This is a genomic window from Streptomyces sp. NPDC002676, assembly GCF_053592455.1.
The window spans coordinates 391,705-449,375 of record NZ_JBSFVT010000006.1; the positions used below are offsets into that span (position 1 = coordinate 391,705).

The following is a 57,671-nucleotide window of genomic DNA, read 5'->3' on the forward strand; positions in this document are numbered from 1 at the left end:
CCGGATCCAAGGGGGCTGTCCCACGGCCCCACCGTCGCGCTGACCGGTCACCTGCCGGACCGTCGGCTGACCGTGGTCCGGCCCGCCGGCTGACCCTTCCGTTCTTCCCTGTCACGAGGAGCCCGTCGATGGCTGTCGACACCCTGCTGGAGCGGATCACCGACTACGCCAACCGCCCCGACCCGTACCCGCTGTACGCGGAACTCCGCGAGGCGGGCGTGGCGCGGCAGACGGACGGCAGCTACCTGGTTGGCGGGTACTACGACATTGTCGCCCTGTTCCACAACCCACGACTCAGCTCGGACCGCCGCAACCGCGCCGGCACCTACAGCGGCCTGCCTGCGGATGAGGAAGAGCCCCGCCCTTTCATCCGGCTCGATGACCCCGAACACCGCAGGCTGCGCAGCCTGGCCACACGGCCGTTCGGTCCCCCGCACAGTCCGGGCCGGATCGACGCGATGCGAGACGAGATCACCCGGATCACCGACGAACTGATCGAGTCGCTCCAGGGCCGTACGCGAGTCGACGTCGTCGACGACTTCGCCTATCCCCTGCCCGTCTCCGTCATCTGCCGACTCCTTGGTGTACCGCGCGAAGACGAGCCGACCTTCCGCGAGTGGTCCAACGCCATCATCGACTCCGGCGACATCCGGCCCGGTGAGGACCTCGGCACGAGCCAACGGGCCGGCAACCAGGCCCGGGCGCAGATGGGCCGCTACCTGGTGGATCTCGCCGAGCAGCGCCGCGGCCGCCCGGGGGACGACATGCTGTCCGCGTTCGTCAACGACCCGGACCCGACCGGAGGGCTCACCCGCGAGGAAGTGGCGGCCACCGCCGTGCTGCTGCTCGTCGCCGGACACGAGACCACGGTCAATCTGATCACCAACGGTGTCCTCACCCTGCTGCGCCACCCCGACCAGCTGGAGCGCCTGCGCCGTGAACCCGACCTGCTTCCTGGCGCAGTGGAGGAACTGCTGCGCTACGAGCCCCCCGTCCACTTGCTGGAGCGTATTCCCCTCACTCATGTCGACGTCGCCGGCACGACCATCCCCAAGGGCGTACCCGTGCTGCTCGTGCTGGCCTCGGGCAACCGTGACCCCAAGCGATTCCGCGATCCCGACCGGTTCGACCCCACCCGCCGGGACAACCAGCACCTCGGATTCGGCAGCGGCATCCATATCTGCTACGGCGCACCCCTCGCCCGGGTCGAAGCTCAGATCGCCCTGGGAGCACTCCTTCCCCATCTCACCACCGCAACCCTGGTCGAAGACCCTCCTCCCTACCGGCACAGCGCTGTGCTGCGGGGCCCCCGGCACCTTTCCATCGAGCTGGCCCCGTCGCCGTAGCCGCAATGAACCGCCTCGCCGTGGCGCGGCGATGGGACCGAGGCAGCACGCGGAACGGAACTGCTCAGGCCGCGGGCGCGCTGGTCAGCGCCGGTCGTTCGTTCGGTTGTACCTCGGCCGGTTCGGAGCGCCGACGAGCCACCGGGCAGGGCGCGGCGGAGCGAACTCGCCGAGTGAGGTGCCGCAATAACGAACGGCAAGCCAATCGACATGGAGCTGACCGTATTGCTCAGCCCGTGTCCTCCATAGCTATGGGCCGTTTTGAGATGAGAGAGCAGGCGACCGCGAGCGCTGGGGTGCACATGACATCCACTTCCCCTCATCGGGAGCCGATCCGCGTCGGTGTCGTAGGTCTGAGCGCGAGCGGCGGGTGGGCGGCCACCGCCCATCTGCCGGCACTGGCCGGGCTCGATGGATACGAGTTGCGGGCGCTGAGCGCCAGCAGCGCCGAATCCGCGCGTGCGGCCGGCGAGAAGTATGGGGTGCCGCTGGCCTTCGGCGGCGCGGAGGAACTGGCCCGCAGTGAGGAAGTCGATCTCGTGGTGGTGACGGTGAAGGTTCCGCATCACCTGGAACTCATCCGACCCGCGCTCGAAGCAGGGAAGATGGTGTTCAGCGAATGGCCGCTGGGTGCCGACCTCGCGCAGGCCGAGGAATTGGCCGACCTCGCGCACCGCAGGGGTGTGCTCACGGCCGTCGGCCTGCAGGCCCGGTCGGCTCCGCCGCTTCGGTACCTGCGGGACCTGGTCGCCGACGGCTACGTGGGGCGGGTGCTGTCGACCAGCATGCTCGGGTCGGGCTGGATCGGGGGCGCCACTTACGACGACAACTATGCGTACGTGCTGGACGGCACGAGCGGCGCCACGCTGCTGTCGATCCCCTTCGGGCACTCGGTCGACGCGCTGACCATGGTGCTCGGGGAGTTCCGCGAGGTGTCGGCTCTCATCGAAAACCTGCGCCCGGAGGTCGTCCACGTCACGAGCGGGGCGGTCGCGGCCAAGACTGCAGAGGACCAGATCGCCGTCATCGGTGTGCTGGAGTCGGGGGCCGTAGCCGCAATGCACATCCGTGGTGGGACGTCCCGCGCCACCGCGTTTCACTGGGAGATCAACGGCACGGACGGCGATCTCGTCGTCAAGGCCGACCAGGCGCTGTGGTTCCAGGGGCGGCTGCGGCTGTACGGCGCCCGGGGAAAGAACGGCGCGTTGACCGAACTTCCGGTTCCCGCCCGCTATCAGCGGTCGCTGACGCAATGGACCGAGCGATCCACCGAGCTCGCCTGCAACGTCGCCCACGCGTACGCGCTTCTGCGCGACCAGATCACCGGGAACCTTGCGCCGGATGAGGACGGTGTTCCCGACTTCCGGCACGCCGTCCGGCGACACCGCATGCTGCAGCGGATTCGAGAGGCGGCGCGCGCGGGCCGGAGGGTCACACTCGCAGAGCAAGGCTCGTAGGCCCCGAAGTGAGTCAGGTCGGGAGCTCGACCGTTTTGCCCTCGGCGAGGATGACCACGGTTCCGGTGTTCCCCGAGGCCGTTATCCCAAGAGTGAAGCGAGCCTGCGCCATTCCTCCCTCGGGAGCTTGTCCCTGTGGGTGCCGGTGAGCACCTGGAGGGCCACGTGGTCCCCGCCTGCCTGGTGGAAGGTGTCGATGCGGTCGCGGATGCGGTCCTCGTCGCCCCAGGCGAAGACCGCGTCGATCAGGCGGTCGCTGCCGCCCTCGGTCAGGTCGGCCTCGGTGAAACCGTGCCGCAGGAAGTTGTTGGTGTAGTTCGGCAGGGTGAGGTACATGGCGAGGGCGTCGCGGGCCAGGGCGCGGGCCCGGGCCGGGTCGGTCTCCAGGACCACCTTCAGCTCCGGGGCGAGCAGCGGGCCCTCGCCGAGGATCTCGCGGGCCTGGGCGGTGTGTTCGGGCGTGACCAGGTAGGGGATGGCGCCGGCCGCCCGCTCGCCGGACAGCTTCAGCATCTTCGGGCCCAGCGCGGCCAGCACCCTGCTGTCGGCGGCGACGCCGGCCTCGTCCAGCTCGTCGAGGTAGCCGGTCATCGCCGCGTACGGGCGGCTGTAGTCCTTCACCAGCGGGCCGTGGCTCACACCGAGACCCACCAGGTAGCGGCCGGGGTACGCCGATTCCACCTCGGCGAAGCCGGCCGCGGTCGTGGCGGCCTCCTGCTGCCAGATGTTCAGGACGCTGGTGCCGACGAGGATGCGGTGTGTCGCCCCGATCAGCGGGGCGGCGTGGTCGGCGGTGCTGTTGTTGCCGAGCCAGATGGCGCCGTACCCGAGTTCCTCCAGTTCGGCCGCGGCCTCGTCCAGTTCGCCGCGCCGGGCCGGGTCCTCCGAGCGCAGTTGGACGCTCCAGGCGCCGTACCGGCCGACTCGCTGCTTCAGGGGGACTCTGGTGTCGCTCATCGGGTGTTCCCTCCGGGTGGTGGGCTGTGCCGTGATCATCACGTCTCCAGCCACTGCAGACCGGAGGGCGTCCCGGGTCGATTCCCGCCGTTCCCTCAGTTGGTCGAGCGGACCATAAGACGTCGAAAACCCACGAGCCCGCCACTGTGGTGGCGGGCTCGTGGGTTTCGTCGGGCTGGTCGTCTACGGTCCGGCGATCAACCACAGGATGAGCGCGGCGTCGAGATCTTGAGAGTAGCGGTACACGACCGAGATTCCGCGGCCGCCGGTCTGTTCCGGCCTCGGGAGTGACACGGAACCATGGTTAGCGGTAGCGCCAGTTCCGGTTCGGGTCTCTCACAAACGACCATCTGTGAGAGTTCCGCGAGAGCCCCGAAGCCGATCACGTTTCCGCAGGTCGCCGTTCGCAAAAGTCCTCTCGAAACCTGCATGTTGTGCGACGGGGTTCTGAGAGACTGCCGCCATGGATTTGACGCCCAATCAGGCAGCATCGGCGGTAGAACGTCATGACTGTCCGAACTGTGACGTGCCCGCCGGCAGCGTCTGCCGCACCCGCGGCGGGAAGACCGCAGCGAAGTACCACACCCCCCGCTTCGTCCTCGACCCCGCGCTCCGCGAGGAACTCGAAGTCCGCGTCCCCGCCGACCGGCATCCCGGCCGCGCGTGGAAGCAGGGCTCGGCGCTCGCCGTCGTGCCCGCGCCCCGCACCGAGCGTCCGGTCCGCATCGGGTATGCCAGGACCTCGACCGCACGGCAGGAACTGGCGAGCCAGCTCGAAGCCCTCCACCGGGCGGAGTGCCACAAGGTCTTCAAGGAGCAGATCAGCACCCGCATCAAGGTTCGGCCCGAGCTGGAGAAGGCCCTCGCGCTGGCCCACCAGTTCAAGGAGGCCGCCCCCGAGACGCCCGTCATCCTCACGGTGCACGAGCTCAAGCGCCTCGCCAGGAACGCGGCGGAGCTGATGACGCTGTCCGCCGAGCTTCAGGCCGGCGGCATCCAGCTCGAACTCCTCACCGGCCCGCTCACCGGCATCTACGACCCCCACGGCATGGGCGCCATGTTCTTCGCCGTCCTCGCCGTCGGCGCCCAACTCGACCGCAACTACATCCGGGAGAAGACCCTCGAAGGCCAGGCCATCGCCGCGTCCAAGGGAAACCACGGCGGCCGCCCGAAGGTCATCGACGACGACATGCTCACCTTCGCCGTCGCGCTCAAGGACAAGGGCGTCCCCGTCCCCGAGATCGCGAAGAAGCTGACCATCAAGGTCGGGAAGAACGCGGGCAAGTCCCCGTCGGTCGCCTCGCTCTACCGAGCACTCGCGGAAGCCGAGGCTGCCGCGGCGGACGACGGCCTGCCGCTCAGGCCGAAGCCTGTCCGTATCCGCCGGCCTGAGGACCCGATGACCGCCGAGGAGATCGACCTGCGCGAACGGCTCCAGGCCCAGCCCCACCCGAACGCCGGACACTCCCGTGGATGACCTCCAAGCCGTACGCGCACAGGAGTACACGAAGGTGTACAACGAACTCCTGCGTGCCGCCGCGCGGCTCGACATGCTGCGGCGCCTGGAAGGCGGCAGCGTCGACGCCCACGCGACCGCCGCCACGCACGGCGTCCACTTCGCCGCCCCCATCCTCTGGCCGACCGTCCCGAACACCCCGCCGCCCGGCCATTGCCACGACAGCGAACGCCTGCTCCAGCTCGCCGCGAACTGGCGAGTTCGCCCCCAAGCGCCCCACCCTCCGGCTCGTCAGCGATACGGCACCGACAGAAGGGGACTGACGACGTCGTGATCCGGTGGCCCACCCGACGTCGGGCACCCAAGCCCGGTCACAGAAGGACCATGATCATTCTCAGCGCCAACGGCTGTACCGATGTTCCCCGAGGCCGGCTGGAGCGCGGCGCCCCGGGGGCGCGGAGCGCGACATGGTGCTGCAGCGGCGCTGGGTATCAGCGCAGGTTGGTGAGCCAGGTGACCTTGGCTGCCGGCGCAACCTTCTCGTTCACCAGGGTCTCGGTCCGCCGGTCCCACGCGGGGCCGGTAGTGGCCATGACGAACTCGTCCGCGCTGAGATCGTCGATCAGGCCCTTGAGGGCGGCGCAACGCCGCGCTTCCTCGCGTTTCGTCGACTCGAGACGATCGCTGATCTTGGCCTCGCCGATGACGATCCGGCCGTCGACGATGGCCCAGAGGTCGACCTCCAGGTCCGGGTAGCCGTCCCGGCGGACGACCGCCTCGGGCATGTGCTGGAAGGAGTGCGCCGGCTCCGCGAGCGCCGCGAGAGCGAGGATCGGCACATGAATGTTCGAGCGCAGGCCCTGGTAGGCGACCTCGTCGAGGCCGTAGTACCACTGCGGCTCCAATTCCTGCCCCTTCCAGGCCGACCGGACGATCGGGTTGTGCTGCCGGCAGCGCTGGCAGCGGAAATGCGATCCGATGTCCTCCAGCCGGTAGAAGCCGGTGCCGACACACTGCCCGCAGGTCAACAGCAGGCCCCGCGTCGCGATGGACCGCTGCAGGTAGCCATCCAGCAGCTGCCGGGCACTTTCCTCGCTCCCGCCGGTGATCGTGCGGACGTCGGCGAGCGTGAGGTACTTGCGGTCCTGGTAGACACGCCCGGGCTCTTTCCCGGCGGCGATCCACCCGGACAGCAGGTTCGCGGCAGGACCCTCCTTGAGATCGGCGGCCAGGGCCGCGAAGTCTCCCCACAGTTCGATCATGCGCCGGGTGTAACGGCCCTTGTCGGACTCCTCCAGGGTGACGCCCGCCCCCGCCAGGAGGGTGCTGAACACCTGGCGGGCTGTCGGAACCCGCAGCCGTACCTGGACCAGAAGTTGGGCCAGGGACGTCCCGGTGACGGTGAAGATCCGGCCGTGGGAGTCGATGCTGATACCGGATGTGCTGGAGCGGACTCCCCACGAGGTGCCGTCGGCGGTGATCACGTCGTTCAGGGCCCACCGGGCGGGAAGGACGGCTTTGGGGTCCAGGACGTCCACCTGCCACCGGCAGGAGTCCGGCTGGACCCCGACCGCCTCGCTGGGCAGCGGGATCTCGACGTTCCGTGCCTGGTCGGTCCCGAGGAACGGCTCGTGCAAGGTGTCGCCGACGTGCGCCTTGTCGAGAAGGTGGAGGCGGCGGCGCACCGGCAGATCCGACGGGGCACAGACACGCACGTCCAAACGGCCAGGGGAGCCGGAGGCGGCCATCCGCCCCCACGGCGTGGCCAGCAGCCGGTCACGGACTTCGTGCAGCTGGTCCTCATCGAGAGTGAGTGATGACAGCAGGACCGGACGGGCGGAGACCGGCGGCACCGCAAGGTCGTACAGGAGCCGCATCAACTCGGTATACAGCTCCAGGCTGAGATCTGCGGTGTCCGGGCCGACCGGCAGCCAGTGCGCATCCCCCACCACACGCTGGCGGGTGTAGGCGTAGCAGAAGTCCTCGGCGCCGTCCCCGCAGATCACCACCAACGGCTCGCTGTCCGCGTCCGCGTCGAACGTGGTGAACCAGGAGCAGCCCAGCCGGGACTGCGCCAGCGGCATATCGTCCAGGAACTCCTGCTCGGTGAAACCGACGCCGGTCTCAGGCCGGCCCGTCCACGCGTACCGCAGCACCTGGACCAGGTCCTCCCGGTCCACCGGCACGGTGGCGTGGTCCACCTCGCCGCGCTCTCGCAGCCGCGCCAGATGCCCCGGCGCCACCAGGCCGGCGCGCGCGGCAACGAGCAGCTGCACCGCAGGCGGCAGCCCGTCCACGTCGAGGCCGGTGATGCGCTCGGGCTGAAACGTCAACCCGCACATGTCCACCAGCCGGTGCGGCGGCGCCTCGTCCGCCCGGAACTCCGCTGTTACCGCGACCTGTGCCGACGCCAGCGGAGCCATGCGCCGCCGGATACGGTCCCCCAGCTCCTGCGGCGCCACCCTCCCCGCGCCCCCGGACGACAGGAGCTGAGGCTCTAGCATCCGCCGGGCCTGGGCTTCGTCAACGTCGTTCTCCCGGGCCCACCCTTCCACGATCGAGGCGAGCTGCGCCTCGTACGCCTGAGGGTCCGACATCTGCAGGCCCCGCCCTGTCCGGGCGAACACCGCCCAGTGATCCGCGTCGAAAGCCTCCGCGAGCCTCCAGAACGGCTCCGCGACCTCCCACTCGGGCGAGCAAGCGATCAGACCGTGGCCGTCACCACCCCACGTGCGCGCATAGCACTCCACCATCCGCAGTACATCCGCCCGCCAGTCCCCGCCCGAACACAGCAGAGTCAGGGCACGCGGGGGCCGCACATTGCGCTGCACCAGCCGATAGCCCAACGCGTTCACTTCAGCCATCCCCGCCCCATGTGCTGCCCGTGACCACGTCGGACCGACGCAGATCCGTTGTGTGACGTGGCGTCTCCACACTCCCGCGCCCCGGAAATGCGCCATTTCAACGTATCAGCGGTCATGGCACGGGGGCTGCTGAGCTCAGTCGGCGCCTTCACCCGATCACGCGGCAGGGCGGCGCGGTGCGAGCGCGCGCAGATCCTCCATGTCGGTGCAGAAGTCTTCGTCAGGAGCGATCCAGTCGGTTTCCGATCGGCCACCGTCGGCGGTACGGATCCGAGCCTGGAGGTCGGCCAGCTCGCCCGGCAGGTCCCGCAGTCGCGTGACGACGCGAGTGCCGTTACGCGGACCGGCCTTGGACCGTGACAGCAGATTCGCCATCTCTCGGTCCGGCACAACGACGTGGCAGTACGGCACCGCGATGCCCAACGCATCGATGTCGTACAGGGCGTTCACCGTCCAGGCCTTGGTCTGGTTGCTGAACAGCTCGGCTTTCAGGTCCACGGCAATGCGCACCGACGGCATCCGGTCCGTGAACGCGGTCATGCGCGGCCGGCCCGACCTCGGGTGAGCCGTGTCGAGTCCGATCTCCCGGTGAAGGTCGATGCGGTACTCGGCCAGTAGCTCCCGGAGCAGTTCGTAGTGCTCGTGCAGGATTTCGCGTGCCTGGACCCGTACGCGCAGTTCGTGCCGACTGATCGGATCGTCTGCGAGCATCCCGGCATACGTCTGCTCCCATTCGAGCCTGCTCCGGGCAGCGTCCCGTACAGCTTCGGGCCGGTACCCGAGCCGCCGCAGGCCCTCGATCTCCTCGTCCCTGGGCCCCACGAGCAGCTGGAACTCGGCGTACTGGTTGGCCTTGCGCAGCAAGTCGCGGAGCTCCGGGACCGTGTCCATGTCGACGTCGCCGGAGGGACCACGCAGGACCAGCGGGGCGCGCTCGCCCACGAGCGCCCATGCTGCCCCGATGCCGAGCACTCGCGGTGGGCTGGGCCGGAACGCCGGTCGGCCGAAGCTCACATGCATGGCGTGCAGCATCTGGTGCCGGAGCAGGACACGGCGTGAACGCATGGTGCGGCAGTGGGAGACCGATGCCATGATCCGGGCCACGTCCGCCCGCTGGCGCGGGTCGGTGATCTTCCCGATCTCCGTGTAGTGGGTGGCCGAGAGCGGGAACACGACACCTGCCGCGGAAGCGTCCCTGACGGCGGCGAGCACGGCGGTGTCGTATGCGTCGCGCTGCGCTCCGTTCGCCGCGCAGGCCAGCCGGATCCACACCCACGGATCGAGATAGACCGACGGTGGGGCCATGTGGAGGTTCGGCGAGTCGGCAGCCTCTGTCATCGGCGTCTCCTGGTTCTGCGCGCCGCGCGATGTGTGTGACGCGCGTGGCAGGCGAGACGGTGACGCCTGGTCGAACTGACCAGCGTCGTGCCCACGGGCCACCATGTTTCCAGCAGAGCATCGCGGGCGCCGCACAATTTCACCTGGCGGCACATGCGGGCCGGCAGTATCTCCCCTCCACGATCTGCCTGTTGGGCATCGACGTTCCGTCGCCCGCAGACCTGTTCCGCGCCAAGGAACCGGTCCCGAACCGCGATTCAGCCCTCTGCTTCGGCCACCGCCACCCCGCGCTGATCGAGGCAGCCCACCGCCAACTCGATCGCCTCACCCTCACCTCCCGCACCTTCCACAAGGACAAGCGCGCCGTATTCGTCGAGCGGCTGGCCGCGTTGACCCACTTACCACGCGCGGACATCGCGTGCGGCCGAAGAGCCCTGACCGCCAGCACCTTCCTGTATCCGGCCCGGAGCTGCACCTGGCTCGAGCGCAAGTTCAGCGCCTCCGTGTGAGAGTCCAATGGACGTCGCCTGAGCGCGGGCAGATCTGCCACCTCTCCAGAACGCCGCTGTCCGCCAAACGGTTCAGAACGCGGGCGAGTTCGTGTTCGGGCATACCGCAGTCACGTAGGACCCGGTCGCTTTCGCGCAGCCCTTCTCTTGAAGACGGATCGGTGTGGGCGATGAGGGAGGTACCGAGGAGCTGCATCTGTGGCTCTGCCACCCCGATCCGTGCCGGGCACCCAGTGCGCAGCGCCCAGTCGGCGGCGCGTCTTCGGTCAGGACGGGCGGGTGGCTGGGCGAGCAGTGCGGCATCAAGTAGTTGCGCGGCAGTTCCGGCCGTTCCGGGCGGGTCATCGAGACGCAGCCACCGCGCCTGCTCCAACTCGCGACAGGCTTGTGCTGCGCCGACGCGAAGGCTGTGCAGCACGCCTGCAGGGAGGGCGACCCTCATCTGTGCGTTCATGCGCAGCGCGCACTGCAGGGCGAGGAGCCTTGCTTCGGCGGACACCTCCGAAGGTAGGGCCACGGCGAGGTAGCTGAGGATCTCGCCCACACGCACGTGCTCGCCCGGCCCTCTCATGAGCCGTGGGCGCCGCGGCCGCGTGGAAGTCGGGTGGAGGGAGCCGACAATGGCGGTGTCGGGGACGACAGCGGCCTGGTCGGTTGCTGCGGCGCACGCGCCGCAGGCGTCGACGAGGCGCCATACCCGACCACCACGTTCACAGGCCAGGAGCAGGCGAATGGGACCGTCGCACCCGCGGTGGCGGCGGTGCCAGCGGCAACCGCGTTCATGGCAGTGGCATGTCCGCAGATGAGGTGCTCGCAGATCACCGCGAGCGTGCCGGGCGAGGTGGGCCAGCACCGCCGAACGGGCGGAGGCCGCGGTGACCGGCCGGCTGGCCAGGGGGCACTGCTGGCATGTCATGACCAGTCGGCCGGACTGGGACCGCAGCTCCACCGTCCAGGCGCGCGGCGCTGCAGGACGCACGGTGCGCAGTGGCATGAACAAGCGGCCATCCTTCCCGATCCGGCACCGATCCCTCCTGTCTTGTGGCGGGCGGCCGTCACCGTAGTGCAGAGCTCTGCCCTCTCGCCGCCGGGGCAGCCGGGAGAAATAGGGCAGAGGTCTGCACTGACAGGGCAGGGGTCTGCCCCGTCGGATGGTCGGGTGACGATCTTGCCGCCCGATCCGGACCTCGACGCGCTACGGCTGGAGCTGGCGCGACTGCGGGCCGCCCGCGGGTGGAGCTACGACGAGCTCGCGGCCCGCAGCGGCCTGGCCAGGCCGCTGTGATCGAGATCGAGCAGGGGCGCACCGTCGGCACGCTCAAGACGTGGCATGCCCTCGCCCATGCCTTTGAGACGCCGTTCGACGAGCTCTTCGCCACCCTCTGTCGCGGACACGAGCCGCCCCGGGGTAGCGACGGCTGATCAGGGGGCGGCGTGGGATGCCGCGAATCACCCGAACCGGCAGTGGTGCATCGAACGCGCGATCAGCCGTTCGTACTGCTGTCGCCTTGTTTTGGTCTGCCCGGGGGATCCGGCGGGCCGGGTGCTGTCGGCGCGGCGTGTTGGCTGGCAGCTTCGCCCGCATGTGCTCTTCGCCTCATCCTTCTGCGCGGCGCTGGGACGGCAGCCGCGTGAGCGCCCCACCCCGCAGGTCCTTGCGGGTCGACCCGGAGGGTGTCAGCCGGCTGCTGCGCTGTGGCCAGACCGCGTCTTGCCGCGAGTGCGGCAATGCGGTCGAGTGGTACGTGCGCAGTGACGAGCGCCGGGTGCGGATGCATCCGCAGGAGATGCCTGCCAGCCGGGTGCCGGAGTCCTGCCGCTGGCACGTCAGCTCCGGTGTCGCTCATCCCTCTGGCGACGGGAGCAGCTGGTGCCGCCTGCCGCACGCCGTGCTGTGTCCCGCGCGTCCGGCACCGCTGGAGGCACCGCAGCTATCCGGGCTGCGGCGTTCTCTTGCGCTGCGCACGCGCAGGCTGCTGGATGCTGGGGTCTTCGCCCCGTCTGCGGCCCCGCCGCAGAATGGCCCGCGACCGGGTGAGGAGGTATGCCGCCCGGCAAGGCCCGTGGTGCAGCTGCTGTACCTGCGCTACCTGGCGTCCTGTCCCATCGAGGAAATCCAGTGCGTCACCCAGACCCGGCGCCGCGTGCGCTGCCGCGACAAGGTACTCGGTTCTGGCGCTCTGCGTGGCATGTGGAGTTTGGTGCCCGTGAGCGCGCAGCGCGGTCAACTGGCGCTACCGTCGGACGTCATGGCTGTCTACAGCCTGTCTGCGCTGCCGTATCAGGAGCAGTTGCGCTGGCGCCGTCAGCGGTGTCTTCAGCATGACGCCACCCCTACGGCTGGTGATCTCGCTGTGGCGGACTGGGAGCTCTTCGACCCGCTCCGTCACCACGAACACATCCACACCCGCCTGCCCGCACACCGGCGCCGTCCCGGTCCCGGCAGTCCCGCACCTCGGCAGGCCCACTCGTGACGATGCACCAGTATGCCGTCGAGATCTCCTTGACCAGACCCGCTACTGCCCGGGAGCTCGACCGGGCCCGTCGCAGGATGCCTTTCGCGGCGAACGCCGACCGCACCCGGCTGATGACGGTGCACAGCGGCACGAGTCCGGGCCGTGCGCTGCACCGGCTGCGGCGCAGGCTGGACGATGTTCTGCCGATCGACGTGTTGACCACGTACTACCCCGATCGCGATGGCCGCGTGCTGCTCAATGTCGGCCTCCCCCAGGACCTCCATGCTCTGATCCGCCGGGAGGCGGCCGCCAGCGGTCGGCGCCCTCGGGACGTACTCGGCGAGCGGATCACGACCGGTCTCGCGCGCGAGCGACGCGAGAGGCGTCACCGTCTTGAGTCGCAGTTGCAAGGCCTGCTCGCCCAGCACACTCCGCAGGACGTGCTGGCCTGCGCGGCCGCGCTCCTTGCGAGCACGCCGGACTGCGTCAACCCGCCCAGCCCACGTCGATCACCTCGATGCCACCGAGGAACGCGGTGAACGACACCCACGAGCGGGGCCCGAACACCACCGCCGCATGCCACCCGCCGGGCTCCGGCCACGCGCGGGGCCGCACCAGCGCCGCGGCAATCGTCTCCATGACCTCTTGGCGTCCCTGCGGCGGCAGGTCCTCCAGCGCATCCTCCGCCCGGATGGCCAGGTCAACCTCGTACGGCACAACGCACCCCCGTGCTCGTGATCAGCGAAGCCCACACCGTACGGGCCTGCAGCCGGTCACACGCCGGCCTGTGGATAAGCAGATCGCTCAACTTCACGATCCTCTGGCCCCGCCGAGCCGCCGACACCTCCTCCTGCCGGGCGCCGTGCCCGGCCGTCCCCGCAACCCCGCCGGTCTGGCAGACCAGATGAGGCACCACGGGCTTCCCCTACGCGCTGCACGCAACACCGTGCTGATGGAGGCCATCACCGACCTGCCGCCCATCGTCGTCGCCGACCTCTTCGGCATCAGCCCCGCGACCGCCCACCGCTGGTCCCAGCTCGCCGGGAACAGCTGGGCGCCCTACCTCGCCGCCCGGCAGCGATCACGGCCATAGACCCCGACCGCGATGTGCGCACTTCGTCTTGGAGGGGTGGGCATGGGAACTCTCGCCTGTCACATTCGAGAGGCCGAGCGACCAGTTCGGCGGTCTCGGCAGCGCCGAGACCGCCGCGATCGGACAAGAACTCGGTGATCGAACTCGCGGACCTTGTGGACTTCCCCGGGCCCGGGTACCGCTCAGCTTGAATCGCTGCCAGAGCCCTCCCGTTGGCTGATCCAGGATTCGACAGTCCGCAGGCGCGTCCCCCTCCGGTTGCAGCGCGCCACTCAGAGCTTCTTTACTAATAGGTACAAATCGATCTAAACCATGCGGTCCGTGAGCTAGGCCGCGGAGGGCTCCGCCGTCGGGTGGGGCGTAGTTGCCGCGTGCCGGTGCGCTGGGCCTTCAGTCGGTCTCTGGTCGGGTTGCCGCAAGGGAGATGTGGACATCATGGGACAGCTTGATGGCAAGATCAGCCTGGTGACTGGCGGCTCGACCGGGATCGGTCTGGCCATAGCACGTGGGTTCGTCGCCGAGGGCGCCACCGTGTACCTCACAGGCCGGCGCAAACCCGAACTTGACGCGGCTGTGGAAACCCTCGGGGAACGGGCCATCGGCATACAAAGTGATGTCTCGGATCTCGATGCGCTGGATGAGCTGTTCGCGATCATCCAGGGCGGCAGCGGACGGCTGGACGTTGTCGTCGCCAACGCCGGCGGCGGCGAGCTGGCGCGGCTGGAGGAGATCACCGAGGAGCAGTACCGTTCGACCTTCGACATCAATGTCAAGGGGACGATCTTCACGGTCCAAAAGGCACTCCCGTTGCTGCCGGACGGCGCCTCGGTCATCGTGCTCTCGTCCACCAACGCCTCGATGGGCGTCCAGGCCATGACGGTCTACAGCGCCACCAAGGCAGCTATCCGCAACCTGGCCCGCACCTGGGCCGCCGAACTCGCGGGGCGCGGCATCCGTGTCAATGCCCTCAGCCCGGGACCGATAGAGACCCCTGGCATCCGCGGTCTGGGCAGCCCGGCAAAGGGCGAACGGCAACTGGCAGACCGTCTCGCCGACGAGATTCCCCTCGGCAGGATAGGACGCCCCGACGAAGTCGCCGCCACGGCCGTCTTTCTCGCCTCTGACCAGAGCTCCTTCACCACGGGAGCCGAGCTCTTCGTTGACGGCGGCCTTGTCCAGGTCTGAATACGGCCGCCATGTGCTGGCATCGCCGCGAAGAGAGGCCCGAAGACGGATTGGCCCGGCTGCCGGCGGAGGCCTGGGGAACTGCGCCCCGTCCTTGAAGTGCTGATTCTTGCCTCAGGCGTCGAAGAACTCGGAGCCGGGAAGGGCCAACCCATGTCAGTGCAGTGCGGGACCGGCTGCTGGTGTAATGCCTCGATCTAGGGGAGCAGGTCATGCCCTCGCGACAACCGGGCCGCCGAATCTGGGGCGATAGAGCCTATCCGCATCTTGCGGGAGACCAGCTGGCCCGACTTTTTGAGTTCGGAGTTCCGCAGAACATCTCCGCAGGGCAGTTTGTATTCCGTCTGGGAGATGACAAGTATGACCTGGTGGTCATCGAAGAAGGCCAGCTTGAAATCATCAGAGAGGCAGGGCCGGGTTATTCCGAGGAGGTGATTGTCACCTTCGGACCGGGAGAATTTATCGGTGAACTCAGCATTCTCACGGGACAGTTCGTGTATCTCCCTGCCCGCGCTGCCACGGATGGCCGCATCTATCGAATCCCACCCGACCGGTTTCGCTTGCTGATGGAAACCGAGACCGCACTATCCGACATCCTGCTCACCGCTTTCAGGGCTCGACGTGAAATTTTGATGGAGTCCGCCTCGCACACCATTGAGGTCATCGGAAGCGCTTCCTCTGCCGAGTGCCTGGCGCTGCGCTCGTACCTTGAACACATGGCACTTCCGTATCGCTGGATGGACGATGCAACGCCGGACGGGTTGCTGCTGATGGGGCTCGCTTCGCTCACCGCAGGTGATTTGCCTGCTGTTCTCCTTCCGGGGCGCTCGCTACGCAACGCCACACCCGGAAGCCTCGCGATGAATCTCGGACTGTCACATGAAGGAATCAAGGACGAAGAGATAGACCTCGCTGTCATCGGGGGTGGCCCTGCCGGACTGGGTGCCGCGGTGTATGGATCATCAGAGGGACTCGGGACTGTCCTGCTTGATGCCGTGGGCCCTGGAGGTCAGGCAGCAGCTAGTTCCCGCATCGAGAACTACTTGGGGTTCCCTAACGGAATCAGTGGCGCCGAACTGACCCGCCTCGCCGCCATACAAGCGCTGAAATTCGGATCTCGCCTCTACTCGCCTTCGTGTGCCGTAAGCCTCCAGCCCCTTGCCGACCGGATTCAGATTTCCCTGTCCGACGGCACGGATATTCTTGCGCGCGCCGCTATTATCGCTACCGGTGCCCGCTACCGGTCCCTTCCGATCGCCCGCTGGAAACACTTCGAAGGGGCAGGAATCTATTACGCTGCCACTGAGCTGGAAGTCCGTTCGTGCGCAGGCAGGTCGGTGGCTGTGCTGGGAGGGGCGAACTCTGCAGGGCAAGCAGCTCTGTTCCTGGCCGGTAAATCAATTGCAGTCAACATCATCCTGCGCCGCGACAACATCAGGGCCCGCATGTCTTCTTATCTTGTTCGCCGTATCCTCGCGGATCCGCGGGTTACCGTGCATACGTCAAGCGAAGTGACAGCACTCGAAGGGGAAGACTCTCTGGAGGCCATCAGGATCAGAAATTCCGCTACTGGCGTCGAATCTCTGCTGGGATGCGGCGGGCTTTTCTGCTTCATAGGTGCAACACCGGCAACTGATTGGCTAAATGCAGCCTGCGCAGCCGACAAGGACGGATTCGTATATACCGATGTGCACATTGATGAAAAAAGTCTGGGGCCGCCCTGGCAGGAACTGCAACGTTCCCCACTCCCCTTTGAAACGAGCATTCCCCGTGTCTTTGCCGCTGGCGACGTACGACATGGGTCAATCAAGCGTGTCGCCGCCGCAGTCGGCGAAGGGGCCTCTGCCGTTTCTTCCGTTCATCAGGTCATAGGGGTTCCCGGGGTCCCCTTCTGAGGGTGAGCGGGGCAGGCAGTACAAGCTTGGCCGTTGGGGCGAGCCGATGTTCGCAAGCCTCGAAACAGGCTCGTACTGTCCTGTCTTCGCCCCGTAATGCCCCTTACGCGGCGTACAGTTTTCTCATGGCCCGGCCTCGGCAGTTTGACGACGAGGAGGTTGTGCGGGCTGCTCGCGACCAGTTCTGGTCCCACGGTTACGACCGCACCTCCATCGACGATCTGAGCGCCGTCACGGGCTTGGGACGCGGAAGCCTGTACGGGGCATTCGGAGACAAACACGCCTTGTTCCTGCAGGCTCTAGACAGCTACAACAGTGACGCGATCAGAGCCTGGCGTTCTGCTCTGCGCGGCCCGGGACCGGCCCTCCCGCAACTGGAGCGCTTTGTGCGCGACATCGCCGAAGCGATCAGCAGGGACGTGGAGCGGCGCGGCTGCATGATGGCCAGGAGCGCCACGGAACTCGCCGCGGTCGACAAGACCGTCGCCGAGCGGATTGCTGCGACTGTCCGCGGAATGCACAGCGAGCTGTCGGACTGCCTTGCCCGGGCCCAGGAGGAGGGCTCGCTGGATGCCGAGGCGGACACGGACGGTCTCGCAAGCCTTCTCCTTGCTGTGCTGCGGGGACTGGAGGCCCTGGGCAGGGCGGGAGCCGCAGCGGAGGTTGTCACCGGCGCTGCCGAGCAGGCACTGGCCCTTCTTCCCCGCGTGTCCACGAACGAGCCGGCGCCGGACCGGCTGGAGGACCGTTCGGCGCCGTGACCCGGTCCTGTTCTGGACGGCCCTTGGGTTTTCGGTGCCATGGGCCGCATGCCCAGGAGGTCTTGCCCCGCCAGACGTCACGGGCGTCGCCTGGCCATTGGCGCGCAAGCCGCCTACGAACAGGACGATCAGCAGCACAGGGGCGCCTACCAGGGATGGATGAGGACGATGCCGACCTTGCCGGGCCGTCGCGTGTGTTGCACGGCCTCTGCCAGGTCGCCGAGACCGTAGGTGGCAGCCAGGCAAACCGGTCCTTGGCCGCCATCGCGATCATCTTCGCGGCGGCGACGTCGGATGTCTGCCTGCCGAGGGAGGTGTCTGACATCCAGCGGCCGATGCTCCTGCCGCGCAGCGCCGGCGATTTGTGCACCTGGTCGCCCGGGGGCTCATGGTGCGACCAGATCGTGGCTGTCCTCTATCAGCTCCCGAATCAGTTCGTCCGGGACATCGCCGGCCAACGAAATGTTGACCCAGTACCGCTTGTTCAGCTTGTACGCCGGGTGCACTGCCTCGAAGCGGTGCTGCAACGCGGTGACCCGCTCCGGATCGGCCTTGACTGTCACCTGGTCGTCCGGGAACTCATGGCCACTGAGGATGGCAAACACCTTGTTGTTCGCCACTGTCTTGAACACCACGCGGTCCGGGGCGAACGGACGCGACTCGCTGACTCCGGCGAAAGAGAGCGCCAGCTCCCGGACGTCGTCCACGTTCATGGCTACCTCGCTTCCATAACGGAAGTTGCAGGACTCCGCCCTTGGTAGCAGGGGCTACTAAGGGCGGATGAGGACGGTGCCGACCTTGCCGGGCTGCACCGCGTGCTTCACGGCGGTGGCCAGCTCGCCGAGGTCGTACGTAGCGGCCACGTCGAACTGGTTTTGGAACGCCAGCGCGATCAGTGTCGCGGCGACCGCGTCCGATGCCCGCCTCTCGGCGGATGCCTCCAACAGCCACCGGCCGAGGGTCGCGCCCCGCACTGTCAGCGCGCGGTGCAGCAGTGTCGACGCATGCACCGAGATCGGCTCGTCGGCGAGTTCCCCGTAAATAATCAGTCTGCCGCCCGGCGCCAACAGGTCCAGAAGGCTTTCCGTCAGCTTTCCGCCGACAGGGTCGAAGGCCACACTGAGCGGGCGGCCGCCGGCTGCCTTGCGGACCTCGTCGGCCCAGCCCGGATTCTCCGTGGCAACGACCGGGACGTCCGGGAACCGCTTGCGCAGCTCGGCGGCACCGCGGTCACTGCGGACGACGTTGACCAGGCCCACGTTGTGGTACTGCATCACGCCGGTTACCAGCCGCCCGACCGACGAGCCGGCGGCGGCCTGCACCAGATAGCCGTCGTATCCCAAGGCCACGTGCTGCTCCGCCTCACGGCGCAGCATCACCGCGGTCAGTGGGTTCGTCAGCATCTGCGCGGCGACCTCGTCCGACAGCTCATCAGGCACGGGGACGACCGTCTCAGCGTTCGCCAGGATCCACTGTGACCACCCACCCGGCAGGGGAAAGGCTGTTACACGGCCGCCAACCTCGACGCCCGGAGCCACGCGCGTATCCGGGCCGATGGCCTCCACCAAGCCGGTCCCTTCCACGCCGATCGGTACCGGCCCTGCAGCCGTCGCGGGGAAGGCATCGAGGCCCAGGAGATCACCAGGGTGAACCGGGAAGGCCGTGGCACGGATGAGGACCTGACCGTGCACGGGTGCTTCCGGCTCGGGCTCCTCGATGACGGTCAGGACGTCGGCGGGCGCCCCGCTACGGGTCCAGACGACACGACGGTTCATGATTCTCCTCCTGTGCGCTGGTGTGTATGGGGCTTGGCCGGGGCGTCAGCCGGCGTCCTGGAGCAGCAGGTGCTTCGCGCTAAGCGGGCCGTCCAACTGCATCAGCCGGCCTCCCTCCCGTAGCCCGCCGAGGTCCAGGGCGGCGAATCCGAATTCGCCGAGCAAGCCGGCCACGGCCGCCTTCGCGTCGGCGTCGTCGCCCGCGTAGAAGACCACCTGACGGCCTTCCTCGTGCTGGGGGTCCGCGGCGATGAACGCGGCGAACAGGGTGTTGAACGCCTTCACGATCCGCGCGCCGGGCAGGCGCTGGGCGACCCATTCGCTGCCCGTGAGGTCGCCGACGTCGTAGCGGCCCCGCCAGGGGTTGGCCGCGGCGAACTGGTTCGTCGTGTCGACGACGATCTTCCCGGACCAGTCGGCAAGGCCGGTCAGGTCCGGCACTGCGGAGAACGGCACCGCGAGGAAGACGAGGTCCGGCTGCGCCGCCTCCTCGGCCGTCACCGCGTGGGCCTTCGGTCCCAGCTGCTCCACGACCGCCTTGAGTGTCTCCGGGCCCCGGCTGTTGCCGATGAGTACCTCGTGCCCGTGACGGATGGCCTTGTCGGCGACGGCCCGGCCGATCTCTCCCGCGCCGAGAATGCCGATGGTGCTCTGTGCGGCCATGCTGCACCTCCTTGATCGTGTGCCGGGGATCGTGCCGGCGCCCCGGCAGCGGCTGTGTGATCGGCTCCGGCTGCTTCCTGCCGGGATGGTCCCGGCTTCGGCGGCAGGTGCGGCTGCGCCTACGCGCGATGCGGGTTGAAGTCCAGCAGGACCTTGCCGTTCTCCCGGAAGTACGCGAGCGCCTCGGGAAAATCCTCCGCCTTGTAGACGGGCGCGGAGGGCAGGACGAGTCTTCCCTCGGAGACCAGCCGCGCGGACTCCGCGTTCAGAGCCGGAAGCCGGGGAAGGAACTCGTCCTGGTACATCCAGAATTCCGTCGTGGTGATGTTCTTCGTCCCCAGTACGTCGGGATCGGGCGTGAACGGCCGGCCGCTCAGATACCCGTAGATCGCCAGCAGGGCGCCGTCGGTCAGTACGTCCAGCAATAGTGCGGTCGCCGCACCGCTGACACCGTCAAGGCCGAGCAGCACGGGATCGGATCCGATGGCTTCCCGCACGCGCGCGCCGGCGTCCGCCGAGTCGACAACCACGATGTCGGCTCCGAGGTCATGGAGTTCGCTCACGAGTTCCGCGCGGCGCACGATGTTGATCGTGCGCAGCCCTCGTTCCTTGGCGAACACAATGACCGACCGGCCCACCCCGCTGTTGGCCGCGTTCTGCACCACCCAGGAGCCGGCCGGGAGGTCCCGCAGGCCGACCAGGAGCCCCGCGCTGACGGGATTGATGGTGAGCATCGCTGCCTGTTCAAGACTGATGGACTTGTCCACCACGGTCAGGTCTGCTGCCTCGGCCACGACCCGCTCGGACCAGGAAAAGACGCCGAAGGGAAGCAGGACCCTCTCGCCGGGGCGGACCTCGATGACGCCGGGCCCTACAGACACGACCGTCCCGACGCCCTCGTTTCCGATGGCTGTCGGCAGCTCAGGGCGTACGGGGTAGACACCTTGCGCCAGGAGAAGGTCATGGTGGTCAAGCGGGGCATACTCGACCTGGACCAGCGCCTGTCCGGCGGTGGGAGCCGGGGGCTCGGGCACGTCCACCACCTTCAGGCTCTTCTCCGGCTCCCCGAACTGCGTGAGGTGAATGGCGAGCATGGGACACGACTCCTAGCTTTGTCGCCGTCGCTTCTTGAAATTCGAGACATCGCTTCGGATACCGACGGCCCGGTCCCCGAGAGACTCCACTGGTGCATCCAGCTCGGTTCTGCTCCGGCCCGTGAGGTGGACGGTGGAGCCCTCGGCGACGAACCGGGCTATGGCCAGACTGATCCCGGTCGAGCAGTCACAAACCGACCTTGCCATCAAGCTGTCCCAGGATGCCCGCTTCTTCCTCGATGTAGCTCACCCGGAGACCTGCAGAGAGCCCAGCGCACCGACACGCGGCAACCCATGCCCGTCCGCCTTCACGCCACCTCACGGACCGCACGGTTTAGATAGATTTGTACCTACTAGTAAAGAACCCGAACAGGGACACTGCAACCGGAGAGGCACTCGACCTTGCCCAGTCTTGCAACTGGCTGAAAAGATCCTTCGGCGGTCAAGCCTTCCTGACCCCACCGTCCCCACATATCGAGCAGCCTGCACGACGATCGCAACGCTCTGACCTGCACGTTTACGAGGCGCTGCACATAAGTGCCTGCGGTGATCAAACTTCGATGACACAAACTCGCGTCCGTCAAAGTCCGATGGCAAACGGTCAAGATCCAGTGGCACGGGACACCCGCCATCGGCTGGCCGCCGCGGCGGAACCGTCACCGGCCACGCTCACCACCCTCGCCCTCGCGGTCGGCATCGTCGGCGGGATCTACGGCATCGGCGGCGGCTCCCTGCCCGGCCCGATCCTCGCCGCCTGCGGCCTGCCCATGGCCCGCCTCGCCCCGGCCGCGCTCGCCGCCACCTTCGCCACCTCCCTCCTCGGCGCCCGCTTCCAGCGCCGCCTGCCCGAGACCCCCCTGCGCCTCCTCCTTGGCACCCTCGCCACCAGCATCGGCACGCTGCACGCCATTCAGGCACTGGTATAGGCCCCGCCGCCCGGACCGCGCCCGACCCGGCAGCAGAACCGACCCGGCACTGATAGAACGGCTCACCGCGCAGGTCCTAGACGGCGACACCGTGCTGGACGACCTGGCCCGCCAAGCCAAGGGCGGCTCCGACGACGTCGTGGCCCACCTGCTCGCGCAGGCACGGAGCGGAGACGACCAGTAGGGGAAGCCCAACAAGACCAATCTCACCGGGATTTCCTGTACCTCAACTACTCACGCCCGAAGCTGCCTAGGCCCCCGGAGCTGCCCTGTAAGGCGGACCACGGTCGCCTTCTCCCCGAACGCTGTCGCCTCGCAAATCAACCAGTTCCTCACCATGACCACAGCGCCGCGCAGCATCTCGCCGACGGTACTAACCTTCCACCCTCGGCGGGCTGGACGCACGAGGAGACAGCTCTTCCCCCACTGCAACCTGGCCACAACATGGGCCACCATCAGACCTCGAGCAAAAGGTCTCCACGCCCGATGGGCCACAATCACGCTGGGTGAGCACACTGAAGTCTTTCGTGCGCTACTGAAATCTTCACTGAAATGAATCGTGCGCTACTGAAATCTTCAGAGCTGTCCGACACCCGGGCTCGTTCTGGCGTGCCGCCAACTTTACCGACAACAATCACAGTTGTTGTCGGTTACTGATTAGTAGAGAAATTCTCGCCGCTGCAGGGCGGCGGTCAACTACCTTCACGGTGCCGTCGACTATCTAAGTAGGGGCCAGCTAGACCTACGGGGCACAATCACGCCGTACTGCGCCTTCAGGCAGTAGTCGAAGTGCTCCACAAGGGCCTGCCTCCAGCGGGAGCATTGGCCCCTCACACTCAAGAACCCCGGGCTGGCCACCGCAAGAAGTTCGAGGTCAGCGACTTCGACAGTTGCAGCACACGAAATTCGGGGCCGTCGAAGTACGGGAGTTGCCTGCGTGTGCGGTACCACATGGCACAGGTTGTAAAGACCGTCCATGGGCGTCCACGTCAGTCCAGGGCAGGTGCGTAGTAGCAGGTCAGGGCATCGCGGTCCGGGGGAGTCGGCGTAGTTGGTGACAGACTTGTGAGAGCGCCGGTGATACGGCGAAGCCCCGTCGGAAACATCACGACGGGGCTTACGCATGGAGGGGGCTATGACAGAGTGCGGCGTCCGGCAGCACGGGCACTGACGCTTGGACTCCCGGCTCTGGAGCACCGGGAGCAAGGATGCCGGGCGTGGTAGGGCCTGGCCGACCACACGGCACACACGTTCGCTCAGCTCGCCGAACGGCTTTGCCTTCGCGAATATGGCGAGTCCCTCGACTGGCCATTGTGCCTTCAGAGCGCGACCAGGAGGCGGTGTCCAAACCATCGACGGAAGATCGCGGTGCCCCGTTATAGGGGCAGTGCGGCCAGCGTTGCTGCCGTTCGGCGTGGCGGCCTCATCTTCGAGGCCGCCACGCCGAACGGCTCGGAGCCGTCCCGGTATCTACAGGTCGGTGCCGCTGGCTTCCTTCAGGATTTCGATGCTCTCAGGGTCCTTCGGCTCGGAGCGTCGGTACTGGGGGTGGCCAAGGTCCATCTGAAGCGCGGCGTGGAGCGGGGCCGGGTATCGCGTCCGGTCTGACCAGGAGAGCGCCTGGTGACAAAGCCGCGCCGCGGCAACCGCGAGAATCTCTCGGTCGTAGCCGTCCCGCGTGTGCATCGGGGTGATCTCCCTGGTGGTCATGCTGTACCAGGGTGCGTTCAGTTCGTTCTCCTTGCGCTCGTCGGCATTCTTCGATGCTTTCCCCGGGTCGGCGCGCCAGCGGGTCTTCCACTGCCCATGGCGCTTCTTGCCGTAGTTGCGGGGTTCGGTGAACAGGAACCAGGGGTGGCCTTCGGGCCGGGCTTCCGGGTAGTAGAGGTCGCTGGAGGTCTTGAGCGGGACGGTCTTGCCGTTCTTCTGCTTCTCGGTGACGGCGACCAGACGGGGCATTTCCGCCTGCGCGCAGTTCATGCGGATGATGCTGACCGGATTCCAGGACGGGGGCAGTCCGCTTGCGGGGAGCCAGAGGCGCGGGTCCCCGGGATCTTTTCCGAGGCCCTGCTTGTTGTTGTGGAGGCCGGGCCATACACGGCGGCTGGCGTGACCGTCGATCATCAAGGCGTAGGGCAGCCCGTCGAGTTCGTCGTGGAGCTCTTGGAGGGCGGTGCGGACGTCTTCACCGGCCTGTGCCCAGCGCTGGATTTCGCCGTCGCCGTTTTCAGTGTGAAGAGGGTAGTTGGCGGCGTGGAAGTTGCTCTGTGCGAGGGCGTAGTGCTCCCACTGCGGGTGGATGTTGCTCCAGCCGATCATGCGCCACGGGCCGCCGGGTTCAGGGGAGGGGATGATCACGCTGGCGGTGATGATCCTTTTGGGCTGGCCCTTGTACTTGCGGTCCGTGGCCTGCTTGCGGATGTGGATGCCGCAGAAGGCCATGCGGGGCAGCGGGTAGGGGTCGTCGCCGGGGTAGAGGGCACGCTCGAAGCGGTCGTCCACGACCCCGCACGAACGGTAGAGGTCCAGCAGACCCATGTAGACGCGGTGATCCTCGAAGGCTTTCGCGGGCCTCTTGATGATGGTGAAGGTCTTGGTGAACGGGTCGTACTCGCGGCCGACGAGGAATTGGGACGGCACTGCAGCCTTGGCGAGCTCCCGGACGACTTGGTGCTTGGCGTCGTTCTCCGCCAGGGCGGTCTTCACTTCGGCGGGCTTCATGCCCTCGTGTTCCTCGCCGCGCACCGGGATCTCTGTTTCACACCAGGCGGCGAGGAGGACGCCGGGTTCTGCGAAGGTGCCGGCGATCCTTTGGGCGTCAGTGGCGCGCTGAGTGCCGGGGCCGTGCTCCAGCAGGGCTTCGGCGTTGCAGAAGACAGCTTCGATGCCGTCCGCGAGCGGGAAGGACTTCTTTCCGCCAGGGTCCGGATCGATGCCCTCCGGGTCCAGCCCGTAGGGGTGGGCGAGACCGTGGATCATCCGCGTGAGGGTCGCGTCGCGGTACCACAGGCACAGGATGCGGAGTTTCTTGTATCCGGCCGCTTCGATGGAACGGCGAATACCCTCCGGGGAGGGCTTGCCGATGAGATCGACGTATTCGCCATCCTGCTTCTTCTGTTTCTTCTCTTTCTCCTGGGCAGCGGTGGCGGGCTCGTGGGAACGCTTACCGAAGACATTCCCCTTCGACTTCAGGTCGAGCAGGGAGACGGCGTCACCGAAGACTCGCTGGATGTGTTCCCGCAGCAGGGAGAGATGGTAGATGCCGGCGCCGGTACCGACAGCGAAGGAGTCCGTCTTCGGCATGGTCGGCCTGATCGCGCCAGGAGGAGGAGTCAGGATGTCGATCCTCTTGCCATTTTCGTCCCTGGCGTTCAGGCGGCTGCGCTCACCGGCGACGCGTTCCTCGATGGCGTTGAGCGATGACCGGTCGGCGTCCATCTTCGCCAGGATTTCCAGCGCATGCTTGTTCGTCTGCCGCAGACCGCGCCCATCCAGGGACACAGACATGATCGGCCGGTCTGTTCCCTGGTCCACGAGAACGGTGCTGGCGTGGATCACCGTGTTGTTGATGCGCCGGATGTGAGCGTCAAGATTCAGGACGGGGTTCGGCTCGGCCGTGTAGGTGGCCATCTTCACCGACAGGCGGGACAGCGCGTACTGGACTTGACTGCGGGTGGGGTTCTCGGGACGGGCCTTGAGCGCTTCGGCGAGGTCGACCGGGTGGGCGAGGGTGGCGAAGACCGGGCCGATGGGCTGTTCCCAGGCGATCAGGTCACCGTTGCTGATGGGCCGGTACTGCACGGCCGCGACGTTGTCGGAGGGCTGCCAGCCGACGGTCCTGTGTTTCACCTGGCCGTTCGTCGCCTCGTACGCCTCACGGACCGGCTCGACTTCCCGGTCGAGGAAGGGCTTTGCCGCCAACTTCTTGGCGATGTGCCACTTCACCGCCTCATAGGCCCAGCTGTCCGGACTGGCGGGCTTGCCGTCTTCCTCTTGGAGGATGTTCTTAGCCAGGCTTCGGCGCTCAGGAGCGACGTCCGCGACCAGTCGGGCCAAGGTGGGTGGATCCATGAAGGGGATCTCATCCAGAGGAATCCGGCGGACGATGCCTTCCAGGTAAGTGAAGACCGTCCTGAGGGCGTCGGGCTCCACGGGGTTGAGCGTCACCATGAAGGCCAGGTACTTGTCCAGGTAGACGTAGCCATCGGTGATCTGCTGGAGCACGGTGACAGCGATGGAATAGGGGACCAGGAAGGGGTCGGATTCCTGGACATCCTTGATCCATTTCGCGTTCTTTGAGGCCGTGCTCCCCAAATCCCGCCAGGCCGTGCGGATGGGCGAGTGGTAGTCGCCGAAGTCCCAGACCAGGGCGGTCATGCCGTCCAGGAGCTCGGGGGTGCACCGGATCGATGTGGTGTGCGCGGTGAGATCCCGCTGCGTGTTGCTTCGCCCCATGAGCGGGGGTACCTCGTCTCTCGGTCTCTCCGTTTGGGAGAGGATGCGGGTCCGTCTCCGCCGCGGCAAGGCGGAGACGGGCGTGGTCAGTTCAGAGCGTCTCGCGGTCGAGCCCTGCATAGGTCAGGAATGCCTGAAGCGCTTGACCGTAGAGCTCATTCATGATGTCGCGCTGTTTCGGAGTCCAGTCGCGGTAGATCTGTTCGATGATCGTGGCCAGGTCGGAGCTGAACTTCTTGTCGTGGATGGAGTGGTCCACGATGTGGAGGGTCATGTCGGTCTCGCCCCGCCGGGCACGGCCGGCGAGCTGGATGAGCAGGACGAGCATTCCTGCGACGAGTTCCTTGCGCAGGTCGTGGTCCATGTTGGAGAACCGGGCCGGGGAGCGAAGGATCTTGGTGAGTTGCTTCCAGGAGGCTTCGCCTGCTGCGCGCAGGACGGCCAAGGGCTCGTCGCTGCCGCCGGCGGGAAGGGTGTTGTAACCGGCGGCGTTGACGCTTGCGTGCAGCCAGTCGGTGTCCTCGATGCTCAGGACAGGCCGGACGCACAGATAGATGTCGCGGACTGCCGAGCGCGTTCCGACGACGATGTTCAGGCCCCGGCCGATGACGGCGAGGGGGGCGATAAGGATCTCTCCGCGGTCGGGGAACTCCTTGAGCTCTTCGCGGACCATCCGGTCCACGTGGGCAGGTAGGTGCTCCTCGTAGTTCTGTTTCTCCGGCTTCTTCACCAGCAGGCAGATCCGATGGTTCAGCCCGTCGGCCTGTGCCACCCCGGAGGCGAGGTAGGCGGCCTGCTCATAGGAGTTGACGGCGAGGATGACGCGGGCCCGTTCCGGTTCGTGCTTCTCCAGGCGGGCCAGGCGCTTGGCGAGCTGCTGCTCGTACAGGCCCCGGCCGAGATCGCGCAGTGCGTTGGGCTTCAGCTCTGGCGGGAGACCCCCGATCCTCATGGCATCCCCGCTGCTGCCCCGTACAGGCGTGGCGAGGGTGACGATGGACTCCGGACGGGTGTCGGGGAGCCACCAGCGGACCGGGGCATGGATGTGTTCCTGTACGGCCTGTGGTAGGTAGGCGGTGGCGGACAGGCCCATGACGGGACGCTGCACGCCGGCCGCCAGCAGGGCGGTGAGGCCGCCGAGTTCGCTGACGAAGGTGTGCGGATCGCCGCCGAAAGAACGTGACAGGAGTTCCGCTTCCTGCTCCTTTTTGTCCATGCCCTTGACCTGGTAGCCGTGGATGGAGCGGCCCAGCATGGCCAGGGGGTAGAGGGTGGCGACCGTGCTGCTGCGCATGCTTTCAAGGATCTTGCGGACCGATCCCAGGTCGAGATAGCGCAGGGTCTGGGCCTGCATGCGCAGCTCGTCCAGCGCGCTGTCGAGTTCCCGTAGCACGGTGCGGGTGATCAACAGGTTCACCACGGCGGCCTGCTGATGCGCATCGGGCACGAGCTCACGCAGGAGCGTGCGCATCGCGTCGCGAGTGTCGGTGAGGTGGTCCTGGCCGCGCTGCGCGGTGAGGATCGTCAGGGCTGTTTGGATGGCGTCCCAGTCGGCTCCGTCGGGAAGCTTGGCCTCCTCATCCGGTCCGGCCGCGTACCAGCGGGCGGGCATGATCTCGTCGAGGAAGGCGAACAGCTCGGGCGGAACGTCGTCGGCCGCGGTCTGGTGGGGGAACAGGAGCTGAAGGATTTCACGGTCCCTCGAGCGGGCCAGGCGCCAGCCGGTGTTGTCGCGGCTGGCCCCGTCAGGGCTGTCCGCCTCGTTGCCCGGGTTCAGCCTGAGCCCGCTGCCTGAGCAGAGCCACAGCAGCAGCATCTCGGCCATGAGCCGCGCGTGGCTGACCGGCGCTGCAAGGGACATCTCATGGACGACGGGCAGGTTCCTGGCGTCCGAGTCGATCTCCCGCAACGCGGTCGTCCGTTTCCGGGAAGCCAGAGTGAGCTCCGAGGTACAGCGGCTGATGGCGGCCGTCTGGAAGGCATCGATCTCATCGATCACCAGCGCATCGCAGGCGCGCAGCGTCATCTCCAGCACGCTCATGCCCCTGGTGCCACGTGCCTTGCCGCGGAACTCCTGCCCGTCCAGGACGACGCCGATGCGTGTGCGGCCTTCCAGGAGGTTGGCGTGGTTGGTGACGATCACGGCCGCGTCGGTGGCCCGGTAGAACTGCTGGAACTTGCCGCACACCGGGGCGAAGGAGCAGGTGAGCCGGGTGGAGCCGGTGGCCGGAGAGGTCAGCGAGGTGCAGTTCTCCTCCCCGTACGGATACAGGGTGGGCGGGTCCATCAACGCTCGCTGCGCGCAGCCGGCCGACAGCAGCGCGATGTCGGTCCTGGCGCGCCGGTCCCATTCGTCGATCTGGGTGGAGGTACCCAGGGCGGCGTAGTCCATGGCCCGCCGGTGCATGCTCGACGGGGACATCAGCGGAGTGCAGTGAGCGGGCTCGGCTAGGTGCTTGTTCTTGTGCAGATAGGCCAGGTCGTTGTTGATGTCCCAGGCCATGTCCAGGGTGGCGCGGACATCGGTGACGGCGAGGGCGATTCGCCGGTCGTTGAGCGCTGCCCAGGACGCCATGACCCGTACGAGTACCGTTTTGCCGCTTCCCGTGGGGGCGTTGAGGACCTGCAGGTCTCCGGACGTCAGGTCCAGTTCGGTCAGCTCGCCGTCGGTCGTCTTCATTGCCTTGAAGAAGCGCTTGAGCACCTTGTGCAGGTAGGCGACGCTCTTGTCCTGGCCGCTAAGGATCTTGGCGACATCCAGGAGTTGGTTCACTGTCGGCGCGACCCGGTCGCGCTGCGGGCGGGTGTGCACCTGCGGGAGCACCTCGTGGCCGGGCGCTTCAAGGAAGCCGGGAGTCGCCTGGATATGGATCTCCCTGCTGGTCGTGCCGTGCTCTTGGCCCAGGTAGGCCGTCCTCGTCTTGAGGGTTCCTGGGCCCGCGAACGCCTGTGCCTTGGGGCGCTTGCCGAAGGTGAAGAACGGCCCGGTGACGCGTTGTGCGTATCCGAGGAAATCCCCTCCCACCCTGGGGATCACCGCCTCGGCCAGCTGTGGGTCTCCGGCCGGCAGCCGCAGCGAACCTCCCGACCTGTCCGCGAGGTCGGGATCGGGGGCCAGGGTGCCTAGGAGCGCGAGGACGGCGGCCCTGAGTTTCTTCGCATCCGTCCATTCGGGAGCCATCAAGGCCATCACCTGACGGATCAGGTTCCGCTCGGCCACTGGCAAGCTCGCCCAATCCGACCAAGCCTGCGGCTTGCGGTGGGCGAAGAACGTGGCTTCTTCGAAGCCGGCCAGGATGCGCCCCTCGTCGTCCTTGCGGGGAAAGTAGTGCGCGGCCAGAGCGAGTGCTCCAGCCAGGCCGGCTTCCTTACCCGTCATCTCCCCGCTCACGCCTTGCCCTCCTTGATCTGCGTGATGACCATCTCGAGGTAGTCCGTCGCGGTCATCGCCGCCTTCATCCTGTATGTGCGGCACACCGCGTGGAGCTGGGCCACCTGGTCCTGGCGATGGTCGGGCACTACCAGGTACTCGGCGCCGCCCTTATCGCCGCCGTCCATATGAAGCTTGCTGACCAGGTGATTCGGCCAGGTGTAGTCTTTGAAGTCAGCAGGAAAGTGCGGCTGTTCGCTTCCTTCGCGGGTGATCCACAGGTCACACTGGTCCCCGTTGGGCCACAGATGTGATGTCCAGGCGGTTCCCTCCAGGGCCGCCGCGGCGGCTCGGTGCAGGGCCAGTTCGGGTAGGCCAGGGATGACGGTGGGCCTTGACCCCTGATCTTGGACACACGAGACACTGGGTCCTGAGGATCTGAGAACGGACATCTCGTGGTCATGAAGAACTATCCGCCGCAGTTCAAGGCGGACGCGGTCGCGCTGTACCAGTCGCGGCCCGAGGCGACGATCCGGCAGGTCGCTGCCGATCTGGGAATCAACCCCGAGACCTTGCGGAACTGGGTGCGGGCAGCCGGCGTGAGCCGGCCGCGGGGACGCCGGGCAGAGGTGCCGGCCGAGCCGCCGACACCGCTGGAGGCGGAGAACGCCGCTCTGCGCCAGAAGGTCCGTGAACTGGAGGAGGAACGCGAGATCCTGCGCAAGGCGGCGAAGTATTTCGCCGGGGAGACGCGCTGGTGAACCGCTTCCAGTTCGTTGCCGACCACCACCGCCGCTACGGCGTGAAGCGGCTGTGCACCATCCTGGGCATCGCCCGCTCCAGCTTCTACTACTGGCGCCGGACGGCCGCGGACCGGGCCGCCCGGCAGGCGGCCGATGCCCGCCTCGCCACCCGGATACGAGCCGTGCACAACGAATCGGACGGCACCTATGGCGTCCCCAGGATCACCGCCGAATTCCGCGACGAGGGCGAGCGAGTCAACCACAAGCGGATCGCGCGGGTGATGCGCAGCATCGGCCTGGCGGGCGTGCGGCTGCGGCGCAGGCACCGCACCACGATCACGGACCCGGCCGCAGCGAAGGCCCCGGACCTGATCGGCCGCGACTTCACGGCAAGCGAGCCGAACACGAAGTACGTCGGCGACATCACCTATCTCCCGCTGGACGGCGGGAAGTTCCTCTACCTGGCCACCGTGATTGACCTCGCCTCACGGCGCCTGGCCGGCTGGGCGATCGCGGACCACATGCGCACCGATCTCGTCACCGACGCCCTGGCCGCCGCCGAACACACCCGCGGCAGCCTCGCTGGAGCGGTGATACACACCGACCACGGAGCCCAGTACACCAGCCGGGCCTTCGCCGCCGCCTGCCGCCAAGCCGGCCTCCGCCAGTCCATGAGCGCGATCGGCTCCAGCGCGGACAACGCACTCGCCGAGTCCTTCAATGCGACCTTCAAACGCGAGACGCTCCAAGGCCGCAAGACCTGGCCCAGCGAACGCGAGGCCCGACTCGACGCGTTCGGCTGGCTCAACCGCTACAACACCCGACGCCGTCACTCCCGCCTCGGACAACGCAGCCCCATCGCCTACGAGACGGCACTCGACACAACATCAACTACCCTGGCCCAAGCCGGATAGCCCGTGTCCAAGATTCCGGGTCAAGGCCCGGTGTAGCGCCACACCGGCCGTACCAGCGCCATGTACTCTGCGGCCGGCTTAGCCTGCGGCACGTGCGGTACGGCCCCGGTCCATAGGCGTGCGAACCGGCCGGACGGGACCCGGCATTCGAACGTCGGACTCAGTTCGGGGGCCGACTTCTTCCGGGCGGTCACGACGAACTCGTACGACGCGCCCGTCTCCTCGTGCCAGGGGTACAGACACCGCACCCTGCCCCTTGTGCGCGCGCCGGTGCGGGCAGCTGTCACCTTCATCGGCCACTTGCAGGCGGGGCAGGGCCACCACCAGCCGTTGAACTGCGCGTACTGGGCGATCGGCTTGTAGAAGTCGTTCGCCCGGGAGGGCAGCTTGAGCTCCGTGAGACTGCCCGTCGGCACCGTCGGGTTCTCAACCAGAGTGGTGCGGTGCCTCTGGTAGAAGGAGCCCTTGATCGCGCTGAAGACGGCTTCCTGGCTGTACTCGTCATCCAGCTTCGGTTTCGTTACCTGCCCGGTGAACTTCCCGACCTTCTGCGCGGCCCGCAGGACGCGCTGGGCTTCGTGCCGGAAGTCGAACCCGTCCTCCGTGGCAACGCCCTCGCTGTCCATGAGCCGCACGCCAGCGAGAGCCTCGCTGTCGATCCAGTCGGGCAGCAGCCCTTCCAGGGAGCCAGCCCGGTCGCCAGTGAGCCTGCCCATCAGTTCGTCGAACAGGATCAGGTGCCCCGGGCCGCATGCCGCCATCAGGATGCCGTGGGCCTCCATGAGGCGGTCCAGGCGTCTCGGCCCGTCCAGTCCCTCGCCGACCATCGCGTGCTCGCACACGGCGAACGCCTTGACGATTTCCAGCAGTGCGTGAGTCTGCTGAATGTCCGTTGTGTCGTCAGCTTGCATCACGTGCCGGACCATACGGCAGGCCACTGACAATGGGCCCTGGGAATCCCGAGGGGAGTTCAGCCAGAGCTCTCGTCGAGGCCCTCGGTGTCGATGCTGGGATACAGGCCGCGGTAGGCGTCGAGGTGGTCGGCGATGTGGCTTCGCCCGGAGTCGGTGAGGAACCACCGGTACGGTCCGTGAGTCACTCCGTCGGGGTGCCGCAACACGATGAAGCCCCGGCTCGGGGTCCGTCCATCAGGGCTTTGCCCCACCGCCAGGTAATGCGGCCCACGCCCGGCGAGGCTGCCGTCCACCCCCTGCGCTCCGGCGCGCGCGACCCGGACCATGATCTTCCAGAGCCACAACGACAGCAGCGGCGCAGGTGGTCCTGCTTCCCGGGGAGCCCCGAGGGCCGCACGGGCCACCGCTCGCCCGTGCCGGGTCATCTCCACCCGGGTACGGGGGATATCCCCCAGACCGTCGACATACAGCCGGTCCCGGTACACGACGATCAGGCCACGCCGCTCCAAAGCGGCCACCGACGATCCAGCTCCTGGGTCATGTACCCCCGCTGCGCGCAGCCCCTCCTGAATGCGGGTGTACCCGACTACATCAGACGAGGCGGAGACTGCCAACGTCATGCGCCGCCATTCGGCTGCTGGTCGCTGTTCCGCTCCCACCAAGCGGGCCTGCCGCTGTTCTTCCTCTACCTCCTGGTCGTGACGGAAGATGCACGTCAGATAGGTACGTTGCCGCTCGTTGAGGGCCCTCCATACAGCCATCGACTCCTCGGAAGGCTGACGGGGACGTCGGACGGGAAGCACTGGGAGAGGGTCCTCCGGGCGGCTGCGGCGCCAGGCATCCATCACCACCCGGTCGGGGACTCTATAGACCTGGGCGATCATGTGCGCCACTCTCCCCAGGGTCTCGGGAGATCCCCACATCCAGCCGCGCACACGTCTGCCGCGTTCAAGATCGCGGATCTTCTCGGCGCTGATATGCAGACCGTGTGCACCACGCTTGCGTCGTAGAGCTGAGGCGGCCTCTTCCGTGCTCAAGCCAGCATCACGACGCAAGTCGGCCAGGCTCTCGGTACCCGGTTCGCGCCCTGTCAGATCCTGCGCACCACATCGCAGAACCTCTAGCAATCGGCCGAAAGCTCGGTCACCAACAGTCCGTGTTCCCGCTTCCCAGTGGCGTACAGCACGTGGCGTAACCCCTACAGCCTCGGCGAGCTGTTCCACGCTCATGTCTCTGAACAGTCGTTGGCGTTGGAGGGCCTGGGGACGGAGGGACTGTGCCATACCGGAAGCAAAACGTAGTGAACAGTTCACTGCAACTATTCACGACGGGGCGATCCTGATCCCGGCCAAGGCGGTTGCGGGCAACTACCGTCCAGAGCTTGGGGCCATCGCTGGTCGCCCCTCAGGACGCGCGCGGTCTGTGCCTCTCGGTCGCAGGGCCGGCCAGCGAAGGAGCCGTGGTGCACGACAGGGTGGCGAGGTCGCTCCGGTCTTCGCCGTCGTCGGCCACGCCGAAGGGGACCGTCCCCGTAACGTGTTCTCGTCGGTGGACGCCTCCGTGCACCTCGGTGACCAGTCCACCAGCGCCGTTGGTCGGCGCCTGCCCAAGGGGATGCGGCCCGAGATCGCGCCGGGTCTGGAGGGCGCTGACCGTGATCTGGCGATCCGGCTGCTGACCCGCCCCGAGGGTGCACCGTGGTGGAGTCTGAAGTTGTACGGCTCTCAGTCGTACGACGGCTACCGTTCCGGCAGGGCGGACCACCCCGCTGTGGGCGAGCTGCCGCCCATCCTCGTCGACTCGCTCGGGGAGCCGGTGGTCGCGGCCTGGACGTCGCCGGAGGGCGACCAGCGGTGGTATCTCATCCCCGATGCCACCCGCTGGGAGAGCGTCCTTGGCTGGCTGGTGCACCGGGCACTGCCGGAGTACGTGCCCGCAGCGCTGCGCCGGGCCAGGTCACCGTTCTTCATCGACCCCGATCTGCAGACCGTCGGTGAGCAGAGCGCTCGCGACGCGCTGGAGGACCTGGAGGCGCGGTACGCGGCCGATTCTCAGGCGCATGTGCCCTCGTGGGTCAGCTCGCTTCAGGACCACGCCCCCCAGACAATGACCGCCGCGGCTGCAACCAGGGCGACCGAGACGGCCCAGACGATCGCTGTCCGCGCAGAGGTTTGCTGGGCCCCTCCGCTGACTTCGGCTCGCGCTGATCCACGATGGCGCGCGACCGCAATAGGCGCCGTGACGGTCACAGAGGAGTTGTCGCCCGTGATGATGTTGATGCTTTGGAGTGCTTGAGCGACCTGGTCCGGTGTCGGATCTTTTTGCCCTTGTGGCATCGCGGCCCGCAACTCCCCGACGAGCTGGACGAGTCGCGTGCGGACCTGGTCCAGAATGCCCTCCAGGGCTGACGGGTGCACAGCCCAGTACAGCCTGAGAACCTGCCTGGGCGAGTTCTGGCTCATGAACACGGCCAGGTCGGCAGCCATGGCCGGACCGAGCTGCACAGTCTGGCCAGGATTTCCGGCGATGAGGGACTCGATCTGGCCGACGCCCTGCCCGAGGCGAAGTTCGCCGCCCAGGCTGTCACGGGCGAAGTCCGGCAGGTCGAACATGCTGACCGGCTGCTCCCGAAATTGGTACATCCCAGCGAGGCCATCCATCACCAGGGGGGCTGAGATTCTCCGGTAGTCGGGAATCGGCACGTCCGTGCCCTCGTAACCCTGGAGTTCCCGCAGCGCCCAGGCCCGCAACGGTTCGGAGTGAGCGTGCCCGCCCAGGGTGATCACCTGGCGCAAGATCGGCGCGAGCGGGCGGCTCTCGTCGAGGACGTCGCCTTCCAGTCTGTCGAGGCGGCTTCGGCGGAATCTCACTTCACGGCCACGGTGACGATGACGCCAGCAACCGTCCCCAGAGCGGCGATGGCACCCCAGATGACCGAGGTGCGGTGCCACCAGGGCTGCGGAGTCGCGGGCGCGGGTTCATTGACGTTGGCGCTCGCGGTGCCGCCGCGGTCCGCTTTCGCGTTCGGCGCCACGATGTTGAAAGTGGAGCCGTCGCCTCCTGTGATGTTGAGGGCCTGTTGCGCGGCCGAGTTGATCTGGTCGGGGTTCGGGTTCTGCTGGCCCGGGGGCATGGCTGCTCTCACTTCCGCGACGAACTGGGTCAGACGTGTTCTGATTTGATCGAGGACGCCCGCGATACTGGCGACGGAGACGTCCCAGTGCAGAGAGGTGATCTGGGAACCTTCGTTTCCCTGCTGATGCTGCTCCTGCGTCATCAGTAGGGCGTAGTCGGCAGAACCGGGCGGGCTCAGGCGTACCGACGCCCTGTCGGTGCGGGCGACCAGCGCTTCGAGTTCCCGTACTCCTTGTCGGATCGGCGCGCTCTCCCCGATGCCGCGATCCTGGGCGTGTTGAGGTAGTTGGTTTGGACTGACCCGCTGGGTATTGTCCCGAATGATCTGACCTGGAAGGTAGAGATCGACCACGACTTCGAGCGCGGCTGGCACCTTCCGGTAAGAGGGCAGCTCATCGGACGCCGCGTACCCCTCCAGCTCTTTCAGCGCCCATGCGCGCAGCTCCTCATGGCGCGCGTAGCCGGCCAACATGAGGCACTGCCGGAGCGCAGTGGCGAGAGAGGCAGCGTCGTCTAGGACGGCGCGCTCAAGCTGCTCTAGTCCTCGGACGTCGGGAGTCGTCACGGCATCCAGTTTGCATGGCCCCACTGACAACACCGGTCGGATTCGTTGCCCTGGTGCGAGGATCCAGCCTGGCGCAGTGGAACCCGGCGTTCACCGGAGACCGCACCCGGGCCCTCGGCCGGCCCGCCCTCGACTACCAGCAACCAAACGGGCCCCCGACACCGTCGGCGGCCCATCGCGAAAGATCGAGGCTAGCGGGCAGCGGTATTTCCGGCGGGTCCGGGATGACCTCGCGTATCCCGCTGCCGGTCACGAGGTCACCCTTCCCGCTTGGCGTCAATCTCGGCGATCAGCGCCTCGATGCGGGTCTTGATCTCGTCGCGGATCGGGCGGACAGCTTCCACGCCCTTGCCGGCCGGGTCCTCCAGGGCCCAGTCGAGGTACTTCTTGCCGGGGAAGATCGGGCAGGCGTCGCCGCAGCCCATGGTGATGACGTAGTCGGACGCCTGGACGGCCTCGGTGGTCAGGATCTTCGGCTTCGCCTCGGAGATGTCGATGCCGACCTCCTTCATGGCCTCCACCGCGGCGGGGTTGACCTGGTCGCCCGGGATGGAGCCGGCGGAGCGGACCTCGATCCGGTCACCCGCGAGGTGGGAGAGGAATCCGGCGGCCATCTGCGAACGCCCGGCGTTGTGGACGCAGACGAACAGCACGGAGGCGAGCGGGCTGGAGGACATTGGTTCTTCCTTCGTAAGTGGATCAAGAGGGTGATGGGGGGGTCGGTTTTCAGGTGCTCGGCAGCGAGTCGAGCAGCTGGGTGATGTGGGCGTCGATCTCGTCGCGGATGCTGCGGACGACGGCGATCGGGGCGCCCTCGGGATCGGTGACGGGCCAGTCCAGGTAGCGGCGGCCGGGCACGATCGGGCAGGCGTCGCCACAGCCCATCGTGATGACGATGTCGGCGGCCTGCACGACCTCGTCGGTCAGCGGCTTGGGGAAGGCGTCCGTCAGGTCCACGCCGGCCTCGGTCAGTACCTGCGCGACGACCGGTTCGACCGCGGCCGCCGGGTGCGTACCCGCCGAGGAGACGACCATGTTGCCGTTCACCCGGTGGGCGAGGAGGGCGGCGGCCATCTGGGAGCGGCCGGCGTTGTGGCTGCACACGAACAGCACCCGCGGCAGGCCACTGCCCGGCGCCCCCTGAACATGCGCAAGCGCGTCCAGCCGCTCCGTGGCCAGGTGCTCCGCCAGCACCACCAGGTGGGTGCGGATGCGGGCGTGCTCGGCGAGCCGTTCGTAGGAGTCGATGATCAGGCGCTGGATGGTCTCCGGGGAGAAGTGCCCGCGGTAGCGGACGGCGAGGCGGGCGATGCCGGCCGCGAGGCGTTCGTCGGGCAGGACAGGGGGCGGGGATGCGGTCATGGGAACCCCTTCGGGGCGTGGGTCCCTACGGGTGTGGGGATGCGGGTCCCAGGAATCAGCTCAGGCTGGTATCAGCCCGGAGTGATGTGAGAGTATCAGCCCATGCTGACGTCAGTCGACACTGATCTGTTGCGGGTCCTGGCGGACCCGCTCCGCCTCCAGATCGTCACCCTGCTCGCCAAGGAGACGCTCTGCAGCACCCACCTGATCGAGGAGACGGGGGCCAGACAGACCAACCTCTCCAACCACCTGAAGGTGCTGCGCGAGGCGGGGGTCGTGGAGACGGAGCCATGCGGCCGGTTCACCTACTACCGCCTCAAGCCCGACGTCATCGCCTCGCTTGCCGGTCAGTTCGCCGACCTCGCGGAGACCGCGCGTGCCACCGCCGAGAACAACGTCAAGCGGTCCTGCCCCTGATCACCCGCCTTTACGGCGACCCGCACCGAGGAGACCTGTTGACCACCACCGAGGCCACCGAGCACGACAGAGCTGGCCAGTCGCCCATAGCCCCGGCCGCTGAGCCGCAGTCGGCCCCGGGCACCACCCCGCCGCAGGCGCCTCCGCTGCTCGCCAAGGCCGCAGCCGAACTGGTCGGCACGGCGGCTCTGGTCGCGGTCGTGGTCGGCTCCGGCATCCAGGCCACCGAACTGACCAAGGACGTCGGCCTCCAGCTGCTGGCCAACTCCACGGCCACCGTCTTCGGCCTCGGCGTCCTGATCGCCCTGCTCGGCCCCGTCTCCGGCGCGCACTTCAACCCGGCCGTCACCCTGGCCGAGTGGTGGACTGCCCGCCGCGGCGGCGCCGGAGTCACCCTGCGCGAGACGGCCGTGTACGTCCCCTCGCAGATCGTCGGGGCGATCGCGGGCTCGGTCCTGGCCGATGCGATGTTCGGCGAGCCGCTGGTGAAGTGGTCCACCCATGACCGGTCGGCAGGGCACCTGCTGCTCGGCGAGGTCGTCGCGACCGCCGGCCTGATCCTGCTGATCTTCGGCCTGGCCCGCACCGACGGCCTCCGCTTCGCCCCGGTCGCGGTCGCCTCCTACATCGGCGCCGCGTACTGGTTCACCTCGTCCACGTCCTTCGCCAACCCGGCGGTGACCATCGGCCGCGCTTTCACCGACACCTTCGCGGGCATCGCGCCCAGCTCGGTCGCAGGGTTCATCGGCATGCAGCTGATCGGCGCCGTGGTCGGCCTGGCGCTGGTGGCCCTCATCTTCATGCCCGGCCGAGAAGCCGCCGAGTGACGCGCACGTCCCAGGTAGTGGTGGTCGGCGGCGGCCAGTCCGGACTCGCCGCCGGCTACCACCTGCGCCGCCTAGGTCTCGACTTCGTCATCCTCGACGCCCTGACCACTCCGGGCGGCGCCTGGCAGCACACCTGGGACTCCCTGCGCCTGTTCTCCCCGGCCGCGTACTCCTCGCTGCCCGGCCGCCTCATGCCACCGCAGACCGGCGCGACCTACCCCGACGCGCAGCACGTGGTGGAGTACCTCGCCGACTACGAGAAGCGGTACGAGCTGCCCGTCGAACGGCCCGTGCACGTCCACGGCGTCCACCGGGACGGCCAAGTCCTGCGCGTGGAGACCGACTCCGGCACCTGGCATGCGCGAGCCGTGATCAGCGCGACCGGTACCTGGTGGCGCCCCTTCCTCCCCGCCGTTCCAGGCCGTGCGGACTTCGGCGGTCGCCAGCTGCACACGGTCAAATACCGCCCGCAGGACTTCGCTGGCCGTCGCGTGATCGTGGTGGGCGGCGGCAACTCCGGCGCTCAGATCGCCGCCGACCTCGCCTACGACACCAAGCTGACCTGGGTCACCCAGCGCCCGCCCCGCTTCCTGGCCGACGACATCGACGGCCGCGCCCTGTTCGACGCGGCCACCGCCCGCCGCCGCGCGCTCGACGACGGCCGCACCGACATCGGCGGCGTCGCCTCCCTCGGTGACATCGTCGCCGTCCCGCCCGTCCGCGAAGCACGCGACCGCGGCCTGCTCAAGGCGAGCCCGATGTTCACCCGCCTCATTCCCGGCGGCGTCGAGTGGGCCGACGGCACCCGCGCCGAGGCCGACGCCATCATCTGGTGCACCGGCTTCCGGCCCGCCCTCTCCCACCTTGCACCGCTCCAGCTCTGCGGCCGGCGCGGCCACATCGCCACATCCGGCACACGGGCGGTGGACGAGCCGCGCCTGCACCTGCTCGGCTACGGCGACTGGACCGGCCCCGCCTCCGCCACCCTCATCGGTGTCGGCCGACCCGCGCGAGAGACGGCTCGTGAGATCGCGACGCTTCTCCGCTGAACCGGCCTACGCGGTTTCCAGACTGGCGGTGTCGACCCAGCGCGCGAGCACGCTGAACGCTGCCAGCTGCTCCAGCGCCTCGTGCTCAGGCAGTTCGGGCAGGCCGTCCTCATGGCTGTTCGGGTTGCGTATGCCTGCATAGCAGCCCTCAGCGAAGGCCATGGCGCCGCGGTGGACGCTGCGGAAAGTGTCCCCACCGTCGTCGTCCATAAGGCGCAAGCGCGGCTCGCCAGCCTTCGGCGGAGACTGCGAGAAGGCATTCTAGAAAAGCTTCGTCTCGCTCAGGTCCCGGCGGCCGACCTTGTTCTGCGTCTCGGCGTTCACCTTGCGGGCCGCTGCGGTCACGGCCTCACGGAAATGTCCGCTGCGCCAGAGGGCTTTGGCCCCTTCCCAGACCCATGGGTGCATAACTCCGGCGCTCAGCTGCGGGGCATCGTCACCGAGGCGGGCTCGGACCTCGGCGTCCCGCTGCATGGCTGCATCCGCGCGCTGGGCTGCCTCACGGTGCTGGCACCAGCGATTGACGGTCTTGTTCCGGTCTGAGGGGACCTCGGTACGCCAGCGTGGCAGGACACGGTCCAGGATCTGCTCCACCACATGGGCGCTGACCACAATGTCTGCCTGGGCGCCGCGGTTGGAGCGCCTCGATGTGACGGTGAAGACACCCGGCGGGTCGTCGGGTCGGTACAGCTCGGTGAGCTTGAGGAACTGGGCCAACTCCTCGCGAGCCCAGGCGATATCCATACCCATGGGCTCATCGTGCCGCACGGCACTGACAACGCCCGACCCTCGAAGTGAGCCCAAACCGTCAGGCCGCAGCCGGCGCTATGGTCAGCAGCTTGCCCATCGCGGCCAGCACAGACGGCTCGACCCGGTAGTACACCCAGGTGCCGCGCCGCTCGGAGGTCAGCAGTCCGGCCTCCTTGAGCTTCTTCAGGTGGTGGGAGACGGTCGGTTGGGAGACGCCGACGTCGGAGATGTCGCACACGCACGCCTCACCGCCCTCGTGCGAAGCCACCGCCGAGAACAGCCGCAGTCGCACCGGATCGCCCAGCGCCTTGAACATCCGGGCGGCCGTCTCGGCCTCCTCCGCGGTGAACGGGCGCTCGGTGAGCGGCGGGCAGCACGGCGCCACGGCGTCGGAAGCCTCGGGCTCGATCAGCGGCAGCACCTTCGTGTTCGACATGCATCTATGTTGACACATGTCGAACCAGGCTGGCGAGGGGAACGCCTCGACCGAGGTGGGTGGCCGGGCGCTGCGCCGTGGGCTCCATCGCGAGACCCTTTGATTCGGTGAATGTCTATGTTGACGTTCATCGAATCAGGTGCCATGCTGGCCGCGCAAGCCATCGACGAACGTCGAAGCAAAGGGGAACCCCGTGGCCGTGTCCATCAACAGCGTGCCCAGCACCGACCAGCTGCCCGTCGTCGTCATCGGCGCCGGCCCGGTCGGCCTGGCCGCCGCCGCCCACCTCGTCGAGCGCGGCCTCGAACCGCTGGTACTGGAGGCCGGCCCCTCCGCCGGCACTGCCGTACGCGACTGGGCGCACGTCCGCCTGTTCTCCCCCTGGGCCGAGGTCACCGACCCCGCCGCCGAGAAGCTCCTCGCCCCCACCGGCTGGGTCCGCCCCGACGGCGCCACCTACCCCACCGGCGGCGACTGGGCCGAGCACTACCTGCAGCCGCTCGCCGACGTCCTCGCCGACAAGGTCCGCTACGGCGCCACGGTCACCGGCGTCGCCCGCGCCGGCCGCGACCGCATCGTCGACGCCGACCGCGACGAGCAGCCCTTCACCGTGCACATCGAGCTCACCGACGGCAGCGAGGAGCGCATCAGCGCCCGCGCCGTCATCGACGCCTCCGGCACCTGGTCCATCCCCAGCCCGATGGGCGCCGACGGCCTGCCCGCCCTCAGCGAGAAGGGGGCAGCCGACCGCATCTCCTACCGCGTCCCCGACCTGAGGGACCCCGCTGTTCGCGCCAGGTACGCGGGCAAGCGCACCGCCGTCATCGGCTCCGGAGCTTCCGCCTTCACCGCGCTCGCCTACCTCGCCGACCTCGCCAAGGACGAGCCCGGCACGCACGCAGCATGGGTCCTGCGCCGTGGCATCGGAGCGAACACCTTCGGCGGCGGCGAGGCCGACCAGCTCCCCGCCCGAGGCGCCCTGGGCCTGCGCGCCAAGGCCGCCGTCGAGGCCGGCCACGCCTCCGCAGTGACCGGCTTCCGTACCCAGGCCGTGGAACGCGACGGCGACCAGCTGGTGCTTGTCGCCGAGGACGGCCGTCGCCTGGACCCGGTGGACGAGGTGATCGTGCTGACCGGCTTCCGGCCCGATCTGTCCTTCCTGTCCGAGGTCCGCCTGGGCCTCGACGAGCGCCTCCAGGCTCCGACCGCGCTGGCCCCGCTCATCGACCCGAACGTGCACTCCTGCGGCACCGTCTACCCGCACGGCGTGAACGAGCTGTCCCACCCGGAGAAGGACGTCTACCTGGTCGGCATGAAGTCCTACGGCCGCGCCCCCACGTTCCTGGCGATGACCGGCTACGAGCAGGTCCGTTCCATCACCGCCGCCCTCGCCGGCGACCGCGAGGCCGCCGAACGCGTCGAGCTGACCCTGCCGGAGACCGGTGTGTGCGGCGGCGCCGGCCTGTACGACGACCCCGACGCCGCCCAGGGCGGCGAAGGCGGAGGCTGCTGCGCCGCCCCGGCCACCCTGCAGATCGGCATCGGTGCCCCCGCCTCCTCGGGCGGCTGCTGACCCGCCGATGGACAACCTCCAGACCAGCGAGGCCGTGATCGGTACGGGGGACCGACCACGGCCTCGCGCTGCCCTGCCCGCGCTCTGCGCCACGCAGATCACCAGTTGGGGGATCGTCTACTACGCGTTCCCCGTTCTGAACCCCCAGATCGCCGCCGCCACCGGCTGGTCGACGACCGCAACAACCGCTGCTTTCTCCGGCGCCCTCCTCATTTCCGCCCTCACTGGCATTCCAGTCGGCCGCATTCTCGACCGCCGCGGGCCACGCGCCGTCATGACCACTGGATCTGTGCTCGGAGCCGTCGCGTTGCTGGCGATCGCCCACGCGCCCAATCTCTTGACCTTCACCGTCGCCTGGCTGCTGGCGGGAACGTCCATGGCCGCGACTTTCTACCAGCCCGCCTTCGCCGCCGTGACGCGTTGGTGGGGCGAACAGCGTGTACGCGCCTTGACCGTCGTCACGCTTGCGGGCGGCCTGGCCTCCACCGCCTTCGCACCCCTGACCGCCGCACTCTCAGAGCACTTCAGCTGGCGTATGACGTACACGCTGTTGGCTGCACTTCTCGCCTCGGTAACCATCCCCGCTCACGCCCTCGCGCTACGGGCTCCATGGCCACCAGCGCCTACGCCACACGTCCGCACGGCCGATGGCAACCGGTCAGTGGTTCGCAGCCGGCCGTTCCTGCTTCTCGCCGCAGGGCTGACGCTGAACAGTTTCGCCATGTACGCCGTCGTCATCGCCCTCGTTCCGCTGCTCATCGTCCGCGGCTTCAGCCCGACCGCCGCTGCGTGGGCCCTCGGCCTCGGCGGTGCGGGCCAGACTCTCGGCCGTACGCTCTACGCCTCTCTGGCCCGATGTACGAGCGTCACCAGCCGCACGGTGCTGCTGATCATGGCGGGAGGAGCCACTACGGTGGCGCTCGCACTCGTGCCAGGTCCCTATCCGCTGCTGCTTGCCCTTGCCATCGGCGCGGGCATGGTGCGGGGCAATCTCACCCTGCTCCAGGCCACCGCAGTAACCGACCGCTGGGGCGCGACTCATTACGGCAGGCTCTCGGCTGTCCTCGCGGCACCTGCCACCATCGCCGGCGCACTGGCCCCCTTCGCCGGGGCCGCACTTGCGCGCGAACTGGGCGGTTACGCCTCTCTGTTCGCAGTGCTGGCGGTGACCTCGTTCGCCGCTGCCGTATTGGCCGCTGGATCGGGGCACGGACTTGCTCAGGCCAAGGCGAGGCAGCGGAATGCGGTGCGGCTGTGAGGGGCTCACGTCCGACGTCGTCCGACGTGAATGGCGGCCTACGACGTTTCCTTCATGCGGCCACACGCACCGCTTACATGAAGGCGAGTTCGCGGAAGGCGTTGCGGACATCGGTCAGTGGTCCGCGGTCGCGGGTGTAGTAGAGCTTGTTGGTCAGGAGCACTGCCCACAGGCCCCTGGTGGGTGAGACCCACATTCCTGTGCCCGTGAAGCCGTAGTGGACCCATGTGTCCTGTTCGGCGGTGGTGCCAGGGGCGGGATGCCAGAACAATCCGCGCGCAGGTTGCAGCGCGCCGGTCTGGATCGTCAGCGACTCGGTGGTCCAGGCGGGACCGAAGCCAGCCTGCCTTGGCGCGGTGTCGGTGTTCAGCATGTAGCGCAGGAAGGCAGCGAGGTCGTCGAGGACGGTGAAGACGCCGGCGATACCGCAGACGCCGCCCATGAGGCGTGCGGAGAAGTCGTGAGCTGTTCCCTTGAGGTGGCTGTCGGTGTCCTGGTCGAGTTCGGTGGGGGCGCAGCGAGCGGCGATTTTTTGTAGGCAGGGGGCCGAAGCGGGTGGAGTTCATGCCCAGTGGGTGCCACGTGCGGGCGGTGGACAGCTGGTCCAAGGGTTGGCTGGTGAGGTGTTCGGCGAGGTAGCCGAGGATGAGCGCGGCCCGGTCGGTGTACTCGACCCGGCGACACGGCTGACCAGTCTGCCTTCAGAGCGGGGTAGTGAGAGGGTGTGCTTGGAACGACGAAGCCCCGCCGGAAGCGGAGCCACGTCGAAGCTGGCTTAGGGTGTGGGGCGGCATCCGGCGCGGGCATCGTTATACTCCGGATCTCCGCTTTCGAGGACGCGGAGTAGGGACGCCGTGACAACACGCGTCTTACGGCCGATGCGTAGCACACGGCACGGAAACTGCCCGCTGCGGATCAGGTCGTATCCCTTGGCCCGTGAGAATCCCAGCGCCTTTGCGGCGTCCTCCACGCTCCCCGTTCCGCCCCAGCTGGCGCGGATGTGAGCGGGGCTATAGAGAGGGCCCAGAGTCTCTTCGATCTGCGTGTGCATTCCGATTACTTTCGTCTTGGCGGGTATCCCGTGTCGGGCCTACGGACACCGCATGCGCCCGTCATCGCGGTGACCGTCAATACTCCGCGTTATCGCCGGTTTGGCTAACCGGCGATTTGGGGCTATGTTGCCTCGCTCGCCGTGGAGGGGCTCACTCTGACAGCGTGAGGCACGATGCCGGAGAGGAGTCGGCAGGGTCCAGCACTTCACTACATTGCCCAGCACTGTGACGAACGGTTACCACGGATCAGTTGGGTGTTGCATGGGTCGCAGTTCGCCCCGTTGCACCACTGCAGGTCAATTGGGGTCTGGCTCTTCGGGGTCAGGCCCGTCGATGTTCACCGTGCTGGATCGGTGCTGGATTTTCTGACCCCTCGTCACCTGCCGTCAACCCCGCATCTCCTGTACCGTGCTGGACTCGTGCTGGACGCCGACGAATCACGGCTACCACCGGCCTGCGTGCTGCGCGCGCCGGGGCAACTGACCCGGTCGATCGGGCCTCCGGCACACGTTCTTCACGTGACTCGCGCCGGTTGCGGAAACAAATCTCTGCCCGTCCGACGTTGTCGATCTCCTATGCGATAACGGGGGGTGGTCGGCTTGAAGTTGTTCCGGACGGATGCATCGCAATGCGGAGTGAGCGAGGTCATGCCGCGTCTTGCTGAGGTCGAGGCAGATGTGCAGGGTCTCGTCGAGGCGCACATGGAGACGCTGCTAGGCGTCCGTTTCCTGGCGAGCGAGTACGGCACCGGGCCGGTCCACAAGGGCCGGATCGATTCGCTCGGGCTGGACGAGAACGGATCGCCGGTCATCGTCGAGTACAAGCGCGGCGTCGACGCCGGCGTCATCAACCAGGGCCTGTTCTACCTGGCGTGGCTAATGGACCACCGTGCCGAGTTCGAGCACCTGGTCCGCGACCGGCTCGGGGTGACGGCCGCGTCCCAGGTCCTGTGGAGCGGTCCGCGTCTGATCTGCATTGCTGGCGATTTCACCCGCTACGACGTGCATGCGGTGCGCGAGCACCGGCGGTCGATCGACCTGGTCCGCTACCGATTCTTCGGCACCGACCTGCTCGGGCTTGAGACCGTGGCGTCCGTGAGCGGCGATATGCAGGTGGTACGCCGAGGGCGCCGCCAGGCAGCTGCTCGGGCAGCAGCCGATGCCCAGGACGCGTCGATGGTGGAGCTGGCGAGGGCGGTCGATGAAACACTGCTCGCGCTTGGAGACGGTGTGAACCGCGTCGAGCGCAAGACGTACCGGGCGTATCAGCGGCTTCGGAACTTCGCCTGCCTCTGTCCGCCCCAGCGGAGCAAGCTGCTGGTCTACCTGAAGGTCGACCCGAAGGATGTCGACCTCGTCCCGGGATTCACCCGGGATGTCTCCGGTCTCGGTCACCACGGGACAGGTGATCTGGAGGTGCAGTTGCGCACCCCGAGGGACGTGGAGCGGGCGCAAAGTCTGTTCATGGCGAGTTACGCGGCGGCGTGATCGCTGGCGGGTCTCTCGGCCGTGCGTGCTTCGTGGGTGGCCCGTGCTCGTCGGGTGATGCCTTTCGACATAGGGGCAGGTCGTGGCGGTGGACTCCCAATCATGCGTGGGATCGCCGGTTTGGCTAACCGGCGATTCCACGCTATGTTGCGCCGGCCCCAGGTCTACACGCTGTGCTGAACGGCTTGACTCGCTGGCCGAATGGGAGAAATCGCGTGCCGCGCGTTGGGCTCGTGGCGAGGGTGACCAGTTCGGCATCGCTCAGGCGGGGCGTAATGCCGACCGGCGGGCGCCACGGCGCCAGCTCGGGATGCTCCTTCGGATGTCGTCGGTCGTCGCATAGAGTGCTGTCGCGAGGGTGTCCACATCGTCACAAAACGATCTTGGACACCCTCGTTTTCGTCTCCGCAGGCACCCCTTGGACCACACCACCAGGAGGAACCAGTGCCACACCCGCAACTGCTCACCCCCGAGGAGAAGCTCGCCGACGCGAAGAAGCAGCTCAGCCTCCCGCGTATCGTCGTGATCTGCGGCTCCACCCGCTTCATGACCGAGATGACCGAGGCCGATCTGCGGGAGACCAAAGACGGAAAGATTGTCGTCAAACCGGGTTGCGACATGAAGTCGCCGCACGAACTTTGGTCCGATCCTGCCGAGGCCGAGGCGCTGAAGGTTCGACTCGACGATCTGCACCGAGCGAAGATCCGGCTCGCTGATGAGGTGCTCGTAGTCGGCGACTACATCGGAGACAGCACCCGAGCCGAAATCGCCTACGCCCGGTCGCTGGGCAAGCCCGTGCGGTTCACGCACCCCGAAGTCGACCCCTACGCCTGACCGCCCAGGAGCAGACGTGACGCAGCAGAACGCGGAGGAGCAGCCGGGCATCGCCGCGGCCATCGTCGTCAGCGAGGGGCTCGTGCTCATGGTGCGGCGCCGGGTCAGCGAAGGACAGCTCTCGTGGCAGTTCCCGGCCGGCGAAATTGAGCCGGGTGAGAGCCGCGAAGACGCCGCCGTACGAGAGACCCACGAGGAGACCGGGGTGGAGGTGGTTGCCATGAAGCTGCTCGGCGAGCGGGTCCACCCGAAGACGGGTCGGTTGATGTCGTACACGGCCTGTGAGGTGGTGGGCGGTACTGCCTATGTCGCGGATGCCGAGGAGTTGGCTGAGCTTGCGTGGGTCGCCCATGACGATATTCCGCAGTACGTGCCATATGGGCTGTTCGAGCCGGTGCAAGCGCATCTCGACGCAGTCATGGCAACCTGAGTGGTTCCAGCTCAAATGGGTGATCTCTTGAGCTCGAGTAAGTGCGTTGGAATCAAGGCTGGAACCGGGGCGTGGCTGGTGGAGGCGGACCTCAGCCTCGGTGAGCAGGACCTGCCTGCCCCTCGTGGTGGAAGCCTAGGTGCGTAGACGGCACCGGCCACCGCATCGACATCGAGACAAGCGCGAGCGTCCTCCAGGCCAAGAAGGACCTCAGCCGCCTGAAAATTCGCCTGTGTTCCGGGTTGTTCAGGTGCCCCATTCCATCCGTACGGGCTCGCGGGCTGCGGCGAGGGCGCCGTCGAAGTCGGCGAGGCGTTCGGCGAGGGTGGTGGTGGCGATGCGGGGCGGTAGGGCCGCCGAGAACTTGAGGCCGCGGACTGCCCGCGGGTCAACGGTGGGCAGGGTGAGGGAGTCGGGGAGTTCGGCGCGGGCGGTTTTCCAGTCGGTGGGGGAGAGGTCCTGGCGGAGCCGGATATGGGTGTCCGTGGGGCGCTGGACGGGGTCGGCGAGGTTGCCGAGGGAGGCGGCGAGGGTGGCGTTGGCGCGATACCCGGCCCAGGTCCACCAGCGGGTGGCGTCCGCGTCGCGGACCAGCAGGGTGCCCGCCGGGTGTACTTCGTGGGGTGCGCGGTCCATACGGAGTTCAGCAAGGGCCGCGACGGCGCGGCGGGTGAGGCGGACGTCGGGATCCGTGCCGAGCAGGACGTCGCGTATGGCGCGGGTGAGGACGTAGGACAGCCCGCGGGCTTCGCTGCCCTGCCATTTGGCGATGCCGCCGTCCTCGACGGGTTCCACGAAGGCACGGCGTCGGGCCCAGTCGATGAACGTGACCTGCCAGCTGCGGCCGGCCAGCAGCAGGCGGCGCGGGCCCGGTCGTTCTTCGGTGAGGACGGTGGGGTCGGTGGTGCCGATCTCGGTGCGTCCAGCGAGCACCGTGAACTCGGGGGGTGCGGTGAAGGAGGCGGTCAGCTCCATGAAGTGCCGGCGGCCGAAGTGCTTCTCGGCTTCGGAGCCGATGAACAGCATGCCGCCGTCGCTGTCGAGGAAGCCTTCCGCGACCAGGTGCGACAGGAGGGGCGCGGCAGACTGGTCGAAGGGAGCCAGGCCGTTCCACTGCTCGGGCCACAACCGGTCGCCGACGCGGTGTTCCTGCAGGGTGACGGCGAGGAGCTGCTGGGCGACGAGATGGCGGGGTGAGGGGGGCGGGGTAACGGGTTCCACCCAGCCACGGGCCCACAGAGTGAGCAGGCCGGCGGCTTGGAGCAGGGTGTCGGGCCGGGTGGCGAGGAACAGGCAATTGCGGGATGTGCCGGCGCGACGCCCGGTGCGACCGATGCGCTGCAGGAACGAGGCCACTGTGCTGGGTGAGTCGATCTGGATGACACGGTCGAGGTCGCCGACGTCGATGCCGAGTTCCAGGGTGGAGGTGGAGACGATGACGCAGTCGCGGGCTTCGGCGAATGCCTGCTCGGAGCGTGCGCGTTCGTCGGTGGACAGCGAGGCGTGTGAGAGGAACACGGTGACGTCGCGGGCGCGCAGTGCCGCACCGAGTTCTTCCACCTGCTTGCGGGAGTCGCAGAAGACGAGCCGTTTCTCTCCCCGGTGCAGGGCGGAGATCACCTTGGCGGCGTTGGCGAGCGATCCGACGTAGTCGAGCTCCACCTCCCCTGCGGGGCGCGGGTGTTCGGTGGTGCCGGTTGTGGCGGGCAGAGTCACGCCGGGGGCGACGACCAGGCCGGGGCGATCGGCGGGGCATGCGCCCTGGAGCCAGGTGAGCAGGGCGTCGGGGTTGCCGACTGTGGCGGACAGCCCGATGCGCTGGATGCGGTGGCCGGCGAGCCGTTCCAGGCGTTCGAGCACGGCGAGCAGGTGCCAGCCGCGGTCGTCCCCAGCGAAGGCGTGCACCTCATCAACGACGACGGCACGCACCCGGCCCAGCATGTGTGCGTGGTCGGTCTTGACGCTGATGAGCATCGCTTCGAGCGACTCGGGTGTGGTGAGCAGGAAGTCGGGGGATTCGGTGCGGATGCGACGGCGTACGGACTCGGGGGTGTCGCCGTGCCAGAGGGCGGCTCGGCGCCCCAGCCACTGGGCGTAGCTGTCGACCCGGTGCACCAGGTTGTTCAGGAGCGCCTTGAGCGGGGCCAGGTAGAGGACTGAGGTGCCGGTCCAGCGCTGCTCGCGCATGGCGGACAGCAGGGGGAAGGTGGCGGCCTCCGTCTTCCCGCCCGCCGTCGGCGCGAGCAGGACCGCGTCCTCGCCGTTCATCAGCGGGTGCACGGACGCCTTCTGCAGCGGGCGCAGATCGGGCCACCCGAGCGTGTTGACGATGTGGTGCAGGACTACCGGGTCAAGGCGCTCCAGCGGGTCGGTGCCGCGCGGCTGCTCCTGCACGTCTGCAACTCCCGGGCTGTTCGTCAGAGTTCGGGACTTCGGGACTGGGTCGTCAGATGTCGAGGTCGAGGTCGTCAGCCGAGGCGGCCGGTGCGGGCGCGGCGAAGTTCCGCTCGGTGGCGGTGAGCTCACTGCTGCCCACGGTCAGCTTGTAGTGCCTGCGCGGGTCGAAGTCGGGGAACTGGTCGATCCGGTCGAGTACGTCGCCAACCAGCTTCTTCAGGTACAGCCGTGGTGCGACTCCGACCTTCCCGCCCAGTGCCCCGCCCACAGCCCGGGCCAGGTCGGTGAGGTAGGAGTCGTCGGCAAGCTGCTTGATCCTGTCGGGGGACTGGGAGCCTTCGGTATACAGGTCGCGGATGGTGGCGCCCAGGCCGGTCAGTGATGCCTCGGTGAATCCGGGCAGCCGGATCTGGACGGCCCGCGGGTTGTCGAAGCGGGGGTCGGTGGTGAAGTCGGTGGCGAGGCGCTGGGCGAGCGGTGCGAGTCGCTGTACGCCCTGCTGCCCGTCGTAGAAGGCGGGCGTGCCGGTGATGATGAGATACAGGCCGGGGAAGCGGCCGGAGTGGACCTCGTCGATGAGCTGCCGCAGCGCGTTGAGTGCCTTGTCGCGGGCGTCGGAGCGGACCCGTTGCAGGGTTTCTACTTCGTCCAGGACGAGGACGAGGCCGGCGTGCCCGGCGTCTCTCAGCACGGTGAGCAGGCCCTGAAGGAAGCCGAAGGCACCGAAGTGGTCGAGGTCGCCGCGGACGCCTGCACTGCGCCGGGCGGCTGCGGCGACGTGCGGCTGGCCGCCGAGCCAGGCCATCACCGCAGCGGCGGTGGCCTCGTCGCCGGCATCCAGGGACTGCTTGTATCCGCGCAGGGCGGTGGCGAACGCGGGGGCGTGTCGGGACACCTCGGCCAGACGGGCAGTGAGCAGCCGGTCCACGGCCTGTGGCAGCTCGCTCTCGCTCGCGCCGTCGGCGAGTGCATCCTCCTCGAGTGCGTAGAACCAGGCGTCTACGACCGGCCGCAGGGCGCTGGGCGGGAAGCTGGCGGTGGCCAGGCGCTCAGTGAGTCGCCGGTAGACCGTCTCCAGCTTGTGCAGTGGGGTCTCGGTCTCTGACACCTGCACCTCGGCCACGGCAAAGGTGCGCCGTTTGGCGCGCTCGCCGAGCCAGCGGGTGAAGAAGGTCTTGCCGGATCCGTACTCGCCGCGCACGGCCTTGAACACCGAACCGCCGGCGGCGGCAGTGTCCAGTTCCTCATCGACGGCCCGCTCGAAGCGGTCTAGTCCGGTGGCGAGCAGGTCGAGGCCGCTCTCGGGGACGGCGCCGCGCCGCAGCGCGTCCACGACAGCACGCCGCCGCACCGCGCTGACCGGGGTGGTAGCCCCGGATGCTGAAGATCCAAACGCGTTCACCCGAATAGTCTCCCATCAGGCTGCCCACCTGGCCGGACACCCGTGCGGGCACCGCGCCGCCGGTGCCCGGAGCGGCCGGGCGGGCCGACTTCACCGCCCGGCATGGCCGCAGACCCCCGGTTCACAGTCCGAACTGCTCGATCAGCTGGCCCCGGTGCAGGCGCAGGGTGCGGTTGTCGGGGAGAATTTCCAGGATCTGGGCGCCGTCATAGTTGAGGAGCTGGGCCAGGGTCGCGGCGAAGCCAGGGGCTCGGGTGGCGGGCTGGCCGGCGCGTTCGGCCAGGGCGGTCATGGGCAGGGTGCCCGCTTCGACCAGCGCGGCCAGAGCCTTCGGCAGGACCGCCTTGTCGCGTGGCACACGGGCGAGCAGTGCCAGCTGTTCCTGGTACAGCTCGGTGGCCATGAGGCGATTCACCAGTGCGGTGGCAGGGTCCTCTGTTTGATCGGAGACGGGTACGGCCGCAGGCTTCACTACAGGGGCGACAGGTTCCTGTGGCGCGGAGGGTGCGACCTCGTCCTCGCCGAAGAGACTGATAGCGCCCTCTGTCACGGGCGGGGCTGACTTCTTGGCCTGCTTGCGGCTTGGGCGTGCAGCGGTGGCCTCGGGTGCCGCGATGGCATCGGCTCCGGCCTTCGTCTCGGCCTCGAGTCCGGTGGTGGCGTCGTTGTCCTGCTCCCACCATCCGGGCGTAAGGTCGCCCAGCTCCCGCCACCCCGTAGGTGGCTCCGCGCCGAACGGCAGTAGGGCGAGGAGGGGGATGGTGAACTCGGCGAGGGTTGCCCCGCCGTGGTAGCCCGCCTTGAGCGCGGTGTACCGGGCGTCGTGGTCCCGCAGCGCGACGATCCGCGATCCGGGCTCCGGCCAGACCACCCGTGGTCCGGACAGCTCAATTTCGGCCGGTGCGACGGGTCCGCCGGGGGCGCGGTGACGGGCCGACCCTATGGCGTCGGCGGCTGTGTCGATCTTGCTGCCGCGTCGCTCGACCACATGGCCGTGGTCGGAGGTGAGGAGCACGGTCATGTCGTTGGCGCGGGCGGCCCGCAGCAGCGGTTCCAGGCCGCCGATCTCCTTGATCTCCCAAGCGCCGTCGCCGAGCTTCTGCTCCTTGGCGAGCCGGTCGTCGACGGTGTTGAGGACGACCGCGACATGGGTGCGCTCGTCGGCGAGCGCTTCAGTCAGGGCGGTGGAGAAGGGCGAGCCGGTGTCGGGGCTGCGTAGATCGTCCTTGTGGAAGACAGCCGCAGGGGCCCCCTTCCAGCACGGGTGCTGGGGGAAGAGCCGCTTCTCGTCGTTCTGGTCGCCCTTCATCAGGGTGCCGGCGAACAGCGAGGTGCGGGAAACGGTGGTGAGAGTGGGCAGCGCAGCGGCCGCGGCGCGCCTCACCGGTGCTCCGGTCGCGCCCTGCAGCGGGTCGAACTCGGACCAGTGTGCGTGCAGTTCCTCACCCAGTTCGGCTGCGATCGCCGCACTCATTCCGTCGATGAGGAGGAGCAGGACCCGTCGGCCGGGACAGTCCACGACGGGTGCGACGACCCGGTCCAGGAAGCTTTCGACGGTGAGCATGGCGCCGGGGGTGGTGCCATCTGCGGTCCACACCGCGAGCCGCTCGGAGAACGCGCGGTCCAGCTCACGACGTTTGCTGCGCACCTGCTCGCCGATCCGGCTGTAGGCGTTGGCGAGTGCGTCATCTGCGTCGCCGCCCGCGTCCAGGTGTTCCAAGGCTCGGTCTACCCAGCCGAGTTCGCGGATCTGGCGGTCGGCGCCGTCTGCCACCGAGGCGATGTCGACTTCAGGCTGGGACGCCAGCCACCGCCGCAGCCGCGCTGCCATCCGTACCCGTTCGATACGGGCCTGGGTGGCGCCGTCGACGGCCAGGGCGTGTTCGGCCAGCGCGGTGATGGCAGCCGTGACCGTCTCGGGACCGCCGTCGGCGAGGGCGCGGCCCGCGGCGGTGAAGCGGGCATCGAGTCCGGCGGCGAGCAGCGGACTGGCAGCGGCGGCGGTCTGCGCCCCGAACTGTGTGACGAGCTGTGCGGCCCTGCTCAGGACCGGGTCGGCGAGCCGGTGTTCGCCCCGGTCGACGAGGCCGCGGACGTACGCCTCACCGCTTTGCCCGAAGGAGGTAAGGAGTCGGTCGAGGTCGTCGCCCTGGGCGGGGGGCTGGTCGCCGAGCCATCGCTCGGCGCGCCCGCGCGCCCGGTACAGGTCGTGGTCGGCCTCCGCGTGCCCCCACAGAGCCGCGCAGACGACCGCGTAGGCGGCTGCGTCCGCCCCGTGGTCGGCGTCTACCAGGGCGGTAATGATCTTTCCGGTGGAGCCGGCCTGCTCGGGTTCGGCGAGGAAGCGGGCCAGGCCGGCCCGTTCCGGTCCGCGCAGGTCGCGCAGGAGGTTGGGGCCGCCTGGGATGTGGGTCCACCGGAACAGGGTGATGGGGTCGATGCGGTCTCCGTCGTCGTGTGCGGCCGGCCCGCCCAGCGCGTCCGTGTCACGGCGGCCGAGCCGGAGCCGACGCCGGGCCAGCCGGGTGAGGGCCTCGTCTCGGGACAGCAGTCCTTTACCGAGGGAGGGCCAACCGCGGCTGGCCGCCGCGTCAAGGAGCGCTTCGGCCGCCCAGGTCTCCCTGCGCAGCCGCCCGTCGAGACCGCGCGCGTCGAACGCCTCCTGCACGACCTCCCAATTGTCGACGGACCGGATCCTTCCGCCGTAGACGCGGGCTAGCAGCCCGGGGTCCAGGTCGGTGTCCTCGCGGTCGGTGAGGACGACCAGGACTTTGGGGTCGGGAGGAGTCGGCGCGTCTAGGTGGCCCAGGATCTGCTCGTGCACGGCCAGCACCGAGGGCGCGACGACCACCCGCGCCTGCAGCCCGCCCGCCGTACGCTGCACGGCGGGCCCGTCCCAGACGGGAGCGGCTCGCAGCAGCAGTACGCGGACCGTGCCGTCACCGAGCCGACTGCGGGCGGCGAGGTACTGACGGACGGTTCCTGCCGACAGCCGGGCGGGGCCGGCGGTCGCGGGGGCTGTGGTGACCGTGTCGCACATCAGTCGACGACCTTCCAGGTGACCTCGACGGTGGCGTTCGGGTGCTCGGCCGCGAGCGCCGCGATCTCCGCCTGCAGTTCGGCGACGGCCCGGGCGGCGGTAGTCCGCCCGCCGCCGGAGCGGGCCACGGACCGGGACGGTGTGTGCGGCCCCGGCTGCTGCGGCGGCTCCGGCAGCACCTGCGGGTGGGCGGAGCCGCCGTTCAGGTCCACGCTGTCGGAGCTCGGCGGCGGAGTGGGCGACGGCTGGGGGCGCTCGGTCGTGCTCTGGCGAGACCTCAGCAGGGACAGCACTTCCCGGCTGCTGGCGTGCAGCACGCCCGGCAGGTCGGGGTAATCACCCGGGTCGCCAGCAGCAGCATCCCGCACCCGCTCCAGGACGGCCGCGCCGTCCACGCCGAGGGTGTCGGCCAGGCTCAGCTGGTCCCAGCTGGTGTTCTGCAGCGCGCTGGCGACCTTCCCTGAGCTCTTCAACGACATGCCGTACCGGTGTGCGGAAAAGTCGCCGAGAGGGAAGCGGGCGAGCCGGTCCACGACGGTCTTCGCCTCGATGCCCGCTTCCGTCACCTCCTTGACCAGTTCCTGCGCCCGCCGGGCAAGGACGAGGCGGGGGGAGTCGTCGTTCAGATGGAGGAAGTCGCGGTGCTTCTCCAGTTCCCCGACGAGCCGTCCGGCGTCCTGGCCGAGTGAGGCGGCGGCCTGCTTGATCTGTGCGGCGAACTGGTTGACGATCCGGCCGCGCCGCAGTTGCGGCGCCTGGTCGCCGAGCATGGTCTCGAACCGCTTGCGCGCCTCTGTCCAGTCGCTCTCCGTGGGCAGTTGCTGCTCGCGCAGGGCGTAGTCCGGCTTCAGCTCGTGCGGTGCGGGCGCGGGTTCGATGGGGACGCCGCCGCGCACCCATACCCGGTCGGTCATCTCCGCGTACGCGGCGGCGAGCAGCCGGCGCAGCGGCTCGGGCAGACCGCGCGGCTCGGGAAGGTCGCTCCAGTCGGAGAGCTTGACCAGGGTCGGCTCGGCGGTGCCGTTCCGGCGGGCTCGGTCGTTGAAGTGGTCGGACCAAGCGGTGGACTGCCGGTAGTACGCCTCCCGCATCGCGCCGAGCCCGAGACCGCCCGCGATCCGCGCCATGGTCTTGCGGTCCTTGGAGTCGACCTCGGTCTGGCCGTCACGGTTCTCGGCGGCCTTGCGGACATATTCGAAGACGGTCTTGATCTCGGCAGGCTTCACGGGCCTGCCAGTGCCGTCCGGGTCCAGGTCGGGATGGGCGGGGTACTGGTGGGCGAGCAGCTTTCCGGCCAGGTCGCGGGCGGCGGTATCCAACGTCGCGCCAAGCGGAAGCCGCAGCTCGGGCACGTCCTGCTGGGCGACCAGGTGGGTGTCGAAGCTGAGGTCGACGACCCCTTCCTGCTTCTGCGTGAGCCCGTACGCCTGCCGCAGCGCCTGGCTGACGCGCTCGGTGAGGACGAGGAGCTGCGACTGGAGCATGCCCTTGGCGCGCTCTTTGTCGTCGGCGTTGAGGCTGCGCGCGAAGTCGGAGTCGAAGCGGGTCTCGTCAGCGAGGGCTTTGTCGATGACGACGAGGCGCTCGAAGTCGCCGCGGGAAGCATCGGTCAGATGAGTGGGCAGCCAGGCCAGCGTGCGCGAGTCACCACCCGGCTTCTCCCGCAGCGCACGCAGCCGCTGCAGGTCATCCATCGGCCCGAACTCGCCCTCGTCGTAGGGGAAGTCGACAATGAGCCGCCAGGCGTCCTCCTGGCTGGGCCGCAGGGTCGCCTCGGGCAGCGAGTCGACATCGGCGACGTTACCGAAGACCACCTCGACCTGCCGTTCGGTGCCCTTCCACACCAGGTTGAGCACGTCGTACGCGTCGAAGCCGCCAGGCCCGTCGCTGACGCCGAGCGCCTCCTTGAGCAGGCCGCGCATCTTGGCACGCCGGTTGTTCTGGTTGTTGTGGACCTGGGCGTTGGCGAGGACGGCGTCCAGATCGACGCCGGTGAGCTCCAGGCGCACCACCGCACCCGGCCCGGTACCGGTCACCTTTATCTCGGGGAAGGTCGCCGCCCACTCCTTCGCCTTCTGCTCCAGCCGGCCGACCTCGGTCCCCGCGATGCGGGTAGTGATGGAGCCGTGGTTGAGGGCATGCAGCCGCGCCAGAGTGAGGTCGGCCAGCGCGGGCACACTGGGCGCGAGCGCAGACAGCAGCAGGGTCTGCAGCAGTCGGCTGTCACCGGTGAAGTCGCGGCAGCGGGCCGCAAGTTGCGCGTCGCCGAGGGTCTCGGGGCGGCGTCGGTACGCCTCGACCTGGTCCTCGGTGACCTGGTTGGTCTTCAGCAGGTACGGGCGCAGCTTGTCCCGGTACAGCTTGTCGGCAGCCTCGAAGTGAACACTGGTCTCCCCGCTGAACGCCTTGTCGCCGCCGCCCGCGATGGCCGGGTACAGATCGCCCAACGGCACAAGCTGCCCGAGCCGCCAGTCGTCGCGGTGATCGACGAGCAGCTGGCTCATCAGCTTCAGGCCGGTGCGGGAGCGCTGCAGGGCCGCGGAGATGTGTACCAGGGTATCCATGAACGCCGGCGGGAACGGGTACGTCCGCCTGAACGCGCCCTCGTCCGCGCCGGTGGTGGACTTGTCGTGGCCGAGCAGGGTGTCCCAGACATCCGGACCGAGCCTCTTGGCCTCGGCGAACGCAGCCTCCACCTTCGCCTCGGCCTCCGGGCTGGTGGGCTTGAGCAGGCGGGCCTGCGCGATCTGTGGGAGGTTGCGGTCCTCCAGGACGATCTTGTCGAAGCGCCCGCCGCTGAGCTTCAGACTGTCCTGGACGGCGGCCTCGGCGGCCCCTGACATCTCCTCGCCGACCAGCTCACGCAGGTCGCGCTGGCGGGCGATGAATGACACCACCGGGATGGCGCGCCGTTCGCCGCCGCCCTCCACAAAGTTCGTGATCTTGTCGGCTTCGCGGGAGACGAACTTCTGGTCGTGGATGCGGGAGGCCAGCCACAGGATCAGCTCGTCCATGAAGAGGACGAGCCCGTCGTAGCCGAGGGACTTGGCGTGCGCGGCGATGATGCCGAGCCCCTTGTCCAGCGAGACGAACCCGTCGGCATCCTCGGAGGCGTTACGTGAGAACGACGGGAACAGGGTCTGGGTGAGGTCCTGCACGAGTCGGGCCCGCAGTTCCCGCGGCGTGGAGGGGTTCTCCAGGTCGAGGTCCTTGGTGTTCTCGTGCTCCTCCGGCGCGTTCACCGCCTGATCCAGCAGTTCGGTGGTCCAGGCGAAGGAGTCGCCCCACTCGTCCTCCTGGCCGTCGCCGGCATCGGCGAGCTGCTCGATCACCCGCTCGTCGCCGTTCCGGCGGCGCTGCTCGGCGAAGTCCTCGAAGAGCCCGTCGGTCCGGTAGACCTGCGGCAGCGGGCAGCCGGGGTGGAGTTTCCGTACGTGCTCGACGTACTTGCCGAGCACACGCTGCTCCAGCGACTTGGAGCCCAGC

Annotated in this window: 42 protein-coding genes and 7 pseudogenes (2 of these 49 only partly in view); 23 read left to right on the forward strand and 26 right to left on the reverse strand. The window is 68.2% G+C overall.

Annotated elements, in window-relative coordinates:
- The 3 genes from ACWD3E_RS20240 to ACWD3E_RS20250 form a co-directional block, all read left to right on the forward strand.
- Positions 1–93 carry the end of an NAD(P)/FAD-dependent oxidoreductase gene (locus ACWD3E_RS20240; RefSeq protein WP_451388927.1) on the forward strand. It extends 1,284 nt beyond the left edge of the window, so only the last 93 of its 1,377 coding nucleotides appear in the window; its start codon lies beyond the left edge, outside the window; it ends in the stop codon at positions 91–93.
- 35 nt (positions 94–128) lie between these two features.
- Positions 129–1,346, forward strand: a complete 1,218-nt coding sequence (locus ACWD3E_RS20245) for a cytochrome P450 (RefSeq protein WP_451388928.1) — start codon at positions 129–131, stop codon at positions 1,344–1,346.
- Positions 1,347–1,597: 251 nt separating this feature from the next.
- Entirely contained in the window at positions 1,598–2,803 is a 1,206-nt protein-coding gene (locus tag ACWD3E_RS20250; RefSeq protein ID WP_451388929.1) for a Gfo/Idh/MocA family oxidoreductase, read from the forward strand.
- Between the two features lie 81 nt (positions 2,804–2,884).
- Here the strand turns inward: ACWD3E_RS20250 and ACWD3E_RS20255 are convergent, their stop codons facing one another.
- Positions 2,885–3,760 (reverse strand): LLM class F420-dependent oxidoreductase, encoded by an 876-nt coding sequence (locus ACWD3E_RS20255; protein ID WP_451388930.1) that lies wholly within the window; start codon positions 3,758–3,760, stop codon positions 2,885–2,887.
- 463 nt (positions 3,761–4,223) lie between these two features.
- On the opposite strand from ACWD3E_RS20255, the gene ACWD3E_RS20260 reads away from it, so the two are divergent.
- Together ACWD3E_RS20260 and ACWD3E_RS20265 are read left to right on the forward strand one after the other, a co-directional pair.
- Positions 4,224–5,237, forward strand: a complete 1,014-nt coding sequence (locus ACWD3E_RS20260) for a recombinase family protein (protein ID WP_451388931.1) — start codon at positions 4,224–4,226, stop codon at positions 5,235–5,237.
- A complete protein-coding gene (locus ACWD3E_RS20265) occupies positions 5,230–5,550 on the forward strand; it encodes a hypothetical protein (protein ID WP_451388932.1) in 321 nt (106 codons plus the stop codon). Before ACWD3E_RS20260 ends, ACWD3E_RS20265 begins: the two co-directional genes overlap by 8 nt.
- Positions 5,551–5,707: 157 nt before the next feature.
- Here ACWD3E_RS20265 and ACWD3E_RS20270 read toward each other — a convergent pair whose 3' ends face one another.
- Complete coding sequence (locus tag ACWD3E_RS20270) at positions 5,708–8,080, reverse strand: hypothetical protein (protein WP_451388933.1); 2,373 nt, start codon at positions 8,078–8,080, stop codon at positions 5,708–5,710.
- A gap of 156 nt (positions 8,081–8,236) precedes the next feature.
- On the reverse strand, positions 8,237–9,418 hold the full coding sequence (locus ACWD3E_RS20275; protein WP_451388934.1) for a hypothetical protein: 1,182 nt from the start codon (positions 9,416–9,418) through the stop codon (positions 8,237–8,239).
- Positions 9,419–9,615: 197 nt separating this feature from the next.
- Here ACWD3E_RS20275 and ACWD3E_RS20280 point away from each other — a divergent pair.
- The 4 genes and pseudogenes from ACWD3E_RS20280 to ACWD3E_RS20295 form a co-directional block, all read left to right on the forward strand.
- Positions 9,616–9,819: pseudogene (locus tag ACWD3E_RS20280) on the forward strand (hypothetical protein); the annotation flags it as partial.
- A 1,267-nt stretch (positions 9,820–11,086) separates the two neighbouring features.
- Positions 11,087–11,349 (forward strand): annotated as a pseudogene (locus ACWD3E_RS20285) (helix-turn-helix transcriptional regulator).
- 161 nt (positions 11,350–11,510) lie between these two features.
- Positions 11,511–11,897: pseudogene (locus ACWD3E_RS20290) on the forward strand (DUF6083 domain-containing protein); the annotation flags it as partial.
- 93 nt (positions 11,898–11,990) lie between these two features.
- Positions 11,991–12,401, forward strand: a complete 411-nt coding sequence (locus ACWD3E_RS20295; RefSeq protein ID WP_451388998.1) for a hypothetical protein — start codon at positions 11,991–11,993, stop codon at positions 12,399–12,401.
- Between the two features lie 468 nt (positions 12,402–12,869).
- On the opposite strand, the gene ACWD3E_RS20300 is transcribed toward ACWD3E_RS20295, so the two are convergent.
- Positions 12,870–13,100: a hypothetical protein gene (locus ACWD3E_RS20300; RefSeq protein ID WP_055492060.1), complete on the reverse strand. Its 231-nt coding sequence runs from the start codon at positions 13,098–13,100 to the stop codon at positions 12,870–12,872.
- Between the two features lie 235 nt (positions 13,101–13,335).
- Here ACWD3E_RS20300 and ACWD3E_RS20305 point away from each other — a divergent pair, with 235 nt between their 5' ends.
- The 4 genes from ACWD3E_RS20305 to ACWD3E_RS20320 all read left to right on the forward strand — a co-directional run bounded on the left by ACWD3E_RS20305 (position 13,336) and on the right by ACWD3E_RS20320 (position 17,317).
- Positions 13,336–13,476, forward strand: a complete 141-nt coding sequence (locus ACWD3E_RS20305; RefSeq protein ID WP_234376966.1) for a hypothetical protein — start codon at positions 13,336–13,338, stop codon at positions 13,474–13,476.
- 435 nt (positions 13,477–13,911) lie between these two features.
- A complete protein-coding gene (locus ACWD3E_RS20310; RefSeq protein WP_055492251.1) occupies positions 13,912–14,661 on the forward strand; it encodes an SDR family NAD(P)-dependent oxidoreductase in 750 nt (249 codons plus the stop codon).
- 212 nt (positions 14,662–14,873) lie between these two features.
- Positions 14,874–16,556 carry an FAD-dependent oxidoreductase gene (locus ACWD3E_RS20315; protein ID WP_451388935.1) on the forward strand — a complete coding sequence of 561 codons (1,683 nt, stop codon included), beginning with the start codon at positions 14,874–14,876 and terminating at the stop codon, positions 16,554–16,556.
- Between the two features lie 125 nt (positions 16,557–16,681).
- The gene (locus tag ACWD3E_RS20320) at positions 16,682–17,317 is read left to right on the forward strand and encodes a TetR/AcrR family transcriptional regulator (protein ID WP_055492062.1); all 636 of its coding nucleotides are present in this window, start codon (positions 16,682–16,684) and stop codon (positions 17,315–17,317) included.
- A 386-nt stretch (positions 17,318–17,703) separates the two neighbouring features.
- Here the strand turns inward: ACWD3E_RS20320 and ACWD3E_RS20325 are convergent, their stop codons facing one another.
- The 4 genes from ACWD3E_RS20325 to ACWD3E_RS20340 form a co-directional block, all read right to left on the reverse strand.
- Positions 17,704–18,030, reverse strand: coding sequence for an MmcQ/YjbR family DNA-binding protein (locus ACWD3E_RS20325; protein ID WP_055492063.1), 327 nt, complete (start codon positions 18,028–18,030; stop codon positions 17,704–17,706).
- A 57-nt stretch (positions 18,031–18,087) separates the two neighbouring features.
- A complete protein-coding gene (locus ACWD3E_RS20330) occupies positions 18,088–19,092 on the reverse strand; it encodes a zinc-binding dehydrogenase (RefSeq protein ID WP_055492064.1) in 1,005 nt (334 codons plus the stop codon).
- A 45-nt stretch (positions 19,093–19,137) separates the two neighbouring features.
- Positions 19,138–19,785, reverse strand: coding sequence for an NADPH-dependent F420 reductase (locus tag ACWD3E_RS20335; protein WP_371330074.1), 648 nt, complete (start codon positions 19,783–19,785; stop codon positions 19,138–19,140).
- A gap of 89 nt (positions 19,786–19,874) precedes the next feature.
- The gene (locus ACWD3E_RS20340; RefSeq protein WP_055492066.1) at positions 19,875–20,849 is read right to left on the reverse strand and encodes a zinc-dependent alcohol dehydrogenase family protein; all 975 of its coding nucleotides are present in this window, start codon (positions 20,847–20,849) and stop codon (positions 19,875–19,877) included.
- Between the two features lie 638 nt (positions 20,850–21,487).
- Here ACWD3E_RS20340 and ACWD3E_RS20345 point away from each other — a divergent pair.
- Positions 21,488–21,775 (forward strand): annotated as a pseudogene (locus tag ACWD3E_RS20345) (sulfite exporter TauE/SafE family protein); the annotation flags it as partial.
- A 1,470-nt stretch (positions 21,776–23,245) separates the two neighbouring features.
- Here ACWD3E_RS20345 and ACWD3E_RS20350 read toward each other — a convergent pair.
- From ACWD3E_RS20350 to ACWD3E_RS20360, 3 genes are all read right to left on the reverse strand, one after another.
- Positions 23,246–26,230 carry an RNaseH domain-containing protein gene (locus ACWD3E_RS20350; RefSeq protein ID WP_451388936.1) on the reverse strand — a complete coding sequence of 995 codons (2,985 nt, stop codon included), beginning with the start codon at positions 26,228–26,230 and terminating at the stop codon, positions 23,246–23,248.
- Positions 26,231–26,321: 91 nt separating this feature from the next.
- Entirely contained in the window at positions 26,322–29,621 is a 3,300-nt protein-coding gene (locus tag ACWD3E_RS20355) for a hypothetical protein (RefSeq protein WP_451388937.1), read from the reverse strand.
- On the reverse strand, positions 29,618–30,052 hold the full coding sequence (locus tag ACWD3E_RS20360) for a restriction endonuclease-related protein (RefSeq protein WP_451388938.1): 435 nt from the start codon (positions 30,050–30,052) through the stop codon (positions 29,618–29,620). Before ACWD3E_RS20360 ends, ACWD3E_RS20355 begins: the two co-directional genes overlap by 4 nt.
- Positions 30,053–30,055: 3 nt before the next feature.
- On the opposite strand from ACWD3E_RS20360, the gene ACWD3E_RS20365 reads away from it, so the two are divergent.
- A protein-coding gene (locus ACWD3E_RS20365; RefSeq protein WP_451388939.1) for an IS3 family transposase occupies positions 30,056–31,257 on the forward strand; the annotation gives its coding sequence in 2 pieces (ribosomal slippage) (positions 30,056–30,347 and positions 30,347–31,257; 1,203 coding nt in all).
- Positions 31,258–31,277: 20 nt separating this feature from the next.
- Here the strand turns inward: ACWD3E_RS20365 and ACWD3E_RS20370 are convergent.
- From ACWD3E_RS20370 to ACWD3E_RS20395, 6 genes are all read right to left on the reverse strand, one after another.
- Entirely contained in the window at positions 31,278–32,171 is an 894-nt protein-coding gene (locus tag ACWD3E_RS20370) for a hypothetical protein (protein ID WP_451388940.1), read from the reverse strand.
- Positions 32,172–32,227: 56 nt separating this feature from the next.
- Positions 32,228–33,454, reverse strand: coding sequence for a helix-turn-helix domain-containing protein (locus tag ACWD3E_RS20375; RefSeq protein WP_058082585.1), 1,227 nt, complete (start codon positions 33,452–33,454; stop codon positions 32,228–32,230).
- A gap of 801 nt (positions 33,455–34,255) precedes the next feature.
- Entirely contained in the window at positions 34,256–35,041 is a 786-nt protein-coding gene (locus ACWD3E_RS20380; RefSeq protein WP_351728173.1) for an AbiTii domain-containing protein, read from the reverse strand.
- Entirely contained in the window at positions 35,038–35,871 is an 834-nt protein-coding gene (locus ACWD3E_RS20385) for an AbiTii domain-containing protein (RefSeq protein WP_361292715.1), read from the reverse strand. The genes ACWD3E_RS20380 and ACWD3E_RS20385 overlap by 4 nt, the downstream gene beginning before the upstream one ends.
- Positions 35,872–36,128: 257 nt before the next feature.
- The gene (locus ACWD3E_RS20390) at positions 36,129–36,548 is read right to left on the reverse strand and encodes an arsenate reductase ArsC (RefSeq protein ID WP_451388941.1); all 420 of its coding nucleotides are present in this window, start codon (positions 36,546–36,548) and stop codon (positions 36,129–36,131) included.
- A 49-nt stretch (positions 36,549–36,597) separates the two neighbouring features.
- Positions 36,598–37,233, reverse strand: coding sequence for an arsenate-mycothiol transferase ArsC (locus ACWD3E_RS20395; protein ID WP_451388942.1), 636 nt, complete (start codon positions 37,231–37,233; stop codon positions 36,598–36,600).
- A gap of 102 nt (positions 37,234–37,335) precedes the next feature.
- Here ACWD3E_RS20395 and ACWD3E_RS20400 point away from each other — a divergent pair, with 102 nt between their 5' ends.
- The 3 genes from ACWD3E_RS20400 to ACWD3E_RS20410 are packed head-to-tail and all read left to right on the forward strand — an operon-like array spanning position 37,336 to position 39,526.
- Entirely contained in the window at positions 37,336–37,650 is a 315-nt protein-coding gene (locus ACWD3E_RS20400) for an ArsR/SmtB family transcription factor (RefSeq protein ID WP_053764272.1), read from the forward strand.
- 38 nt (positions 37,651–37,688) lie between these two features.
- Positions 37,689–38,477 (forward strand): aquaporin, encoded by a 789-nt coding sequence (locus ACWD3E_RS20405; RefSeq protein WP_451388943.1) that lies wholly within the window; start codon positions 37,689–37,691, stop codon positions 38,475–38,477.
- Positions 38,474–39,526: an ArsO family NAD(P)H-dependent flavin-containing monooxygenase gene (locus ACWD3E_RS20410; protein ID WP_451388944.1), complete on the forward strand. Its 1,053-nt coding sequence runs from the start codon at positions 38,474–38,476 to the stop codon at positions 39,524–39,526. The genes ACWD3E_RS20405 and ACWD3E_RS20410 overlap by 4 nt, the downstream gene beginning before the upstream one ends.
- Before the next feature lie 6 nt (positions 39,527–39,532).
- Here ACWD3E_RS20410 and ACWD3E_RS20415 read toward each other — a convergent pair.
- Positions 39,533–40,276, reverse strand: a pseudogene (locus tag ACWD3E_RS20415) (TIGR02391 family protein).
- 58 nt (positions 40,277–40,334) lie between these two features.
- Positions 40,335–40,712 (reverse strand): ArsR/SmtB family transcription factor, encoded by a 378-nt coding sequence (locus ACWD3E_RS20420; RefSeq protein ID WP_451388945.1) that lies wholly within the window; start codon positions 40,710–40,712, stop codon positions 40,335–40,337.
- A gap of 199 nt (positions 40,713–40,911) precedes the next feature.
- Here ACWD3E_RS20420 and ACWD3E_RS20425 point away from each other — a divergent pair, with 199 nt between their 5' ends.
- Both ACWD3E_RS20425 and ACWD3E_RS20430 read left to right on the forward strand, forming a co-directional pair.
- A complete protein-coding gene (locus tag ACWD3E_RS20425; RefSeq protein WP_451388994.1) occupies positions 40,912–42,285 on the forward strand; it encodes an FAD-dependent oxidoreductase in 1,374 nt (457 codons plus the stop codon).
- Between the two features lie 7 nt (positions 42,286–42,292).
- Entirely contained in the window at positions 42,293–43,543 is a 1,251-nt protein-coding gene (locus tag ACWD3E_RS20430; protein ID WP_451388946.1) for an MFS transporter, read from the forward strand.
- Positions 43,544–43,616: 73 nt separating this feature from the next.
- Here ACWD3E_RS20430 and ACWD3E_RS20435 read toward each other — a convergent pair.
- Positions 43,617–44,229, reverse strand: a pseudogene (locus tag ACWD3E_RS20435) (serine hydrolase); the annotation flags it as partial.
- A gap of 89 nt (positions 44,230–44,318) precedes the next feature.
- A complete protein-coding gene (locus tag ACWD3E_RS20440) occupies positions 44,319–44,594 on the reverse strand; it encodes a helix-turn-helix domain-containing protein (RefSeq protein WP_451388947.1) in 276 nt (91 codons plus the stop codon).
- Positions 44,595–45,185: 591 nt separating this feature from the next.
- Here ACWD3E_RS20440 and ACWD3E_RS20445 point away from each other — a divergent pair.
- Complete coding sequence (locus ACWD3E_RS20445) at positions 45,186–46,082, forward strand: DUF5655 domain-containing protein (RefSeq protein ID WP_451388948.1); 897 nt, start codon at positions 45,186–45,188, stop codon at positions 46,080–46,082.
- Between the two features lie 235 nt (positions 46,083–46,317).
- Here ACWD3E_RS20445 and ACWD3E_RS20450 read toward each other — a convergent pair.
- Positions 46,318–46,448, reverse strand: a pseudogene (locus ACWD3E_RS20450) (IS982 family transposase); the annotation flags it as partial.
- Positions 46,449–46,526: 78 nt separating this feature from the next.
- Between ACWD3E_RS20450 and ACWD3E_RS20455 the strand changes: the two are divergent.
- Both ACWD3E_RS20455 and ACWD3E_RS20460 read left to right on the forward strand, forming a co-directional pair.
- Positions 46,527–46,916 (forward strand): hypothetical protein, encoded by a 390-nt coding sequence (locus tag ACWD3E_RS20455; RefSeq protein WP_451388949.1) that lies wholly within the window; start codon positions 46,527–46,529, stop codon positions 46,914–46,916.
- 16 nt (positions 46,917–46,932) lie between these two features.
- On the forward strand, positions 46,933–47,346 hold the full coding sequence (locus tag ACWD3E_RS20460; RefSeq protein ID WP_451388950.1) for an NUDIX hydrolase: 414 nt from the start codon (positions 46,933–46,935) through the stop codon (positions 47,344–47,346).
- A gap of 246 nt (positions 47,347–47,592) precedes the next feature.
- Here the strand turns inward: ACWD3E_RS20460 and ACWD3E_RS20465 are convergent, their stop codons facing one another.
- From ACWD3E_RS20465 to pglY, 4 genes are all read right to left on the reverse strand, one after another.
- Complete coding sequence (locus tag ACWD3E_RS20465) at positions 47,593–49,740, reverse strand: DEAD/DEAH box helicase (protein ID WP_451388951.1); 2,148 nt, start codon at positions 49,738–49,740, stop codon at positions 47,593–47,595.
- A 52-nt stretch (positions 49,741–49,792) separates the two neighbouring features.
- Complete coding sequence (gene brxD / locus ACWD3E_RS20470; RefSeq protein WP_266962283.1) at positions 49,793–51,145, reverse strand: BREX system ATP-binding protein BrxD; 1,353 nt, start codon at positions 51,143–51,145, stop codon at positions 49,793–49,795.
- Between the two features lie 121 nt (positions 51,146–51,266).
- Positions 51,267–54,185: a BREX-2 system phosphatase PglZ gene (gene pglZ, locus ACWD3E_RS20475; protein WP_451388952.1), complete on the reverse strand. Its 2,919-nt coding sequence runs from the start codon at positions 54,183–54,185 to the stop codon at positions 51,267–51,269.
- Positions 54,185–57,671, reverse strand: the 3' portion of a protein-coding gene (gene pglY / locus ACWD3E_RS20480; RefSeq protein WP_451388953.1) for a BREX-2 system ATPase PglY. It continues 413 nt past the right edge of the window; 3,487 of the gene's 3,900 nt are visible here — the last part of the coding sequence; its start codon lies off the right edge, out of view — the gene reads right to left on this strand; it ends in the stop codon at positions 54,185–54,187. Before pglY ends, pglZ begins: the two co-directional genes overlap by 1 nt.

What these genes read in the sequence shown, in the direction of transcription:
- ACWD3E_RS20245 (WP_451388928.1), top strand. Translation starts at nt 129, where the DNA reads ATGGCTGTCGACACCCTGCTGGAGCGGATCACCGACTACGCCAACCGC.
- ACWD3E_RS20250 (WP_451388929.1), top strand. Translation starts at nt 1,598, where the DNA reads ATGGGCCGTTTTGAGATGAGAGAGCAGGCGACCGCGAGCGCTGGGGTG.
- ACWD3E_RS20255 (WP_451388930.1), bottom strand. Translation starts at nt 3,760, where the DNA reads ATGAGCGACACCAGAGTCCCCCTGAAGCAGCGAGTCGGCCGGTACGGC.
- ACWD3E_RS20260 (WP_451388931.1), top strand. Translation starts at nt 4,224, where the DNA reads ATGGATTTGACGCCCAATCAGGCAGCATCGGCGGTAGAACGTCATGAC.
- ACWD3E_RS20270 (WP_451388933.1), bottom strand. Translation starts at nt 8,080, where the DNA reads ATGGCTGAAGTGAACGCGTTGGGCTATCGGCTGGTGCAGCGCAATGTG.
- ACWD3E_RS20275 (WP_451388934.1), bottom strand. Translation starts at nt 9,418, where the DNA reads ATGACAGAGGCTGCCGACTCGCCGAACCTCCACATGGCCCCACCGTCG.
- ACWD3E_RS20305 (WP_234376966.1), top strand. Translation starts at nt 13,336, where the DNA reads ATGGAGGCCATCACCGACCTGCCGCCCATCGTCGTCGCCGACCTCTTC.
- ACWD3E_RS20310 (WP_055492251.1), top strand. Translation starts at nt 13,912, where the DNA reads ATGGGACAGCTTGATGGCAAGATCAGCCTGGTGACTGGCGGCTCGACC.
- ACWD3E_RS20315 (WP_451388935.1), top strand. Translation starts at nt 14,874, where the DNA reads ATGCCCTCGCGACAACCGGGCCGCCGAATCTGGGGCGATAGAGCCTAT.
- ACWD3E_RS20320 (WP_055492062.1), top strand. Translation starts at nt 16,682, where the DNA reads ATGGCCCGGCCTCGGCAGTTTGACGACGAGGAGGTTGTGCGGGCTGCT.
- ACWD3E_RS20325 (WP_055492063.1), bottom strand. Translation starts at nt 18,030, where the DNA reads ATGAACGTGGACGACGTCCGGGAGCTGGCGCTCTCTTTCGCCGGAGTC.
- ACWD3E_RS20330 (WP_055492064.1), bottom strand. Translation starts at nt 19,092, where the DNA reads ATGAACCGTCGTGTCGTCTGGACCCGTAGCGGGGCGCCCGCCGACGTC.
- ACWD3E_RS20340 (WP_055492066.1), bottom strand. Translation starts at nt 20,849, where the DNA reads ATGCTCGCCATTCACCTCACGCAGTTCGGGGAGCCGGAGAAGAGCCTG.
- ACWD3E_RS20350 (WP_451388936.1), bottom strand. Translation starts at nt 26,230, where the DNA reads ATGGGGCGAAGCAACACGCAGCGGGATCTCACCGCGCACACCACATCG.
- ACWD3E_RS20360 (WP_451388938.1), bottom strand. Translation starts at nt 30,052, where the DNA reads ATGTCCGTTCTCAGATCCTCAGGACCCAGTGTCTCGTGTGTCCAAGAT.
- ACWD3E_RS20375 (WP_058082585.1), bottom strand. Translation starts at nt 33,454, where the DNA reads ATGGCACAGTCCCTCCGTCCCCAGGCCCTCCAACGCCAACGACTGTTC.
- ACWD3E_RS20390 (WP_451388941.1), bottom strand. Translation starts at nt 36,548, where the DNA reads ATGTCCTCCAGCCCGCTCGCCTCCGTGCTGTTCGTCTGCGTCCACAAC.
- ACWD3E_RS20395 (WP_451388942.1), bottom strand. Translation starts at nt 37,233, where the DNA reads ATGACCGCATCCCCGCCCCCTGTCCTGCCCGACGAACGCCTCGCGGCC.
- ACWD3E_RS20400 (WP_053764272.1), top strand. Translation starts at nt 37,336, where the DNA reads ATGCTGACGTCAGTCGACACTGATCTGTTGCGGGTCCTGGCGGACCCG.
- ACWD3E_RS20420 (WP_451388945.1), bottom strand. Translation starts at nt 40,712, where the DNA reads ATGTCGAACACGAAGGTGCTGCCGCTGATCGAGCCCGAGGCTTCCGAC.
- ACWD3E_RS20430 (WP_451388946.1), top strand. Translation starts at nt 42,293, where the DNA reads ATGGACAACCTCCAGACCAGCGAGGCCGTGATCGGTACGGGGGACCGA.
- ACWD3E_RS20440 (WP_451388947.1), bottom strand. Translation starts at nt 44,594, where the DNA reads ATGCACACGCAGATCGAAGAGACTCTGGGCCCTCTCTATAGCCCCGCT.
- pglZ (WP_451388952.1), bottom strand. Translation starts at nt 54,185, where the DNA reads ATGTGCGACACGGTCACCACAGCCCCCGCGACCGCCGGCCCCGCCCGG.